Origin of the sequence: uncultured Granulicatella sp. (genome assembly GCF_963521425.1) — a bacterium.
Taxonomy (GTDB): Bacteria; Bacillota; Bacilli; order Lactobacillales; family Aerococcaceae; genus Granulicatella.
The window spans coordinates 1-57671 of the sequence record NZ_CAUQUN010000007.1 but is presented as its reverse complement, the minus strand read 5'-3'; the positions used below and the strand labels follow the sequence as shown (position 1 = coordinate 57671).

At 34.6% G+C, this 57671-nt stretch carries 41 protein-coding genes, 1 pseudogene and 3 other annotated features; of the genes and pseudogenes, 36 read left to right on the top strand and 6 right to left on the bottom strand.

The window, feature by feature from the left end:
* The first annotated feature begins 44 nt into the window (after positions 1-44).
* From RWO76_RS03175 to RWO76_RS03165, 3 genes are all read left to right on the top strand, one after another.
* A complete protein-coding gene (locus RWO76_RS03175) occupies positions 45-1214 on the top strand; it encodes an amidohydrolase (protein ID WP_314354245.1) in 1170 nt (389 codons plus the stop codon).
* Between the two features lie 14 nt (positions 1215-1228).
* A complete protein-coding gene (gene dltC, locus RWO76_RS03170; protein WP_314354244.1) occupies positions 1229-1459 on the top strand; it encodes a D-alanine--poly(phosphoribitol) ligase subunit DltC in 231 nt (76 codons plus the stop codon).
* Between the two features lie 257 nt (positions 1460-1716).
* Positions 1717-4461 carry an SIALI-17 repeat-containing surface protein gene (locus RWO76_RS03165; RefSeq protein ID WP_314354242.1) on the top strand — a complete coding sequence of 915 codons (2745 nt, stop codon included), beginning with the start codon at positions 1717-1719 and terminating at the stop codon, positions 4459-4461.
* Between the two features lie 62 nt (positions 4462-4523).
* Here the strand turns inward: RWO76_RS03165 and RWO76_RS03160 are convergent, their stop codons facing one another.
* From RWO76_RS03160 to RWO76_RS03145, 4 genes are all read right to left on the bottom strand, one after another.
* A complete protein-coding gene (locus tag RWO76_RS03160) occupies positions 4524-5090 on the bottom strand; it encodes a TlpA disulfide reductase family protein (protein WP_314354240.1) in 567 nt (188 codons plus the stop codon).
* Between the two features lie 96 nt (positions 5091-5186).
* Positions 5187-5612, bottom strand: a complete 426-nt coding sequence (locus RWO76_RS03155; RefSeq protein WP_314354237.1) for a pyridoxamine 5'-phosphate oxidase family protein — start codon at positions 5610-5612, stop codon at positions 5187-5189.
* Position 5613: 1 nt separating this feature from the next.
* Positions 5614-6096, bottom strand: coding sequence for a glutathione peroxidase (locus RWO76_RS03150; RefSeq protein ID WP_314354235.1), 483 nt, complete (start codon positions 6094-6096; stop codon positions 5614-5616).
* A gap of 9 nt (positions 6097-6105) precedes the next feature.
* The gene (locus RWO76_RS03145) at positions 6106-6873 is read right to left on the bottom strand and encodes a Cof-type HAD-IIB family hydrolase (protein WP_314354234.1); all 768 of its coding nucleotides are present in this window, start codon (positions 6871-6873) and stop codon (positions 6106-6108) included.
* A gap of 166 nt (positions 6874-7039) precedes the next feature.
* On the opposite strand from RWO76_RS03145, the gene secG reads away from it, so the two are divergent.
* The 4 genes from secG to smpB all read left to right on the top strand — a co-directional run bounded on the left by secG (position 7040) and on the right by smpB (position 10890).
* Entirely contained in the window at positions 7040-7273 is a 234-nt protein-coding gene (gene secG, locus RWO76_RS03140) for a preprotein translocase subunit SecG (RefSeq protein WP_006703884.1), read from the top strand.
* An 81-nt stretch (positions 7274-7354) separates the two neighbouring features.
* Positions 7355-8083 (top strand): alpha/beta fold hydrolase, encoded by a 729-nt coding sequence (locus tag RWO76_RS03135; protein ID WP_314354257.1) that lies wholly within the window; start codon positions 7355-7357, stop codon positions 8081-8083.
* A 3-nt stretch (positions 8084-8086) separates the two neighbouring features.
* Positions 8087-10414 carry a ribonuclease R gene (gene rnr / locus RWO76_RS03130; protein WP_314354231.1) on the top strand — a complete coding sequence of 776 codons (2328 nt, stop codon included), beginning with the start codon at positions 8087-8089 and terminating at the stop codon, positions 10412-10414.
* Positions 10415-10425: 11 nt separating this feature from the next.
* Positions 10426-10890 (top strand): SsrA-binding protein SmpB, encoded by a 465-nt coding sequence (gene smpB, locus RWO76_RS03125; RefSeq protein WP_314354229.1) that lies wholly within the window; start codon positions 10426-10428, stop codon positions 10888-10890.
* Positions 10891-11279: 389 nt separating this feature from the next.
* On the opposite strand, the gene RWO76_RS03120 is transcribed toward smpB, so the two are convergent.
* On the bottom strand, positions 11280-11540 hold the full coding sequence (locus tag RWO76_RS03120; protein WP_314354227.1) for a type II toxin-antitoxin system Phd/YefM family antitoxin: 261 nt from the start codon (positions 11538-11540) through the stop codon (positions 11280-11282).
* 235 nt (positions 11541-11775) lie between these two features.
* Positions 11776-12002: a binding site (T-box leader), on the top strand.
* 128 nt (positions 12003-12130) lie between these two features.
* On the opposite strand from RWO76_RS03120, the gene RWO76_RS03115 reads away from it, so the two are divergent.
* The 24 genes and pseudogenes from RWO76_RS03115 to RWO76_RS03000 all read left to right on the top strand — a co-directional run bounded on the left by RWO76_RS03115 (position 12131) and on the right by RWO76_RS03000 (position 46527).
* Positions 12131-12988 (top strand): MetQ/NlpA family ABC transporter substrate-binding protein, encoded by an 858-nt coding sequence (locus tag RWO76_RS03115; RefSeq protein WP_314354225.1) that lies wholly within the window; start codon positions 12131-12133, stop codon positions 12986-12988.
* Positions 12989-13054: 66 nt separating this feature from the next.
* Positions 13055-14080: a methionine ABC transporter ATP-binding protein gene (locus RWO76_RS03110; RefSeq protein ID WP_314354224.1), complete on the top strand. Its 1026-nt coding sequence runs from the start codon at positions 13055-13057 to the stop codon at positions 14078-14080.
* Positions 14073-14786: a methionine ABC transporter permease gene (locus tag RWO76_RS03105; protein ID WP_020991446.1), complete on the top strand. Its 714-nt coding sequence runs from the start codon at positions 14073-14075 to the stop codon at positions 14784-14786. Before RWO76_RS03110 ends, RWO76_RS03105 begins: the two co-directional genes overlap by 8 nt.
* 861 nt (positions 14787-15647) lie before the next feature.
* Entirely contained in the window at positions 15648-18794 is a 3147-nt protein-coding gene (locus RWO76_RS03100) for a LysM peptidoglycan-binding domain-containing protein (RefSeq protein ID WP_314354223.1), read from the top strand.
* Between the two features lie 598 nt (positions 18795-19392).
* A pseudogene (locus tag RWO76_RS03095) lies at positions 19393-20784 on the top strand (sucrose-specific PTS transporter subunit IIBC); the annotation flags it as partial.
* An 83-nt stretch (positions 20785-20867) separates the two neighbouring features.
* Complete coding sequence (locus RWO76_RS03090; RefSeq protein ID WP_314354222.1) at positions 20868-22274, top strand: glycoside hydrolase family 32 protein; 1407 nt, start codon at positions 20868-20870, stop codon at positions 22272-22274.
* A gap of 124 nt (positions 22275-22398) precedes the next feature.
* Positions 22399-22603, top strand: a binding site (T-box leader).
* A 52-nt stretch (positions 22604-22655) separates the two neighbouring features.
* The gene (proS, locus tag RWO76_RS03085; protein WP_314354221.1) at positions 22656-24104 is read left to right on the top strand and encodes a proline--tRNA ligase; all 1449 of its coding nucleotides are present in this window, start codon (positions 22656-22658) and stop codon (positions 24102-24104) included.
* A 215-nt stretch (positions 24105-24319) separates the two neighbouring features.
* Entirely contained in the window at positions 24320-25051 is a 732-nt protein-coding gene (gene tsaB / locus RWO76_RS03080) for a tRNA (adenosine(37)-N6)-threonylcarbamoyltransferase complex dimerization subunit type 1 TsaB (RefSeq protein WP_314354218.1), read from the top strand.
* Positions 25035-26123, top strand: coding sequence for a ribosomal protein S18-alanine N-acetyltransferase (rimI, locus tag RWO76_RS03075; protein WP_314354217.1), 1089 nt, complete (start codon positions 25035-25037; stop codon positions 26121-26123). Before tsaB ends, rimI begins: the two co-directional genes overlap by 17 nt.
* Positions 26120-27139, top strand: coding sequence for a tRNA (adenosine(37)-N6)-threonylcarbamoyltransferase complex transferase subunit TsaD (tsaD, locus tag RWO76_RS03070; protein WP_314354216.1), 1020 nt, complete (start codon positions 26120-26122; stop codon positions 27137-27139). The genes rimI and tsaD overlap by 4 nt, the downstream gene beginning before the upstream one ends.
* 157 nt (positions 27140-27296) lie before the next feature.
* A complete protein-coding gene (locus RWO76_RS03065) occupies positions 27297-27542 on the top strand; it encodes a type B 50S ribosomal protein L31 (protein WP_006703870.1) in 246 nt (81 codons plus the stop codon).
* Positions 27543-27810: 268 nt separating this feature from the next.
* Complete coding sequence (locus RWO76_RS03060) at positions 27811-30303, top strand: DUF5979 domain-containing protein (RefSeq protein WP_314354215.1); 2493 nt, start codon at positions 27811-27813, stop codon at positions 30301-30303.
* A complete protein-coding gene (lepB, locus tag RWO76_RS03055; RefSeq protein WP_314354213.1) occupies positions 30304-30861 on the top strand; it encodes a signal peptidase I in 558 nt (185 codons plus the stop codon). It abuts the gene before it with no gap.
* Positions 30862-30879: 18 nt separating this feature from the next.
* Positions 30880-32094, top strand: a complete 1215-nt coding sequence (locus tag RWO76_RS03050; RefSeq protein ID WP_314354212.1) for a DUF5979 domain-containing protein — start codon at positions 30880-30882, stop codon at positions 32092-32094.
* Positions 32095-32101: 7 nt separating this feature from the next.
* Positions 32102-33079 carry a class B sortase gene (gene srtB / locus RWO76_RS03045; RefSeq protein ID WP_314354211.1) on the top strand — a complete coding sequence of 326 codons (978 nt, stop codon included), beginning with the start codon at positions 32102-32104 and terminating at the stop codon, positions 33077-33079.
* A gap of 61 nt (positions 33080-33140) precedes the next feature.
* Entirely contained in the window at positions 33141-33980 is an 840-nt protein-coding gene (gene srtB, locus RWO76_RS03040) for a class B sortase (RefSeq protein WP_314354210.1), read from the top strand.
* 1342 nt (positions 33981-35322) lie between these two features.
* Positions 35323-41094, top strand: coding sequence for a Rib/alpha-like domain-containing protein (locus RWO76_RS03035; RefSeq protein WP_314354209.1), 5772 nt, complete (start codon positions 35323-35325; stop codon positions 41092-41094).
* Between the two features lie 227 nt (positions 41095-41321).
* On the top strand, positions 41322-41555 hold the full coding sequence (locus RWO76_RS03030; protein WP_314354208.1) for a DUF1146 domain-containing protein: 234 nt from the start codon (positions 41322-41324) through the stop codon (positions 41553-41555).
* A gap of 17 nt (positions 41556-41572) precedes the next feature.
* The gene (murA, locus tag RWO76_RS03025; protein WP_314354206.1) at positions 41573-42886 is read left to right on the top strand and encodes a UDP-N-acetylglucosamine 1-carboxyvinyltransferase; all 1314 of its coding nucleotides are present in this window, start codon (positions 41573-41575) and stop codon (positions 42884-42886) included.
* Positions 42887-43009: 123 nt separating this feature from the next.
* Positions 43010-43085 (top strand) — a sequence feature (ribosomal protein L21 leader region).
* A gap of 15 nt (positions 43086-43100) precedes the next feature.
* A complete protein-coding gene (gene rplU / locus RWO76_RS03020) occupies positions 43101-43409 on the top strand; it encodes a 50S ribosomal protein L21 (protein WP_020991443.1) in 309 nt (102 codons plus the stop codon).
* An 8-nt stretch (positions 43410-43417) separates the two neighbouring features.
* Positions 43418-43750 (top strand): ribosomal-processing cysteine protease Prp, encoded by a 333-nt coding sequence (locus RWO76_RS03015; RefSeq protein ID WP_314354204.1) that lies wholly within the window; start codon positions 43418-43420, stop codon positions 43748-43750.
* 22 nt (positions 43751-43772) lie between these two features.
* Positions 43773-44063, top strand: a complete 291-nt coding sequence (gene rpmA, locus RWO76_RS03010) for a 50S ribosomal protein L27 (protein WP_006703860.1) — start codon at positions 43773-43775, stop codon at positions 44061-44063.
* A 64-nt stretch (positions 44064-44127) separates the two neighbouring features.
* Positions 44128-45135, top strand: coding sequence for a class I SAM-dependent methyltransferase (locus RWO76_RS03005; RefSeq protein WP_314354202.1), 1008 nt, complete (start codon positions 44128-44130; stop codon positions 45133-45135).
* A 201-nt stretch (positions 45136-45336) separates the two neighbouring features.
* Positions 45337-46527, top strand: coding sequence for an acetate kinase (locus RWO76_RS03000; RefSeq protein WP_314354201.1), 1191 nt, complete (start codon positions 45337-45339; stop codon positions 46525-46527).
* A gap of 228 nt (positions 46528-46755) precedes the next feature.
* On the opposite strand, the gene RWO76_RS02995 is transcribed toward RWO76_RS03000, so the two are convergent.
* Positions 46756-47442 (bottom strand): hypothetical protein, encoded by a 687-nt coding sequence (locus tag RWO76_RS02995; protein ID WP_314354199.1) that lies wholly within the window; start codon positions 47440-47442, stop codon positions 46756-46758.
* Between the two features lie 234 nt (positions 47443-47676).
* Between RWO76_RS02995 and RWO76_RS02990 the strand changes: the two genes are divergently transcribed.
* The 5 genes from RWO76_RS02990 to RWO76_RS02970 form a co-directional block, all read left to right on the top strand.
* Positions 47677-48234, top strand: coding sequence for a hypothetical protein (locus tag RWO76_RS02990; RefSeq protein ID WP_314354197.1), 558 nt, complete (start codon positions 47677-47679; stop codon positions 48232-48234).
* Entirely contained in the window at positions 48215-48946 is a 732-nt protein-coding gene (locus RWO76_RS02985) for an N-acetylmuramoyl-L-alanine amidase (protein ID WP_314354196.1), read from the top strand. The genes RWO76_RS02990 and RWO76_RS02985 overlap by 20 nt, the downstream gene beginning before the upstream one ends.
* 83 nt (positions 48947-49029) lie before the next feature.
* Positions 49030-49239, top strand: coding sequence for a hypothetical protein (locus RWO76_RS02980; RefSeq protein ID WP_314354194.1), 210 nt, complete (start codon positions 49030-49032; stop codon positions 49237-49239).
* A gap of 21 nt (positions 49240-49260) precedes the next feature.
* Complete coding sequence (locus tag RWO76_RS02975; RefSeq protein ID WP_314354193.1) at positions 49261-49494, top strand: DUF2922 domain-containing protein; 234 nt, start codon at positions 49261-49263, stop codon at positions 49492-49494.
* A 276-nt stretch (positions 49495-49770) separates the two neighbouring features.
* The coding region (locus RWO76_RS02970) for a mucin-binding protein (protein ID WP_314354192.1) at positions 49771-57671 on the top strand (7901 nt) is incomplete at its 3' end.

Here is a 57671-nt window from a genome sequence, read left to right as displayed (position 1 = left end):
ATGCTAGTCATGCCTCTTTATTACAATAGAAAGAAGGAAATTTAATGAGTCAATTAAAAGATAAAGTACAAGCTTTAACAGAAGAGTTAGTAACATTAAGAAGACACTTTCATGAAAACCCAGAATCAAGCTTGAAAGAGTATAAAACAGCAGAAAAAATTCAAGAAGAATTAACGAAATTAAATATTCCATTTGAAAAAATTGCAGATACTGGAACATTAGCCATTATTAAAGGAGAAAAAGGGGAAGGAAAAACGATTCTTCTTCGTGCAGATATTGATGCCTTAGAATTACCAGACTGCACGAATAAGTCCTATTCTTCAAAAAAAGAAGGATTAAATCATGCATGTGGTCATGATGCTCACACTGCAATGGGACTAGGAACTGCTAAAGTACTAAATCAATTAAAAGATACCTTTGCTGGAACAGTGTATATTGCTTTCCAACCAGCTGAAGAAATCGGAGCAGGTGCTAAACAATTTGTAGCTTCAGGAAAAATAGATACGATTGATGAAAGTTTTGCCATTCATGTAAATTCAGGATTACCAGTAGGAACATTTGCGGTACAAGGTGGCCCTGTAAATGCTTCTTGCGATATTTTCAAAATTAAAGTAACAGGTAAAAGTGCTCACGTTGGGCGTCCTCACCTAGGACATGATGCATTAGTGACAGCAAGTGAAATAGTAGTAGCGCTACAAACAATTGTCAGTCGTGAAGTTGATCCAGGAGATAGAGCGGTAGTAGGAGTTGGAAAACTACAAGCAGGAACACGTTATAATATCGTAGCAAATGATGCTTTATTAGAAGGTACGATTCGAGCATTTAGTTATGAAACAAGAGCACACTTGAAAGAAGCAGTGACACGTATTGCCCAAGGAATTGCAGAAACTCACCGTTGTAAGGCAGAGTTAGAGTGGTATGATGCAGCTGCCCCAGTTATTAATACACCTGAATTAGCAGAGAAATTCCAACAAGTAGCGAAATCGATGAATACTATTGATCATATTATTACAAAATATGAATTAGCAATGGGAGCAGATGATTTTGCAGATTACTTAGTAAATAAACCAGGAGTTTATGGATTATTAGGAAGTCAATCAGGAGAAGAAACAGCGTATGGACATCATCATGAGAAGTTTGATATTGATGAGGCAGTCTTACCAATTGGAGTAGAATTAGAAGTAAGTTATATTTTAAATAGATTAGCAAATTAGAAAGGAGAAGAAAAATGGAAGAAAGAATTTTAAAAATATTAGAAGAAATCTGCGAAGATGAAATTGTGTACGAAGATAAAGATATTAATTTAAAAGAAGAAGGACTTATGGATTCGTTAGCTTTTGTAGAATTACTTGTTCGACTAGAAGAGTTTGGAATTGAAGTAGCACCGACTGAAGTAACTTATGAGGAGATAGATACTCCAAATAAAATTATTGATTATGTGAACAATAAAACGAAATGATTTCAAAATTATAATTTAGAAGATATAATTTTAGAATATTAAATTTATATTTAAAAATCAACGAGCAAGAGGGAAATTATCCCAACAAAATGGTAGAATTTATCTTAAAAACATAGGAATTATATAGAATGTTATGAAAGTGTAATGAAAGTGTTGTGAAAGTTTTTTCATTAATGAATTGTATTGAAAAGGCTTCATATTAGTGATAAAATGTAAAGGTGATTAACTATTTTTAATTATTTTGGAGGTATTATTTTATGAAACATAGATTTCTAATTACGGGATTAGCTACAGCTACTATTTTATCTGCTGTTGCATTAAATCAAGTATCGCCTAGCGTGTATGCTGCGGAAGCTACAACTCAGCCAGCAGGAAGTACAGCAGAAAAACCTGCTACTACAACTGCTGAAAAGACAGAAGTTGAAAAAGCAAAAGAAGCTGAAAAGGCTGCAAATGCTAAAGTCGACGAAGCTCAAGCAAAAGTAGATACAAAGACTGCAGCAGCTAAAGAAGCTGATACAAAACTTGAAGCAGAGAAAAAAGAAGCAGCTGATGCTGATGCTGCAAAAACAAAAGCAACAGAAGCTAAGAAAACTGCTGATGATGAATTAGCTGCAGCAAAAACAAAAGCAGCAGAAGCAGATGCTAAAGCAAAAGAAGAAGCTAAGAAAGAAGAAGATGCTAAAAAAGAAGAAGCAGATTCTAAAGATGCTTTATCAAAAGCTTTAGATCAATTAGAAAAAGATATCGATGCTGATGCTAAGATTACAAATAAAGAAGAAGCTAAAAAAGCATTAGGTAAAGAAGATATTTTAGCAGCTGTAGAATCTGGTGATTTAAAAGCTGGAGATATTCTTAAAGAATTAGCAGATGATAATGAAAAAGCTGAAGCTAATAAAGATATTGAGAAAAAATTAAGAGATAAAGACCAAGCAGGTCCTTTAGCTGATGTTGGAGCTTCTAAAGCTGAATCTAAATCAAAAGATGAATTACCAGCAGATATTAAAGCTGGAATTGACAAAGCTGAAAAAGCAGATGCTGCTCGTCCAGCATCAGAAAAACTTCAAGATAAAGCTGATGATTTAGCTGAAAACCTTGATACGCTTGAAAAAGAAGCTGAAGCATTAAAAGCTGAAGAAGATAAAAAAGCTGAAACTCTAAAAAAACAAGAAGATACATTAAAAGAAGCTAATGAAGCTCTTAAATCTGCTAAAGATAATAACTTATCAGATGAAATCGTTTCTTCATTAGATAAAGCTGTAAAAGCTATTGAAAAAGAACGCGATGCGGCACAAAATGCATTTGATGAAGCAGCTTCAAATACTAAAGTTGTTGCCGATGAATTAAACAAACTTACTGATGAGTACAACAAAACTCTAGAAGAAGTGAAAGCTGCAAAAGAAAAAGAAGCTAAAGAACCTGCCAAACCAGCAGAAGAAACTCCAGCTCAACCAGCTGAAAAAACAGAAGCTGAAAAAGCAGCCGAAGCTAAAGCAGAAGCAGATGCCAAGGTTACTGAATTAGAGAAAAAAGTTGCTGAAGAAGCTAAAAAGGTTGAAGAAGCTACTAATAAAGCTACAAAAGAAGCTGAAGATGTAAAAGCTGCAGAAAAAGCAAAAGAAGAAGCTGATAAAGCTAAAACTGATGCTGAAGCAGAATTAGCTAAAGCAAAAGAAGAAGCTGCAACAGCTAAAGCAAAAGTTGAAGAAGAAGTTAAAAAAGAAGAAGATGCTAAAAAAGAAGAAGCAGATAACAAAGAAGCTTTAAAAGCTGCTTTAGAACAACTTGAAAAAGAAGCAGAAGATAGAATTAATAAAGATGACCGTATTAAGTCAGAAGATAAAGCTAAAGCTATCGAAGAAGCTAAAGCTGCAATTGGTAAAGATGCCTTATTAAAAGCTATTGAAGATGGTGTCATTACAGCTACGCAAGCTGCTAAAGAATTAGAAGATGATTACAATAAAGCTGAAGCTAACAAAAATCAAGACCCTCAAGCAGATGAAATCGGTGCTGCAAAACAAGAAGGCAAAGCTCTATCTGAACTTCCTTCTGCAGATAAAGAAAAATTAGATGCTGCTTACAATAAAGAAGCTTCTAAACCAATCGTTAAAAAACTTACAGACATTGCCGATGATTTAGCTGAAAAAATTGAAAAATTAACGAGCATTGCTGATAAAGACAAAGCAGATGCTACTGAAAAAGCTAAAGTAGCAGAAGAAAAAACAGCAGAATTAAACAAACAAAATGAAACTTTAGAAAAAGCTAAAGCAGCACTTGAAACTGCTAAGAAAAATAATGCAAACCAAACTGTATTAGATGGATTACAAGCTGCAGTTACTAAATTAGAAGCTTCTGTTGCTTCTGCAAAAGCCGATGCTGATGAAGCTAAAGCTAAATTTGATGAAGTTAACGAAGTAGTAAAAGCCTATAAAGAGGAAATTGATCAATTAACAGATGATTATAATGCAGTTTTAGGTTATATTGAAAACTTAAAAGAAGTTCCTAAAGGTGAAGAACATTCTGACTTTAGCGGTGGCGCAAATGCTGATGAGGCTACTACTGCTGAAGAAAAACCTGAGTTCAACGGTAGTGTAAATGCTGCTGAAGCTGCTACTGCTGAAGAAAAACCTGAATTCAAAGGTGGAGTAAACGCAGTTGAAGCTGCAGTTAATGACGTTCCTGAATTTAAAGGTGGAGTAAATGCTGTTGAAGATTTAGTTGAGCCAGAAAAACCAAAATTTGATTTAGCAAAATTATTAAATCCTCGCACACAAGCGCCAAGACAAGAAGCTCCAAAACCAGAGGCTCCAAAACCAGAAGCGCCAAGACAAGAAGCTCCAAAACCAGAAGCTCCAAAACCACAAGCTCCAAAACAAGAAGCTTCAAGACCAGAATTACCAAATACAGGTACAGCAGAGTTTTCAGTATTCACTCCAGCTGTATTATCAATCTTAGCAGGACTAGGATTAGTATCACCAAAAGGTAAAAAAGAAGACAAATAAAAATTGAATTCTTTAAATAGGAAAAAGGATGATGAGCAGTGCCCATCATCCTTTTTGTGTTTCTATAAACCTTTTATCACTTCGTCAATCGTTGCTTTATCCTTTACTTCATCAATAACATTTTTGATTTTTCCTTCTTGATCGACAAAAATCATTGTTGGAATTGAATGGATTTCTAAAGCTTTTTGGAAGCTTTTTTCTTTATCTGAGTAATAGTTGAATTCTAGTCCTTTTTCTTTTAAGAAGGCTTGTGCTTTTTCAGGTGTTTCTCCTTTAACGAGTAAGTTGACTAAAACAAATTCAATAGAGTCTTGATAGTCTTTTCTTAATTCATTTAAAATAGGAAGTTCTTGTTGACAATCTGGACACCAGCTTGCCCAAGCAACATAGACTGTTTTCTTTCCTTTGAAATCAGCAGGAGTTTTTTGTTGTGTGTCTGCAGTTTCAAAAGTGAAGTTTGGCAAAGCTTCTCCAATTAAATCAGTGGTAGATTTTTCTTTTGCAGCAGTTGTTGTAGCTGAGGTCGTAGTGGTGTTATTTGTAGTGGATGTTGATTGACATCCGGCAGTTAGTAAAAATAGACTTCCAAATAAAATGGAATGAGTTAGGAATTTTTTATAGTTTTTCATAAAATATCTCTCCTTTAAAACGATACGTTCATTGTATCACATTATAAATTAGAAAAAAAGAAACCCTCGTAGGAGGATTCCTTGTACTGTTAGGGATTATCCTTGAATGCTGAAAGTATATTTATGACCTTGAGTTAAGCTATGATAGAAGCCTTTTCCTTCATATAGTTGGAATACTTGTACGCCAGCACGTTGTTGATCGTCAGGATACACATTTTTAACAAATGGATTGCCTGCTAAGATTTCCTCTAATCCTTCTTTGCCTAGTTCACGAACTTTTCCTTCGATGCGAATCACTTGAATTAAGTAATCATCGTGTGAAAATGCTGCAATTGCCACATTTGGATTTTCTTGTAATTGTTTGTAGAAATGAGTTTCTGGACTTGTCATAAAGAAGACCCCATGTTCATTAGCAACACCGATGTGAATTGGACGAGAATGAGGTTTTCCATCTTTGTCAACTGTAGCAAAAATGGCTACTTCTAATTCCTCTAAAATACTTAAAATTTCTTCTGTATTCATATTAACACTCCTTATTTAGTAATTGTTTTATTTGATTCTCAATCGATAATGGAGAAGTGGTTGGGGCAAATCTAGCAACGACTTTTCCGGATGCATCTACAAGGAATTTCGTAAAATTCCATTTAATTGAACTTCCTAATAATCCTTTTGTTTCTTCTTTTAATAGCTTGAATAATGGATGTGTTTCTGGCCCATTAACGAGTACTTTTCCAAACATTGGGAAAGTGACTTGATAATTGACTTGACAACTCGAAGCAGCTTCTTCAGCACTTAATGGTTCTTGGTTACCAAATTGATTACATGGGAAACCTAGAACACTAAATCCTTGTTCGTGGTATGTTTCATATAAGTTTTGTAATTGGGCAAATTGTGGAGCTAATCCACATCCACTAGCGGTATTGACAATGAGTAATATTTGCCCTTTATAGGCTTCTAATGTACTTGTTCCATTTAATGTAGGAACTTCTATTTCATAAAGTGACATGACTTCCTCCTATATTAAATGATAATGTTTTAACCCTTGAATAACGCCACCTTTATCGTTTTCTGTACTAACATAGTCCGCGTTTTCTTTTATCAATGGAATGGCATTTCCCATGGCAATTGAGAAATCAACTTCCTGGAACATTTCTAAATCATTAGCACCATCTCCAAAAGCGTAAGTAGTGATAGAATCGTTATTTAAGGTACGTATTAGTGCTTGAATGCCTGTTGCCTTAGAATTTCCAACAGTAATGACATCTAATGCATAAGGAAAATTTCGAATAAATCTTAATTCTGGGAATGCTAGCTGATAAGCTTCGTCATCCTTGTCTCTTGAAAGCAAGAGCATCATATTCACTACTTGTTCTTTATAAAATGCTGGAACAATATCTGGGGTTGGTGTATGAATATATTCATAGGCTTCTTGTGCAAATGGGACGGTTTCAATGATTTTAAAGGCATCAACATTATAACACGTGATTCCATGTCCATTTTCTTTTGCAAATTTTAAGAGTTTTTCAATCGTCTCTTTTGGAATGTCGTAATGAATCAATAATTCACCTTTAAAAATCACAACTTGTCCATTCATAAAAACTCCAGAATGAATATTCGTAGAGCGAATGACTTCCGAAACTTCGATAGGAGATCTTCCTGTTGCTAGAAGTGGTTCATACCCATTTTCTTTTAATTGTTGAATCGCTTCTATGACTTCAAGGTCGACTTGGCCTTTTTTGTTTAAGAGTGTTCCATCCAAGTCAAAAAATACTAAACCTTTCATAAAAACCTCCTTTTTATATTACGTTCATTATATCACGAAAGTGGAAAGAATAGGGGATGAATGCTTAAAAAATTGTGTTCATATAAAGAATTTAAGGGCAATTGGTAGTAATTACACTATATTTATGGTAGAATTGGAAAGAATATTAATAGAGGAGGAAGATCCTTTGTATCAAACAATCTTAACATTGATGATTATTATTAGTGTGTTACTAATTATTATTGTAGCTATGCAACCATCGAAAACAAATGCAGCAAATTCATTATCTGGCGGTGCTGAGCAATTATTTGGGAAAACAAAAGCACGTGGATTTGAAGCATTCTTAATTCGAGTAACTGTTGGATTAGGAGCGATCTTTATGATTTTAGCAGTAGCCTTAGCGTACATTTCATCAAAATAAAAATGATTAAGCACAATGTTGAAGGAGTATCTCTAAGACATTGTGTTTTTCTATTATGGTAAATATTCATTTAAGGTAGGAGTGAACAACTTGGAAGCAATTTGGTTAGAAGAAACAACAAATAAAAGAGCAGTTATATTATTTCATGCATATACTGGGAAACCAACAGATTTAAGAATGTTAGCTTCATTTTTGCATCGTCACGACTATGCAGTCTATGTTCCGGCTTTTAGTGGGCATGAACATTCAAATGCATGTGAAATTTTAAAAGAAACACCAGAAAAATGGTATGAAGATGCAAAACAAGCGGTACAATTTGTTCGAAGTCAAGGGTATCCAACGATTGCTGCACTAGGATTATCTATGGGAGGTATTATGGCAGCAGCACTAGCAACCGATCAATTAGTAGAAATTGCGGGGACATTTTGTTCTCCCGTTTCACAAAGAAATGCGCAATTACCTGATTTGTTGAAAAGTTTTATGGCTTTTGCTACTAATTCCGGGATGTGTGAAGATGAAATGTTCACATTAGGAAAAAAAGCAAAGCAACAATTATTAGATTTACATGAGTTTTCAGCTAAAGTTGCTGAAAAGTTAGAACAAGTGACAGGTCCTTTTTATATTGCGCAAGGGGAATTAGATCGATTAGTTGATCCAGAAGTATCTATTGAGATGAAAGAAGCATTAGTGAACGCAGCTGTTAATTTTCATTGGTTTGAAAAATCAGGGCATGTCATTACAGTTGGAAAAGAAAAAGCAGAATTTCAAGAATCAGTATTAGAATTTTTAAATCAACAAGAATGGAGGTAAGAAATGAGAGAATCATTGAGAACAGTTTTGGTGTCCTTTTTTGAGGAATATGCACCAGAAAGTTTTTATGTAAAAGAAATTAGTGAACATTTTGGGATGAATCAATCTCAAGATTTTAAAATATTAGTGAAAGAATTAGCCGCTTTAGAAGAAGAAGGCATTTTAGAATTAAATCGTAACGGAAAGTTTGGTTTGAATCCTTTGAATCAAACAGTAAAAGGAACATATCGTGCTAATGACAAAGGATTTGGGTTTGTCACAGTAGTCGAAGGTGAACCAGATATTTTCATTCCTCGTGGAGATACAATGAGTGCGATGGATGGGGATGAAGTAGAACTAGTCATTACGGAATCAGCCGATAGTTATCGTCAACGATCTGCAACAGGGAAGATTGTCCAAATTATTCAACGGAATACGACTCAAGTGGTAGGAATTTATACTCGCTTTAGTTCAGAAACTGCAGAAGATACAGGGTATTGTGGTGAAGTAGTCGTTAAAGACAAAAAATTAGCAGGTACTCGTTGCTTAATCCGCCCAAATGGATTGCATCCAGTAGATGGAACAGTCGTTATTGTAGAATTAACAAAATATACGAATGAAAAAAATCGTTCTTCATTAGAAGGAATTGTTGTCAAAGAAATCGGGTATAAAGATGCTGTCGGAATGGATATTTTAATGATTTTACAACAATTACATATTCCAACAGAATTTCCACAAGAAGTGATAGAACAGGCTAATCTTGTTGCTGAAGTCATCACAGATGAAGATCGACAAGGACGTAAAGATTTACGTGAACAATTAACTGTTACAATTGATGGAGCAGATGCCAAAGATTTGGATGATGCTGTTGCATTAATCAAACGTGAAGATGGGACCTTTGAACTAACCGTTTCGATTGCAGATGTATCGTATTATGTGACTGAAAATTCAGCAATCGATAGAGAAGCATTTGAACGTGGAACAAGTGTGTATTTAACAGACCGTGTCGTTCCAATGTTACCACAACGATTATCAAATGGAATTTGTTCATTACATCCACATGAAGAGCGGCTAACGATGTCTTGTCGCATGGAAATTGACCGAAGTGGAACGATTTATCAATATGAAATTTTTCCAAGTGTGATTCGTTCGGATATGCGATTAACGTATAGTTTAGTGAATGAATTGTATGAGAAAAAAGAAGTTGAAATTCCAGATGAAATTCAGAAAATGTTGCTGGATATGAGAGAATTACATCATATATTAGAAAGACGAAGAAAAGAACGTGGAGCAATTGACTTTGAAACACATGAAGCAAAAATTATTGTGGATGAACAAGGCGCACCGATTGATATTCAAATTCGTGAACGTGGAGTTGCAGAAAGATTAATTGAATCGTTTATGTTAGCAGCCAATGAAACAGTTGCGATGCATTATCAACGAAAAAATGTTCCGTTTATTTACCGTGTCCATGAACAACCACAACAAGAAAAAATGCAACGTTTCTTAGAATTTGTCACAGCATTTGGCATTAATATTAAAGGAACGAGCGACACAATTAGTCCGAAAAAACTGCAAAAAGCCTTAGATGAAGTTAAAGGGGAAACGTATGAAGCAGTTGTATCGACTATGATGCTACGTTCTATGAAGCAAGCCAAATATGATATTACACCTTCTGGGCATTATGGATTAGCAGCAGAAGATTATACACACTTTACTTCACCGATTCGTCGTTATCCAGACTTAATTGTTCACCGTATGATTCGTCAATACGAAGGAAGTGGAAGTTTCTTATCGAAGCAACAAGAAGAATTAAATGCTTCTAAATTAGAAAGAATTGCGGATCAATCGAGTAAAATGGAACGTTTAGCAGTTCAAGCAGAACGTGAAGTAGATGCGATGAAGAAAGCTGAATTTATGGCTGATAAGATTGGAGAAGCGTTTGAAGGAATTGTTAGTTCCGTTACTAAGTTCGGAATGTTTGTTGAATTGCCAAATACTGTAGAAGGTTTAGTGCATATTACGCATATGAATCAAGATTACTTTAACTTTATTGAAAGTCATATGGTCTTAATTGGCGAAAGAACAGGAGTAACTTATCGAATCGGAGATCGTGTTAAAGTAAAATTAATTAAAGTCGATGTAGAAGCTCATGAAATTGATTTTATTTTAGCGGCGGATAATGCAGATTTGATTACTCAAAACAAACGTTCAACTAAAGGGAAAGAAGTGCCTAAGAACGCTGCGAAAAAAGAAAGCAGAAGTAAAAAATCGAAGAAGTCTTCTAAAAATAAAGGGAGACAACATTTTAAAGCGCAAGCAAAGCAAAAGCGTAGAAAAAAACATTCGTAAGGAGAATTCGGATGCCAAAAGGAACAGATAATAAAGTTTTAGCGCAAAATCGTAAGGTGAATCATGATTATACGATTTTAGATACGATTGAAGTAGGTTTAGTATTAACGGGAACGGAGATTAAATCGGTTCGTCAAGCTAGAATGAATTTGAAAGATGGTTATTGTAGTTTTAAAAATGGGGAAGCCTTTTTAGTAGGGGTTCACATTAGTCCGTTTGAGCAGGGGAATATTTTCAATCATGATCCGCTTCGTACGAGAAAGTTGTTATTGCATAAGAAGCAAATTCAAATGCTAGAGCAAGAGGTAAGACAGGCGGGAAATACGGTTGTACCATTGAAGGTTTATATTAAAAATGGGGTTGCCAAGCTTTTGATTGGGATTGCTAAAGGTAAGAAAAACTATGATAAGCGCGAAGCGTTAAAACAAAAAGATATCAAACGAGATGTACAGAGAGAGTTGAAAAACTATCGTTAGACTACGAAAGACTTCCTGAATATAGTAGCATAGGACGCCAGCAGACCTGCGGTCTCATGGCTAAAAATCAAGCCTAGGGTCTTGATTTTTCCTTGTGAAAGTAGCCGAGTTTCGGCTGCTTTCACGCATGCTACTATGAGGAAGTCTTTCTCCGTTTTACGTAAGTGGATGAGTGTACGTTTATTCTATAATAGGTATATTTTCTTTTTTTAAAAGAACGATAGGGAGCAAATGATAAAGGTGATTTTAATCTAGTTATTATGGCTCTTTCAATATCATTTACTAACCGTTTAGCTGCATTTGGATTTTTCAGAGTATAGGAAATATAATCTACTATTTGATTTAAATCTTCTTCAAATGTGGATAGATAAGTTAAATGAAAAGATTCCTTATTCATGAATTCTTCCTCTTACTCTGTTGAACACTTCGTCATGTGAATAGCGTGTATCATTTTCTTCCGCAATTTTATCGGCATAATCTAATTCTCTTTCGATTGAATCTGTAAGTAATGAGTAGTGTTCTATACTCATTAGCACCATTGCACCATGACCATTTTTTGTTAAAAATACTGGGGAGTTTGATTGATTTACGGTTTCTTCAATTTCTGGAAATTTATTTCGTAAATCTGAAACTGGACGGATATTTATCATTAAAAAACCTTCTTTTCTATCTTTATTTTATCCTAATTTTATCACAACAACTTTAAAAAACAATACATATATGAATTTCTAATAATTCTTTCTTTAATATTTGATACAATTGCTTATTACTTCTTACCATGCAGAAAAACTATGGAATGTAATAGTTAAAAACTATAATAAATATTTATTTAAAGTTATTGACAATAACTTGCGTATATATTATATTATCTACAACAGATAAATAACTGATGCAATGAACAGATAAGTAAATAAAAGCGAACGTAAAAAGAGAGTCCGGTTGGTGAAAAAGGATGCAGGAACTTTATTGAAAATGGTCTGGGAGCAACAGAAGTGATAAAGCTTCTGCGAATGGTGCCCGATACCGTACTAGAGTATAATCATGTACTTATAGAGTAACAAGCTGTGAAGTTTGTTAAAAATAGAGTGGTAACGCGATCCTTCGCCTCTAGTCAAAAACTAAGGTGGAGTTTTTTTATGGCTTAAATACTTGTAACATCAATTATCTGATTCGACGATTGACGGAATGCGCGCCCGTTAATCATCATTTATCAATTTAAAAAGAAAAGGGGAATTTATTTATGAACATTTCAAAATTAATTAAAACAGCAGCATTAGGATTAGTAGCTACAACATTAGTAGCATGTGGAAACGGAGCATCTCAATCAAAAGATTCAGCAACAACAGCAGCTCCAAAAGTAGAAGATAAAAAGATTACAGTAGTAGCTTCACCAGCACCACACGGTGAAATTTTAGAAGCAGCTAAATCAATTCTTAAAAAAGATGGATATGATTTACAAATCAATATCGTAAACGACTACGTAACACCTAACCAAATCGTATTCGGAGGAGATGCAGATGCGAACTACTTCCAACATACACCATACTTAGAAAAATTCAATAAAGAACATAATGAAGACTTAGTAAGCGTTGGGAATGTACACATCGAACCAATGGCTATCTACTCTAAAAAATATAAATCTTTAGCAGATTTACCAGAAAACGCAACAGTATATGCTTCAACAAACCCAGCTGAAGTTGGACGTTTCTTAGCATTCTTCACTAAGGCAGGTTTAATTAAATTAAAAGATGGTGTTAAACCAGTTGACGCTCAATTAAGCGATATCGTTGAAAACAAAAAGAACATTCAAATCAAAAATGAAATCGCTCCTGAATTATTAGTATCAACATATGAAGCTAACGAAGGGGATGCAGTAATCATCAACTCAAACTTCGCTATCGATGCAAAATTATCTCCTAAAAAAGATTCAATTGCTTTAGAAGATGAAAGCTCACCATATGCAAACTTAGTAGCAGTTAAACCAAAAGATAAAGATTCAGACAAAGTTAAAGCTTTAATCAAAGCATTACAAAGTGATGAAATCCGTAAATTTATTTCTGATAAATATGCAGATGGATCTGTAATTCCTGCAAAATAATGATAAAATACAAGGTGTGGCATACGCTATTTGCCACACCTTTTTTAGAGTATAAGGAGAAGAATGATGATTAAAATACAAGAAGTTTCTAAAATTTATCATGGCAAACAAGGAATCGTTGAGGCGGTAAAAGATGTTTCATTAAATATTAACAAAGGCGAAATTTTTGGAATTATCGGTTTTTCAGGAGCTGGTAAAAGTACATTAATTCGTTTGTTAAATGGTCTTGAATCCGTTACAACAGGTCATATTTTTGTTAATGATAAAGATATTACTACATTAAAGAAAAAAGAATTATTACAAGAACGTCGTAAAATTGCGATGATTTTCCAACATTTCAATTTATTATGGTCACGTACAGTGGAAGAAAATATTGCTTTTTCATTAGAAATTGCTGGAGTTGCAAAAGATGTTCGTCAAAAGAAAGTAGCTGAATTAATTGAAATTGTAGGCTTAACTGGAAGAGAAAAATCTTATCCATCTCAATTATCTGGTGGACAAAAACAAAGAGTAGGGATTGCTCGTGCATTAGCCAATGATCCAGAAGTATTATTATGTGATGAAGCAACAAGTGCATTAGACCCAAAAACAACAAAAGATATTTTGAATTTATTAGTAGAAATTAATAAACGTTTAGGATTAACAATTGTATTAATTACACATGAAATGCATGTTGTTCGTCAAATTTGCCATCGTGTTGCTGTAATGGAACAAGGTAGAGTGGTTGAAACTGGCGAAGTATTAGAAGTGTTCAAAAATCCTCAACAAACCATTACAAAACAATTTGTGGGGGAAGAACGTTCTGAACAAGATTTACAAGATGTTTTTGAACATTTATCAACGTCACTTCGACCTGGAGTGGCTGTTCGTATTCAATATTTAGGGGATACTACTGCTGAAGGGATTTTATCAGAAGTCATTCGTAAACTAGATGTTTCAATTTCGATTTTACAAGCGCACGTGAATGTAACGCAAAAAGGTGTGCTTGGTAGTATGATTATTTTAATTGAAGAAGAATCTGCTAAAGCTGAAGAAGTGATTGCATACTTAAGAAAAGCGGAAATTATTGTGGAGGTACTAGAAAATGTTTAATGTGTTTTTAGCTCAAACGAGTTTTTCAGAATTATTCCATGAAATGCTTAGTTTTAAAAATGTAGATTGGAATGAGGTCATTAAAGCGACTAACGAAACAGTTTATATGAGTTTTCTATCTACTTTCTACGTATTTATTATTGGTTTAGCGCTCGGTTTGTTTTTATATTTAACAAGTCCTGGTAGAAGTTTAGAAAATAAGTGGGTGAATTTATTCCTTTCAGGGATTATTAATATTTTCCGTTCGGTTCCATTTATTATTTTATTAGCTTTATTAATGCCATTTACGAAAGCGTTGATGGGGACTATTTTAGGACCTAAGGGTGCGATTCCAACGTTAGTAATTAGTGCTGCACCCTTCTATGCTCGTTTAGTGTCTATTTCGCTAAATGAGATTCCTTCTGGGGTGGTAGAAGCTGCTGAATCAATGGGTGCTACAACTCGTCAGATTATTACGAAGGTGTTAATTCCTGAATCTCTTCCTGCGTTAGTGTCTGGTATTACGGTAACAACGATTGCGTTAGTAGGTTCGACTGCTGTTGCGGGTGTTATTGGTGCTGGGGGATTAGGGAACTTGGCTTATATGATTGGTTTTACTCGTAATAAGCAGGATATTATTTTTGTGGCTACGGTTGCGATTTTAATTCTTGTATTCTTGATTCAATTTGTCGGAGACTATGCGGTGAAGAGGATCGACAAACGTTAAAATACTTGAAATAGACTTCCCAATTATAGTAGCAGGGGACGCCAGCAAACCTTCGGTTTCATGGCTAAAATTTGAGCCTAAGGTCTCAAATTTTCCTGTCCTATAAGCCAAACTGGCTTATAGGACTAATGCTACTATGGGAAGTCTTTTCTTATGGACGTGTATATATTAGAGTACGTTTTAAAAATAGACTTCCCAAATGTAGTAGCAGGGGACGGCAGCAAACAGCTTTGCTGTTTCATGCCTAAAAATTGAGTCTAAGGTCTCAATTTTCCCTGTCCTATAAGCCAAGTTGGCTTATAGGACTAATGCTACTACGGGAAGTCTTTTCTTGTAGACGTTTATTAATTGGGGTACATTATAAATTAGACTTTGCGTGATAGTAGCAGAGTACGCCAGGAGCCAGCTGTGCTGTCTCTTGGCTAATAATTGAGCCTGTAGTCTCAATTTTTCCTGTCCAATAAGCCAATTTGGCTTATAGGACTAATGCTACTATGCAAAGTCTTTTCTCTTGGATTTATCTCCATACAGTCCGTATTTTTAAATACTGTTGGATATTTGTTTATTTAATGCTTTTTTCAATTATTATTGATAAGTATTTCGTTAATATTACTATCAATTGAAAGTAGTTTTTTTACTTTCTTTGTGATTGTGCTGATATTTTCCATATATCCTTGTCCTGTTAATTGCTAAAGTAGATTTAGTTGTGATAATTAGGATTTTGCAAGTAGATGAATTTAAATGTTAAATTTTTAATGAAGGATTGAAGAAGGAAGTTTTATCATTTGATTATATAGATTGTTTATGCAATAATATGCCCGACAGAAATGCCAAATGAATAGAATTTAAGGAGATGAACCTATGAAAGGTATATTATCATTGAGAGGATTTCGAAAATTACGAACAGGTGCTATAGTAGCAACAGGAGTGTTCTTATTTGCAACTAGTAATGTTCAATTAGTTCAAGCCAGTGAAGAAGATGGTGTGTGGGAAGCACGTACAGTTGAACAAGTGAAAGCGGATATTGCTTCCTTAGCAAAAGATTCAAACTATATTATTAAATGGGGAGATACGCTAAGTGTAATTAGTGAAGCTACTGGTATATCAATGGATGCTTTAGCACAAATGAATCAAATTACTAATGTTAATTTGATATATGCTCATAATGAACTAGGTTTTACACAACCAATTTCTACAACAACTGGAAATCAAACTGTTTTAAAACAAACGGTTACTGTAGTCAATCGTCAAAATAAACAAGAAGAAGTAAAAGCCTTTGAAGTAACGACAAAAGAAGATACACAGTCTGGAAAAACTGAAACAGTAGTAACTGAAGTGAAGCCAACTACTAAAGAAGGAAAGACAGCACCAAAGACAGAGCAAGCACCAGTAGTAACTACTAAGGAGGAAACTTCAAAAGTAAATCAAACTTTAGTGTCAAGTCAGCCAGCAGAAAAGACAGCAACAATCGGCAAGGAAAAAATACCAAAGGTAGACCAAACTTCAACAACAGGTAAGATTGAAGAGAAAAAAACAGACCAAGCACCAGCTGTAGTAAAACCGGCAGCAACTAAAGCAAAAGAAACCACTCCTTCAAATCCAGTAGAAGAAAAGAAACAACCAGAAGGAACAACACCGAAAGAAACTACAGAAGCAAAAGTAGATAAAAAAGAAACAACTTCACCTACAGATAATAAAGAAAACTCAACTTCTGAAGAAACTCCAACCTCTCCAACACCAGCAGTGAAATCAGAAGAAAAGGTAGAAAGCTCAGCACCAACTACAACTGGAAAAGAAAGTACAACAGTAGAGAAGCAAACTGACACAAAACCAGAAGAAGCATCAGCAGCTGTAGAAAAACCAACAGAAACACCAGCAGCAACTGAAGCAAAAGAAACCACTCCTTCAAATCCAGTAGAAGAAAAGAAACAAACAGAAGGAACAACATCGAAAGAAAATACAGAAGTAAAAGTAGATAAAAAAGAAACAACTTCACCTACAGATAATAAAGAAAACTCAACTTCTGAAGAAACTCCAACCTCTCCAACACCAGCAGTGAAATCAGAAGAAAAGGTAGAAAGCTCAGCACCAACTACAACTGGAAAAGAAAGTACAACAGTAGAGAAGCAAACTGACACAAACAAAGAGCAAGAACCAGCTGCAGAAAAACCAGCAGGAACGTCAGTAGCAACTGAAGCAAAAGAAACTACTCCTTCAAATCAAACAGAAGAAAAAGCAGACAAACATATAGAACAACCAGCAACAAATACTCCTTCAAAAGATTCTGTAGAGAATAATGAAATAGCTCCTTCAGCAAATAATGATTCAAATGAAGTGGCAAGTCACGAGGAAGGGAAAAAAGATGCAACAGTAGTTCCAAAAGAAGTTACTAAAGAAAATAAAGATGCATTAGATTCACACAAACAAAATAAATTACATGAAATCAATGAAAGTTCTTTAACTTCTGAACAGAAAGAACAAGCAGTAACAAAGGTGAAAGAGTTAACTATAAAAGCAGAAAAAGCTATTGAAGAAGCAACTACATCAGAAGATCAAGCCAAAGTGGTAGATCAATATGAAAAAGATTTAATAGCAATTGAAACTCCAAATGTTGAAACACCAAAACCAGATTTTACAAAACCAGTTGAAAGTCATAATCCATCGGGTTCTACTACAATTGGTGAAGGTGGAGCAATCAGTACATTAGCATCAAGCACACCAGCTGCAAGTGAACAAGCAACAAGTACAGCAAGTACACCAACGACAAGCTCACCAGCAGTAAGTACATCAACGGCTACTAATCCATCAGTATCTGAAACTTCTACTTCAAATACAAGCTCAGAAAATACAGGATTTAGAAATGCACCAGCATATCAACCACGTGTTGTTCGTCGTGCAAGAAGTGTAGATGCACCAAAAGACCAAGTAGCAATTTACTATAACTTCGTAGAAATGAAGGATATTGCAGGTTTCTTAGGAAATCCAGGAGAATCAATCATAACTGTACCAGCCGGATCAACTTCTGAACAGATTAGAACAATCGTGAAAGCTAAAATAGATGCTAAGAAAGCAGAATTAGCAAAACGTGGATATACATTCACAGAAGATTACTTTGTTGATAAACCACAAGAAGATACGGTTCGTTATGATTATGTAGTAAACTTTACAAAAGCTGCTTCTGCAACTGAAACAGCAACTAGCGTACCAACAGCAAGTGCCCCAGCAGTAAGTGAGTCTGCAGCACCAAGTGTACCGGTAACAAATGAGCCAGTAGCAAGTACACCAACGGCTACTAATCCATCAGTATCTGAAACTTCTACTTCAAATACAAGCTCAGAAAATACAGGATTTAGAAATGCACCAGCATATCAACCACGTGTTGTTCGTCGTGCAAGAAGTGTAGATGCACCAAAAGACCAAGTAGCAATTTACTATAACTTCGTAGAAATGAAGGATATTGCAGGTTTCTTAGGAAATCCAGGAGAATCAATCATAACTGTACCAGCCGGATCAACTTCTGAACAGATTAGAACAATCGTGAAAGCTAAAATAGATGCTAAGAAAGCAGAATTAGCAAAACGTGGATATACATTTACAGAAGATTACTTTGTTGATAAACCACAAGAAGACACAATTCGTTACGATTATGTAGTAAACTTTACGAAAGCTGCTTCTTTAAGACTAGCACCAGTTAGTCAACCGCGAGCAGCACGTAATCGTAGATCAGTAGTTGAAACTCCTGTAAAGACACGTACAATTACCTTATACTATCAATTAGCAGGGTTAGAAATTGCAGGATCACTGGGTACTCCTGGAAAAAATTATGTTATTACAGTACCAGAAACGGCATCTGCAACTGAAATTCAACAAGCCATCGATAATGCAACAAGAAGTGAAAAAGCAGAATTAGCACGTTTCTTCAAATATGTAGGAGAAACAAATTTACAAACAGATATACTAGATCGTGGTTTTGGTAATTTCGATTACGTGATTACATTTACAAGATAATAATCTTATTTACAAATCTTCGCCTGAAATTCATGGAAATATTGGTTTATATATAAGATTATAAATTTATAAAGAGCTCTATTTTAAAGATAGAGAATAAAAATTTCATAGAAATAAAGGCTGTTCGACAAAACCTGTTGGTGAGAAATCACCGACAGGTTTTTTTATGCAAAAAAGAGAAATCCAAATTATGATTAAGTCGTCTAAAACTAAATAACGAAAGAGGGTTTCTCTTATGGATTCTTGTATACGAAATTTACTAGATTTAACAGATAAAAATTTCATTCCAGATGAAAATTGGTTAAAATTCGTGACAAAAAACAATGAAATAGTATATAAAATTAAAATACAGCAGACTTTTCAAGTGGCAAAGGTAATCGAAACTGACGTAACAATTTCGATTACTGGCGTCCATTGCTACAACCTCAACAGTCCTTTGTATTTTAATTTTGCTTAGAAATGAAAATAACCTTTTCATGAAATTTACATCATTTACATTGTTAGAAGTAGTTGACAAGTATCTTGTTTTCCTTTATCTTATGTATGCAAACCGGTTCCATAGATGGTTCCCAATTGAAAAAAGAAAGGATAGTTCAACATGAATTATGATGTAATTGCAAAAGAAGTCCTTGAAAATATCGGAGGACGTGAAAATGTTCAATCTGTCGCACACTGTGCTACACGCTTAAGAATTATGGTTCAAGACGAATCAAAAATCAACAAAGAAGCGATTGACCAATTAGAAGGAGTAAAAGGCGCATTCTTTAACTCAGGTCAATATCAAATTATCTTCGGAACAGGAACAGTGAATAAAGTCTATGAAGCTGTTGCCCGCTTAGGAGTAGCAGAAACTTCAACAGCACAAATGAAAGAAGAAGCGAAAAAACAAGGAAACCTATTCCAAAGAATGAGTAGAACATTCGGAGACGTATTCGTTCCAATTATCCCAGTCTTAGTAGCAACAGGACTATTCATGGGATTACGTGGATTATTAACAAATCCAATTTTCCTAGGATTATTCGGAATGACACCTGATGTTATCGACAAAAACTTCTTATTATACACACAAGTATTAACAGATACAGCCTTTGCTTTCTTACCAGCCTTAGTAGCATGGTCAACTTTTAAAGTATTCGGTGGTTCACCAGTACTTGGAATTGTATTAGGATTAATGTTAGTCAATAGTGCTTTGCCAAACGCTTATGTAGTAGCTGCCGGTGGGGCAGAACCAATCGTTTTCTTTGGTTTCATTAAAGTAGTTGGTTACCAAGGAACCGTATTACCAGCATTCTTCGTTGGGATGATTGGTGCTAAATTAGAAAAATGGTTACGTACAAAAGTTCCAGATGCATTAGATTTATTAGTAACACCATTCTTAACATTCTTAGTAATGAGCGTTCTTGGATTATTCATCATTGGACCATTCTTCCACTCAGTTGAAACATTAGTATTAAATGCAACTGAATTTGTTTTACAATTACCATTTGGTCTAGCAGGAATTATTATTGGTGGATTACAACAAGTTATCGTAGTAACTGGAGTTCACCACATCTTTAATTTCTTAGAAACACAATTATTACAATCTTCAAAAATTGCTACAGGTGTAGAATTAAATCCATTTAACCCAATTATTTCAGCAGCAATGGCTGCACAAGTAGGAGCAACATTAGCAGTTGCCTTCAAAACAACAGATACAAAATTAAAAGCTCTAGCATTACCATCAGCTTTCTCTGCTGCATTAGGAATTACAGAGCCAGCAATTTTCGGGGTAAACTTACGTTTTGGTAAACCATTTGTAATGGGATTAATCGGAGGAGCTACAGGAGGATTCTTAGCAGCTTTATTCCAATTAAAAGCAACAGGTATGTCAGTAACAGTATTACCAGGGATGTTATTATTCTTAAATAGCCAATTCCCATTATATGTACTAGCAATTGCAGTAGCCTTTGCAGTAAGTTTTGGATTAACTTATACAATCGGTTATAGCGACGATATGTTGAAAAAATAAAATGTAAAAAAGAAAGTCGAAGCATCACACGATAGCTTCGACTTTTATGTAGATGAGGAGTATCAATGAGTTTAATAAGAAAGAGTAATACTGGAAAATATGGCTTAGTGTATCATATTGTTCCTCCTTATGGATTAATGAATGATCCTAATGGATTAATTTATTTTAAAGGACAATATCATGTATTTTTCCAATGGAATCCAACAGATACAAAGCATGCCAATAAACATTGGGGACATCTTGTTTCTGACGATATGATTCAATGGAAAAGAGTAGAACTAGCATTAGCTCCAGACCAATGGTTTGATAAAAGTGGAGTGTATTCTGGTAGTGCATACGTTCACCAGAATCAATTATGGTTATTTTATACAGGAAATGTAAAAGATGAAGAAGGGAATTCTTCTAGTTATCAATGTTTAGCAGTATCAGAAGATGGTATTCATTTTGAAAAGAAAGGGCCATTATTTGAACATCCGAAAGGTTATACAAGACATGTTCGTGACCCAAAAGTTTGGTATGATGCACGTGTGGATCATTACTGGATGGTTGTGGGGGCTCAAACGGAAGATTTAAAAGGCGATACATTAGTGTACCGTTCAGAAGATTTACTTCACTGGGTGCTGAATGGTTCGATTAGTGTTGAAGAAAAAGACTTCGGTTATATGTGGGAATGTCCAGATGTCATTCCGTTTGTAGAAAAGGATGCGTTTATTTATTCGCCACAAGGAATTGAAGCTACTGGAGAACGATTCAATAATTTATACCAAACAGTGGTACAATTCGGTGATTTTACAATCGATGGAAAATTCATTGCAGAAGAGGAGACTGTAACAGAAGTCGATGCTGGATTTGATTATTATGCTCCACAAAGTTTCCAAGCAGAAGATGGTCGTATTCTTCAATATGGTTGGATGGGAATTCCGGAAGGTAAAGAAAGTCTGGTTCCAACCATTCAAGATGGCTGGATTCATGCCTTAACTATTCCACGTGAAGTGTCGATTCAAAATGGAAAATATCTTCAAAAACCTGCACGTGAATTATGGAATTTAACAACTCATGTACAAAAAATTCAATGGAATACGACTCGTTTTGAATCAGTCTTTTCTTCACCTGCACAAGTGTGGACAGTGAATTGGAAAGAAACCATTCAGGATAAAATCATGATTCAATTGAGTAATGAAATTTTCATTCAATATGATGCAGAAACTCAAGTGTTATCCGTAAGTCGTACCGATTGGGAAACAGGGAAAAGAGAAACAAGAGAAAGAACGTTACAATCTCCATTGCAACAGTTAAACGCATGGATGGACTACTCAAGTTTAGAATTATTTGTGAATGAAGGAGAAGAAGTATTCACGCTTCGATTCTTTACAGAAGAAGATGAGTTAGACTTCTTGATTCAACAAACTGTTGAGCAAGAAATGGAGATAGAAATTTATAGTGTGAAGGAAAGTGGATTTATCTTAGAGTAAGGCACTACAAAAGAGTTTTTTTAAATGCGTAGGACAGCAGCAGACTACGGAGGCAGTCTCATGCTATTTGCTATGGGGAATATTTTTTGTGTGACCATAACACTTGCTTTCTAGCTATTTTTTCGGTAGTATAATGCATGGAATAGTAAGTTCTTTAATGGGTACAGAAAGTTCTTCATGGCTGAGAGAGAACCCCCGCTTTTAGAATTGAACCTACCAATAGATTGATTATGAAAATAATCCGGTTCACGTACCGTTATCACGTTCCAAGAGACATTTAATAATGAAAATGTAATTAAAGGTGGTACCGCGAGTCATTCGTCCTTTTTATAGGGAGAATGGCTCTTTTTGTTCCACGATAATTAGAAAAGGAGTGCTAATATGGCAGAAAAAACAAACTTGCAAAGAGAAGATTTCTCAAAATGGTATATTCAAACCATTCAAAAAGCTGATTTAATGGATTATTCACCAGTGCGTGGATGTATGATTTTCAAACCAGATGGATTTGAAATTTGGGAACATATCCAAGAAGAATTTAACCGTCGTTTTAAAGAAGAAGGAATTCGTAATGCTTACTTCCCAATGTTAATTCCTGAAAGCTTCTTCACTAAAGAAGCAGATCATATTGAAGGATTTGCACCAGAATTACCATGGGTAACAGAAGCAGCAGGTGAAAAATTAGAAGAACGTTTAGCATTACGTCCAACAAGTGAAACAATGATTGGAACTGCGTTCTCAAACTGGATTAATTCATACCGTGATTTACCATATGAAGTAAACCAATGGGCAAATGTATTCCGCTGGGAAAAGAAAACTTTACCATTCTTACGTACATCTGAATTTTTATGGCAAGAAGGACATACAGCTCATGCAGATGAAGCAGATGCACGTCGTCGTACAATGAGAATGTTAGACATTTATAAAGAAGTAGTAGAAGGTGTATTAGCCGTTCCTGTATATGAAGGACAAAAAACTCCATCAGAACGTTTTGCAGGTGCGGTAGATACTTACTCAATCGAAGCAATGATGAAAGATGGAAAAGCTGTACAGGCTGGAACTTCTCATTATATGGGAACAAAATTTGCGGAAGCATTTGATATTAAATATTTAACAAAAGAAAATGAACACGTACATGCACATACAACTTCATGGGGAGTTTCTACTCGTTTAATCGGTTCATTAATTATGACACATGGAGACGAACAAGGATTAGTATTACCTCCAAAAGTAGCTCCAACACAAGTAGTCTTAATTCCAGTTGGACCATGGAAGAAAAATCCTGCTATCTTAGAAAAATTAGAAGAATTACAACAACAATTAAAAGCAGCAGGCTTACGTGTGAAAATTGATGACACAGACAATTCACCAGGATTCAAATTCAATGAATGGGAGTTACGTGGAGTTCCAATGCGTATCGAATGCGGGCCACGTGATTTAGAAAATAATCAAGTAATGACAAAAATGCGAGACTTAGATGAAAAAGTTGCGGTAGGTTTTGATGTGTTATTAGAAACAATTCAAGTTGAATTAGAGAAAATGCAAGTTCGTTTATTAGAAACAGCTCGTGCAATGCGTGCTTCTAATGAATATACAAATATTGACACATTAGAAGAATTAAAAGCTCATATTGAAGCAAAACGTGAAGCTGGCGAAGTACCTGGTTGGGTATTAGTTGGTTGGGATGGAACAGAAGAAACAGAAGCAAAAATCAAAGAAGAAACTGGATTTACGACTCGTAATATTCCATTCAACCCACCAGTGAAAAAAGAGACATGTATCGTTTCAGGCAAACCAGCAACACAAACTGTATGGATTGCTAGAGCGTACTAATAATAAGGTGAGAAGAAAGATGAACTGAATCAAACCGTTGGAAGAAGCCGAGGGCAACGAAAGTCGAACCGGATTGCTTCTGAAACGCAGGTCGATTCAATCTTTCTAATCCGTATTCAAACAATGTGAATTAAATTAAGTGTTGGAGAGAGCAAGTGCAAAGAAGTACTACTACTTGCCTTCTTCAAATATAAAAACGAGAAAGGAAGTGCTCTATGCCCGTATTGGCTATTGATACCTCAAATAAAACTTTATCGGTTGCCATTGTCAAAGATGAGGGAACGATTGTTGAACAAACAGTTCCAGACACTTTACAACATAGTGTCAAACTAATGCCGGCAATTCAAGAAGTACTTCAAGAAAGTCAAGTCAGTATGCAAGAACTATCAGGTGTTATTGTTGCCAAAGGACCAGGTTCGTATACTGGACTTAGAATTGGAGTAACAGTTGCGAAAACTCTTGCGAAGACATTGCAGATTCCATTAAAAGCTGTCTCAAGTTTACAAGCGATTGCAGCAAATATTGTTGAAGAGATTCCTGAGGGAGCCTATATTGTTCCATTTTTTGATGCTCGTAGAGATAATATTTTTACCGGTCTTTATCAAGTGAAGCAACAGTTTCCTCAATTGATATCCCCAGAACGTCATATTTCTTGGGTTGATTGGCTAGAAGAGTTAGCGACTTATGAAGCTCCTCTTTATTTTGTAGGACAATTGACAGATGCACAAAAGGAGTTGGTTGTAAAGAGATTAGGAGATAAGGTGGTATTTGCTAAAGAATGTGATGCTATTTCTCATGCTGGTTTCTTTGGTAAATTAGCACAAGATGCACCAGAAGAAGATGCAGATGTTTTTGTGCCAACGTATTTAAAATTAGCGGAAGCAGAAGAAAATTGGAAAGCGAGCCACCAAGAAGAACAGGAGATAAACTATGTGGAGCGCGTGTAAAGATTGGACACAATCTTTATGGCAACAATTAGAAAGATTAGCAGATCAAGCAATTCCTGTAGGAGCCTTTATCGTAACCAAAATTCCTCAGCAATCAAAACGAATTCCTTTATCCAATGGATTAATTGCGACCATTCGTCTTGCTACTATTGAAGACATTGATGCAATTGCCTATGTAGAAGAAGAAGCGTATATGGGAAATCCCCCTTGGATGAGAGACGCTTTTGCAGAAGATTTAACGTATAATACAAAAGCTATTTATATCGTTCTTGAAATAGATAACGAGATTCGAGCGTTTATAGGGGCAAGAGTGACAACGGAGGATCTTCATATTACGAATATTGCTGTTCATTCGGATGTACGGTTTTTAGGATGTGCGACTTTATTAATGAAGCAATTAGAAAAGTATGCACGATTTTTAGAAAAAGAATCCATTTCACTAGAAGTCAGAGTTTCCAATAAAAAGGCCATTCGTTTATATGAGAAATTTGGATTTATTCAAACAGGATATAAAGAAAAATATTATAAAAATGAAGTAGAGGATGCGGTACTGATGACTTATCCATTACCCCCTAAAACACCAGAATCTTTCTCCTCATCAGAGTTTTCGTTTAAACGATTAACGGTTGAAGATGAGGTGGCAGAACAGTTATACCAATTAGTGCAACAACATTATGAACATCCTGGACATTGGAGTGCAAAAGCTTTCCAAGAAGATATTGCTTCTGAACATGGAGCTTATTATGGCGTGTATCATGTGGATACTTTAATTGGATTTGTTGGGATGCAAGTCGTATTAGATGAAGCAACGATTACGAATATTGTGATTCACACAGGATTCCAAGGGAAAGGACTTGCCCAACGTTTATGGCAAATGGCGTGTTATGATTTAGGGTTGCAAGAAGTCGCAACAGTATTTTTAGAAGTACGAGAATTTAACCATCGTGCGCAGCAATTATATGAAATTTTAGGATTTGAGTGTTATCACAGAAGACGTGATTACTATACAGATCCATTAGAAGATGCCTTGCTTTATCGATTAGAACTCAAGAAAGGAGCATGTGAACAATGACAAAGGAAGTCGTTATATTAGCCATTGAAAGTAGTTGTGATGAAACAAGTGCAGCAGTTGTTGTGAATGGCCGTACATTATTATCAAATATTGTCGCTTCTCAAATCAAAAGTCATATGCGTTTTGGAGGAGTTGTACCGGAAATTGCAAGTCGTCACCATGTCGAACAAATTACGCAAGTGATTGAAGAAGCATTAGTTCAAGCGGGCAAAACAATGGAAGAAATCGATGCAGTAGCGGTGACTATTGGTCCAGGATTAGTAGGAGCATTATTAATCGGGATTTCAGCTGCAAAAGCAGTAGCACTAGCAGCAAACAAACCATTAATTGCTGTCAATCATATGGCAGGACATATTTATGCAAACCAATTAATTGAACCATTACAATTTCCATTAATGGCATTAGTCGTTAGCGGTGGACATACAGAATTAGTCTATATGCCACAGGATGGACAGTTTGAAATTGTTGGAGAAACACGAGATGATGCAGCTGGAGAAGCATATGATAAGATTGGAAGAATTTTAAACTTACCTTATCCAGGTGGAAAGAAAATGGATGAATTAGCGCATATTGGAGAAGATGTTTATGATTTTCCAAGAGCGATGATTCATGAAGACCATTATGACTTTAGTTTCAGTGGATTAAAATCAGCCGTTATCAATCGTATTCATAATGCAAAACAAAAAGGCGAAGAAATTGTGCCAGAAAATGTTGCAGCAAGTTTCCAAGCAAGTGTTGTAGAAGTATTAGTTGAAAAAAGTAAACGTGCACTACAAGAATATCCTGTGAAACAATTTGTATTAGCAGGAGGAGTTGCAGCAAATCGTGGACTTCGAACAGGATTACAAGAGATGATGCAAAGTCATTATCCAACTGTAACATTCTCAATTCCACCAATGAATTTATGTGGTGATAATGCTGCAATGATTGGGGCAGCTGCGTATTCAAAATGGTTAGAACAAGATTTTGCAGCAATGGATGCCAATGCAATGCCCGGTTTAGAACTAGGAGATTAGGGAAATTATTTTAGAATTTTAAGCTAAGAAAAATCTGTTTCAGCTAATAAAAATAGTTGCATTCTAGGTCTAAGCATGCTATTATACTTGTGTTGCTTTATGCATAAAAATAAATAACTCTGGATTAGGCAATAATTCAGGGCAGGAGGAATAGAAAATGAAACAAGGAATTCACCCAGAATATCGTCCAGTTGTTTTCATGGATACAACTACTGGATTCAAATTCTTATCAGGTTCAACAAAATCATCAAACGAAACTGTACAATGGGAAGATGGTAACGAATACCCATTATTACGTGTTGAGATTACTTCAGATTCTCACCCATTCTATACAGGTCGTCAAAAATTCACACAAGCAGACGGACGTGTGGATCGTTTCAACAAAAAATACGGTCTCAAATAAGAAGACAATTCTCAAACCTTTCTCGATTTCGAGAAAGGTTTTTTTGTGTTTTAAGCGAGCGGAAAGAAAAATAAAAGAGCAGATTGAATGATGTGAAGGAATAACTTATCTAATAAAATAAATAGTAAAAAAGTATTAAAATATTCATTTTATATAAATAATGAATAAAAGAATAAATTCACAAAAAAACATTGACATTGATTAGGTTAAACGCTATCATTAGATATGATAGACAGCTTTTTTCATAACAAATTAAAGGAGTGTCATTGTGAAAAAAAGAAAGTTATTAAGAATTATTTTATTATTCATGTTAGTACTTTCTCAAATATTATTTCCTGTAAAAAAAATATGGGCAGAAGAAATAGAACCAACAGTCACATATCATAAAACAATTACACCGATGAAGGATACTAATGGAAGTGTTATACCAGACCAGTATGAATTGATGTTGGATATTACTTCTAATAGTGGGCAAAATATAACGTATCAACCATTGGATATTGTTTTTGTAGCTGACTTATCAGGAAGTATGGGGAAAGCAGTACTTGGAAATCAAAGGTTAAGTCGACTTCAAGCCTTAAAAAATGCATTGGTGGGAAATGAAAATACTTCAGGCTTAATTGATTCTGTACTTTCAAATCCACAAAATAGAATCTCTTTAGTGGGATTTGCTGGAAGAGTGGATAATGATTATGCTAGATGGAATAATGGGAGAGTCGAGCCTAGAGATCCGGGGGATTTTTTAAGAGGAATTAATTCCTTTGATGATTCATTTATTTACTCTGATTGGAGTAATAATGCCAATCAACTAAAGAGAGTCGTCTCAAATTTACAATTAGCTCCTAGAGAAGTCAAAGGAAATGAAGGACGAGGAACAATAGGAACAAATACGAATGTTGAAGCTGGTTTGAGAGATGCTATAACTCAGTTACGTAAAGCAAGGTCCAATGCAAAAAGAGTTGTTATTGTGCTGTCAGATGGAGAAGCGAATATGTATTATAATAACTATGGACATAGTGTTGTTAAATATCCAAATGCTGGAAATTGGTTTAATAATAGATTATATGGTAATTTGTTAAATCGCCTTAGAACGATTGTTCCGGGAATTCATGGTTTTTATTCTGTAGCATTTGCTTATGAAGGTACTTTTGATACATTAAATTGGATCAGAGATCAGGTTAGAGGATTAAATAGTAATATTCCGAGTGAAGAATTATTTGCAAATACTGAACAAGAATTAATTGATGGGTTGAATGATATTACAAGAAAAATAAGACCATTAGGTATTCGAAAAGTCACCATAACAGATACTTTATCAAAATTTGTTACTTTATTGCCGAATAATGCTTCTAATCTTCGAGTGGTTAAAATCGTAAATGGTGTTGAGACAATATTAACATCAGAGGAGGCAAGAGTGACGACAGAGCAAAATCCGCAAGGGCTAATGTCTGTTACAGCGCAATTTGCTGAGGATTACCGAATGGAAGATGGAGTGAGATATGCATTAAAATTCACCGTTAAATCTTCTCAAGAAGCATTAGACGCAATTACAGGAGATAAAAAAGTAACAGATTCAGATGCTCTAAATGGAGATAAATCTAAATTATATTCAAATCAGTCAGCAACTGTTACTTATTCTTATGGGATTGGCGAAGAAAAAACAAAAACTCTTCAATATTCTGAAGTACCAAGTTTTAGTCCTTCTACACCATTAAATGTTCCGGTAACAGTAGAGTGGAAAGATGCAAGTGGTGGTAATAATGTAACTGCAACAAAGCCAAATTCGATTACATTAGGATTAACACAGAAAAATAAAACAGGTGGACAAGATAAGGCTAATTATCGACAAATTACAATCTCTCAATCGAATCGTGGAGAAATTCAAAACGTTGCTAAAGGGTATGAATATCAAATCGCTCCGCAAGAACTTGCAGCATTTGATGCAAAAGTTGAGAATATTGGAACGATAGATGCGCCATCATTTAAGGTAACATATCAGCAAAAACCAACCTTAACGATTCAGAAAAAATTGACAGGGGAAGAAGTTCGGCAACAAAAATATACTGTAAAAATTGAGTTACGTGATAGTAATAATCGGGCAGTATCGGGAACGTATGGTGGATTAACGTTTAAAAATGGTGTCGCAAATATTGAGCTTCGACCAAATACACCGGTTCAGCTATCTTATCTTCCAAGAGAAACTCAATATAGTGTTACTGAAGATGAAAAATATGCAGGGCATTATAAAATTGATTACTCTTTTAAACAAGGGGTTTTAACAGAAGATAAAACAGTGACAATAACAAATCAAAAATATCCAAGCTTATCCATTACAAATGAAGTGAGCGGTGAATTAGCAAATTATCAACAAGATTTTGAAATAGAAATTCAAATTTCTGGATTGAAAAATAAACAAATAAAAGCACGAAAAGGAAATAAAGAAAGTGTGGTTACATTTGTTAATGACCGTGCCAAGGTAAGTTTAAAACGTGGAGAAACAATTCAATTGGAAGATTTGCCAATTGGTGCCAGTTATGAAGTAACAGAATCTGCTCGTTCTCAAAGAGGATATACAGTAACGTATGAAAATCAAAGGGGACAATTACAAAGTGATAAGCAAGTTCGAGTCATTAATAAACGAGTTTCTGTTCCAGCAACGGGATTAGATATTTTGAGTTCATCTAATATGATTCTAATAATCGTTGGAAGTATTGGAGTTCTTAGTTTATTATTGATGATTACGAGTAGGAGAAGAGCCTAAATGTTAAGCAGAAGAGAAAGTTTACAACTAAAAACAGAAGAAAAGCCAAAGAAAGGCAAAGGTCCACCAGGAATTAAAGAAGACATCATTTATCTTCTAGGAAAAATAGTATTTGTCATAGCAACATTAGCAATTTTATATTTCTTTTTGTTTGGAATTATTCGCTACAATGATGATGGAATGAAACCAGCTTTAAAAGACGGAGATCTAGTAGTTTATTATCGATTAGATAAGAAATATTCAGTGGGAGATTTGTTAACGTATGAATATAAAGGGAAATTTCGTGTTGCACGTGTCATTGCCACAGCAGGAAGTACGATTGATATTAACGAAGACGGATTAATAGTCAATGGTTCACCCCAACAAGAACAGGATATTTATAAAGAAACTTTGCTTTATAAAGAAGGAATAGAATTTCCACTTAAAGTACCTGAAGGAAATCTATTTGTGCTAGGAGATAATCGAACGTCAGCAGTAGATAGTCGTGTATTTGGGGCAATCCCAATTAAAGATACACAAGGGAAAGTCGTAACAATTATTAGAAGAAGAGGTTTTTAAAAAGAGGAGAATTAAGAAATGAAAAAAACAATTATTAAGAAAATTATATCAGGTGTAGTAGCAGCAGGAACAATCTTATCTTTAGTACAAGTGCCAAATGTATTAGCTGAAAATGAAGTAGCTAGTTCACAAAATGAAAAAAATGTAGTTGTTAAAGTTAATAAAGAACTAGATATTGCAGAAGGAATTACTACTCCAACAGCAACATTTACATTTAAATTTGTACCAAAAGCAGGACAAAATAGTGCGAATGTTCCATACGAAACAGTGACAGCAACAAATGGAACAATTCCAAATCGAACTGTTACTTACGGAGCAAGCGATACCCTTCCACAAGGGAAAACAGCAATTACAAAAGCAACAGATGATATTTTTGCAGGAGTTACTTATGCAAATGCTGGGGAATATGTGTATACAGTATCAGAAGAACAAACTGGTTGGACAGCTTTATCTAATAATATTGATACATTAACATTCGATACAAAAACATATGAAATGCATGTTTTCGTTAAGAATAAATCTCAAGGAACAGGAACATATATTTCAAATGTTTATTTCGTAGATACAACTGCTGGAAGTACAACAGCAGCTACTGCTAAAAAAGCAGGAAATACTGAACCAGGAACAGAAGCTGGATCAAAAGTATATAAATATGATTTATTCAAAAATAAATATACTAAAAAAGCAGGTAAAACGGGAGATTCACCAAATGTTATTAATCCAGCTGCAAATGCATTAACAATTACGAAAAAAGTTGCTGGCGGATTAGCAAGTAAAACGAAAAATTTTACTTTCAAATTAACATTTAAAGCAGCTTCAACAGATGAAACAGGAACTTATACAGGTACAAAAGGATCAGAACAAGTTACTTTCACAAAAGATGTAGAAAAAGAATTCACACTACATGATGGGGAAAGTTTAGTATTTCCAGATTTACCAGCAGGTACAAAATATACCTTAAAAGAAGAAGCAAGTTCAGGTTATACACCATCTTCAGTCTATAAAGAAAATGGAACACAAAAGAACGGTACAGCCGGTACTCAATCTCAAGCCTACACTGTTGCAGATGTGTTAGTTGGGGAAAAAGAAAATAATAATGTTGTAACAAATACATTGCCAGAAGTTACACCAACAGGATTATTAATTGATAATCTTCCATTTATTATCATGATTGGATTAGGGTTATTCGGATTTATTTTAGTAGCAAAAAGACGTCGTAGAGAAGCGGAATAATTAAGAGATGAAGACGAATCCTGAAAAACCAAAGAAAACCATTTCAAGACATTTTGTTCTGTTTCTAGATAATTTATTGAACCATATTCTCTTGCTTGTGACAGCTTTAGTTTTTCTATTTGGGTTTTATGCCTTATGGGATTCGAACCAAGTCTATTCATTAGCATCCTCTAGTGAGTATGAAGCGTATCGACCTGTATCTTCGTCTCAAAAAGATGAATTAGCTAGCTTTTCAGAATTTGAAAAGCTTCAACAATTAAATTCAGAAGTAATTGGTTGGATTAATGTTTATGGAACTAATATTGACTATCCATTAGTACAAGCAAATGATAACGAAAAATATTTAACACGAGATTCAAAAGGAGAATTTGCTTCTACGGGGGCTATCTTCCTAGATGCTAGAAATAATCCGAAGTTTGAAGATTTTAATACCATTATTTATGGACATCATGTAGAAAATGGAGTCATGTTTGGAGATGTAGCAAAGTTTTCAGATAAGGAATATTTTGAACAACATCATTATGGAAGTATCTTTTATAATGGACAAGAAAAAGGAATTGAAATATTTGAAATGTTGGAAGTCGATGCTTACGATTTCAATATTTATGATCCTGGTATCGTAGGAGAAGAGCGTCAACAAGAGTATATTCAACATTTGCTTTCTGTAGCACTTAATAAAAGGGATATATCTATAGGAAAGAATGATCATATTATATTATTAAGTACGTGTTTTCTTGATGTCACAAATGGTCGTCATATCGTAGTTGCAAAAATTACGGATAATATTCCTGAAAATACATTCAATACAAAAAAATCAAAACCATTCCCATATAGTGTGTTTGATGATTCATCCTTAGGAAAATATTTATCATCTATTCCATTATGGATTTGGTATACAATTATATTAGTGCTTATTATCGTTGTATTATTCTTACTCGTGCTCTTAGTATTAATGGTACAACAACGTAAAGAAAGAAGTCGTTAAAAACAAAAGGGTGGATAGTTTGACGATAACTATCTATCCTTTTTGGTTTAGAGGTTAATTTGTGAAGAAGATTATAAAGATAATTATCATCAGTTTCGTTTCATTTTTTATGAATGCTTCACTTGTGTTAGCGGATGAATTAGAAAACTACAATCCGATTGACCATCATGAGGAAAAAGGATTTTATCAGTTACAACAAAACCACCCTGATGTAAAAGGATGGATTAGTATTGATGGGACACATATTGATTATCCGATATTGCAAAGTGAAGACAATATAAAGTATTTGGATCATAATGCATTTGGAGATTATGTAGTGACAGGATCTATCTTTTTAGACTATCGTTTTAAAGCTGATTTTACAAATTTTAATACTATCATTTATGGGCATCATGTTCCGACAGGAGATATGTTTGGAGATATAAAAAAATTTACAGATAAAGACTTTTTCGAAAATCATCGCTATGGAACAATTTTCTATAACGGTGAAGAAAAAGAGTTGGAAATCTTCGGTATTCTAGAAGTAAATGCGTATGATATGACTATTTATCGCCCTTTATCAGATAATGTAGAAGAGAATCAGGCGTATTATCAATATTTATTGACTAAAGCAACCAATAAAAGAGATGTATCTGTAACTTCAGAAGATAAAATCTGTTTATTAAGTACCTGTTTTGTGGATGTAACAAATGGAAGACATATTTTATTAGCTAAAATAAATCCTGTTTTTAAGAAAACACAGAAAAACGATAATCATATTCCAATGATACACCATCAGCAAAGTTTCGTTTTTAAATGGATTTTTTATGTAGTACTACTATTGTTAGCAGTCATTATTATTTTATTAGTAATACTGATTTTCTTATTAAGAGATAGAAAAAAAGATAATCATTTAAATTAATATTATTTTCTTGAAAAGAATAAATAGAAAGCTTCCACAAAACCAAAGATAAGTGGTAGTCTAATGGTCAATTTGATATTTAACTTGAACGTAAGGGTTAAGTGGGTGATAGACACCAAAGTAAACTGACTAGAGAACGTCTCAAATTATTGGGGCTAATAGTCAAATAGGGTTGATGAAACAATTTTAGTGAAGGAATTAAGCAGCGCCGTTTGTTTAATTCCTTTTTTGGTTCGTGGAGTATATAGTTTAAACATTAAGGTTGTTCGACAAAAGAAAATTAAAATTGTATTAATAAATGTAATTCTAACAAACGTATAGTATTCGTAGTTTTAAAATATAAAACTTTATATAATTAATTTTCAGTTAATGAAAACCCTTTATTATCTAATTTTTTCACTCAAGGGGAAAATCTATTGATTTTAGTTTGAAATTTGATAATATATACCCTATACCATACAGGTAAGATTGATATGCACTTTATGAAAAGTAATGTTTCACACAAATTTCATAACTTAAGTAATATATTTTTAATGATATATATAGTCCGAAATGAAATTTTATTCAAAGTTCATAAACCAATCTACCAAATAGAAAAAAGAGTAGCTGCATGGGAAATATATCTTACCCATTACCCGTAATTAATACCTCAAAAATATTTAACTCATGCAGCTGCAACATTTTTCTAAGATGACTACTTCAAAAAGGAGGAAGAATCTAGTAAGTAAAAGTTGAATAAAAATCATACATAGCAAATCTTATTGGTGAAAGATTACCAAGGGATTTTATTTTTTTGTTTTTTTTTAGGTATTTGTGAGCAGCCTATAAAACAAATAGATACTAATTCTGAATATTGTAATAAAAAACTATGTAACAAATATCCTAAAAAGAGCTTTATAGTTAAATAAAGAAACAGTATAAAATTCTACTAAAATTTTTAAAAAGGTAGGGAATACTTGTTTTATAATTAAAATTCAGGATAAAATTTTTAAAAATTATAGAAAAATATATGTTAAGCAAAATAAATTAAGAATAAATCCGTATACGTTTTAATGATAAAAAGAAAGACTATAATGTAATATAGTTGTAAAAAATATTCGTTTCACAATGAAATAAAATGGAATATCCGTGAAAAAATCCGATTTGAACTATGGAAATTTTATTACGAAAATTACTGATGTAATAATGTTTTTAAGACTTTTTTGAAATAAATGTAATTTATGGAAATTGTATTAAAATTCTTTGACAATTCACATATTGTGATATAGAATATTTTTAAATAGAAGACTATAAAGAATTCTATAAAAAAAACAGATTTCTTTTAAATAAAAGGAGGAAAACTATGAAGGATAAACGTAATCTTCGTGCGATTCAAGCACAACGCTTTTTACGATATAGTATTCGTAAGTTCAGTGTAGGGGTAGCAAGTGTTGCCATTGCATCTGGATTAGCAGTATTAAGTGGGGTAAATGTACAAGCTGCTGAAGAAGCAACTACAAAAGCTCCAACTACAGAAGCAGTAGAAACTGCTAATAAAGATAACAAGCAAGTAGTTGAGAAAGTTGACAAATCAAGCTTAAATTCAGCTATTGCTCGTTTAGAAGCAGCTTTAGAAAAAGCAGCATCAACTGAAAAAACAGTTTCAGCAATTGAGTCTGCAAAAGCAGAATTAGCAAATGCAAAAGCTGTAGCTGCAAATGAAGCTGCAACAAAAGAAGAAGTAGCAAAAGCTACATCAGCAGTAAACGGAAAAGCTTTCGTTGTTGAAAGTATGCCAAAAGCAACTGCAGAAAAGAAAGAAGAAAAAGAAAACAAAAACCAAGATCCACGTAATGGTCAAGCGATTCCTGGTCAAGGTGAAAGTGGATTTAGAACAGTAGATACAACTGCAGCTAACTCGGCCGAAGAAGCAGCTAAATACAAAGGTGTAAGAGATAGCGCTTTAACTGAGTTGCAAGCAAATATTGATAAAATTCAAGCTGAAATAGCAAAACAAGAAGCGCTACCTGCGAATAAAAAAGATCAATTTAAAATTGATGTTTTAAAAGGTATTAAACAAAAAGCAGAAAATGTTATTACAACTGCAAATGCAGCGGATGCAACATCAGCTCAAGCAATGAGCCAACAAGCAGAAGCTGTTAAATCTGAACGTGACTTATTAGCATTTTACTTAGCAGGAAAAACTGAATTAGGTGCTCCTGTTAGTGAAAACCATGCTGCTTATGGTAACAACCCTAAAAACGGTGTATTCGAAAGCTTAAAAGAAGGTTTCGGAGACAAAGTAACATTCACTGATGCAGATAAAAAATCAGAAACAATTGCTAAACAATATGAAAGTGGACGTGACATTACTAATAAAGTAAATAATGTTCCAAATGCAAAAGATCCAATCGGTAGTGCAACATATAACTGGCAAGAAAAAGCTATTACAAAAGCTGATGCAGAAGCTGGTATGTTAAATGGTTGGAAAATTGAAAAAGGTGAAAAAGTTAATGCGGTTAAACCACTTGATGTAACAAATGTTACAGATAAAGATGGACAACCAAGTACACGTGAAGTTCCAAAATCAAAAATCTATTCAAACGATGGAGAATTGAAAAAATACCAAACATCAGGTGAAAAAAGTTATGTCAATGGTAGTGGTGCTGTTCCTTCAGTAACGCCAACAATTGATGTAATGAGAAAAAATGCGTTTGGTGAAGTTAAAAACCGTGATTACTATCTTGAATTAGGAAGCAAAGGAACAACTCTTTCTAAAGAATTTGATGTGAACGGAAATTCTCGTCTAAACGTTAACTTAATTCACAGTGCAGCGTATGGTGGTAGTACATCTACTTCTTCTGGTGAAAGAGTTAAATTAACAATTGTAGATGCGTTCACTGGTAAAGAAATTAAACCAGTTGAAGGTAAAAATGGACCATTAGCAACAGAACAAGCCGCTTTAGCAGCTAATGGATGGAACCACTTAGACCGTATTTATGATATTCCTGCAGAAACTACAAAAATTAAAGTGTTGATTGAAGCAGGAAGTCAAGGAACAAATTCTTTAATTAATGATAACAACATTAATATTAAGGATGGTTACTTAATCGGTGGTATTGGTATTGCAACTGCACCAGCTGCTGAAGTAATAACAAACGTTCGTTCAGATGGTAAAACTGGTGAATATGGTTATACAAAAGATACAATCTATGAAAAAGGTCAAAAAGGTAACTTTGACATTACAATTAAAAATACTGGTGGAATGAATATTGACTACTATGCTGCATCAAATGTTGAAGTAACAGTAGAAGTTCCTAAAGGTGTAGTATTAGAAGATAAAATCTACAATGCAAATGGTGGATCAAACTGGTTAGGAAATGTTTGGGCAAATACTATCAAATGGGTTCCAAATGATCCAAGTGATAACTCAAAAGGTGGAAAATTAACTTATAACGTACCAGCAGGAAACCGTATGGCTGCTGCAGAGACAAACTCTCGTACAACAAGTATTCCATTTACAGCTGCAGATAACTTCGTAGGACCAGCTGACTTTAAAGTAACAGTTAAGAGTGGTTTTGGAGACACAGATGCAGAAGGAAACAGATTATATTCTTATACTGCAAATGGATTAAAACCACCTTATGAAAATGAATTTAACCGTAATGGTTTAGCAGATTCAGATAATCCTGATCACAAATATGGTAAAGTAATCTTTATTAATAGTTTACAAACTAACTCAGTAATTACTGTACCAATTAACACAACTGATGAACAATTAAAAGCAATTGCTTATGCGAAAGCTCAAGAAGCGATTAAAACTCCAGAGTTTACTAAATTATTAAACGATGTTACTGGTACAGCTGCATTAGGTGACACTAATGGTTCAACTTTTGTTAATAAAGATAATATCGCAATTACGAAAGTTGCTGAAGATGGTCGTGGGGTTGTTAAAGTACCTGTAACTTATACAGTAGATGGTAAAACATTTGAAACAACAGTTGATATTGAAGTAAACGTTGTTGAATCTAAGACAAAACCAGTAGTAGTATTTGAAGGTGATGAAATTACACCAGCAAACGTTAAAGAAAAAGTTGAACCAGTTACAATTGATGGCAAAAAAGGTACAGCTAATGAACCAAAATCAAGTGATATCTTTAAAACGAACGGAAAAGCTGGAGAGTCAGGATTAAAGATTCCAACAACAGTTACTCACAATGTAGATGGAACTGAAGTTACAGAAGATGTAACAGTACCAGTTACTGTTCTTCCTAGAACAGAAGGTGAAGTTGACGTACCTAAAGGAACTACTCCGGATAAAGTTAAAGAAACTCTGAAAGCTAAAGCAGAAGAGTTAATTAAAACTCCTGACTTCCCTTCAAAAGTACCAGAAGGATATAAAGTTACTGTAGGAGAAGTTCCTGAACTTCCTGCTGATATTGCTAATAAAAAAGGTGAACCAGTAGTTGTAAAAGTTCCAGTAACATTTACATCTCCGGAAGGCGACACTTATACTTCAGAAATTCCAGTAACCGTAAACGTTAAAGCTTCAGAAGTGAAACCTGTATACGTAGTGGAAGGAAATCAACCAAAACCAGCAGATGTTAATGAAGCAATTACACCTGCTGAAGGTGGAAGTCTAACTCCTGTAACGGAAGCTGATATCAATAAAGACGTTCCTGCAGATAAAGTTAAAGTAGGAGCAACTGATTTATCAGTTAAAGCAACTGTTAAACATCCAACTGGTGATGAAACTGTAGAAGTTCCAGTTAAAGTTGTTAAAGGATATCCTCAATTAGTAGCAGTAAGTGAAGATAAAAAACAACCTTCTCCAGAAGATAATATTGATACTTCAGATTATCCAGAAGATGCAACATATGAATATAAAGAAGAAGTTGATACAACTACACCTGGAGATAAGAAAGTAACAGTAGTTGTTAAACAAGGGGATAAAGTACTAGTAGAAGTACCAGCAACAGTACGTGTAGTGGACAGCACTCCACAATTTGTTGTTGCAGATCCAACTAAACCACAACCAGATGTTAAACAAAGTATTACTCCAGAAGAATATCCAGATGGAACTACATTTGAATATAAAGAACCAGTAGACACAACAACATCAGGTGAAAAAGATGTAGTCGTTGTAGCTAAATTAAATGGTAAAACAATTGTAGAAGTACCAGCTAAAGTAATGGTAGTAGATCCTAAGACACAATATGTATTTGAAGATCCAACTAAACCACAACCATCAGCTGAAGCAAGTATCGACCCAGAACAATATCCAGATGGAACTACATTTGAGTATAAAGAATCAGTTGATACAACAACACCTGGAGATAAGAAAGTAACAGTAGTTGCTAAAGATGGAGAAGATAAACTAGTAGAAGTACCTGCAGTCGTTAAAGTATTACCATTAGTGAAACCAGAAGGATTAACAGTTCTTAAAGGAAGCAAAAACTTAGAAGATGCAGTCAAAGCAAAAGCTGAAGAAGTAATCGCAGCATTACCAAAAGATAAAGTTCCTGAAGGTGTAACAGTAAAAGTTAAAGAAGTGAAAGCAGGAACTATACCAACAACAGCTGAAGTAACTGAAACAGGAAAACCAAAACCAGCAACAGTAGTTGTTGAATATACAGATGACAAAGGAAATGTTATTGGAACGAAAGAAGTAGAAGTACCAGTAACAGTAGTAGGTTCAACACCAAAACCAGTCGTAGTATTTGAAGGTGAAAAACCAACTAATGCTAAAGATTCAGTAACACCAGGACAAGGTGGAACAGTTGGAGAACCAACAAAATTACCAGAAACAGCTGGAAAAGCTGGATCTACAGATGTAACAGTTGATGTACCAGTAACTTACGACAACGGAAAAGTAACTGAAACAGTTAAAGTACCAGTAACAGTATTACCAAAACCAACAGCAGGTTCAGTAATTGTACCAAAAGATCTTTCAGAAAAAGAATTGAAAGATAAAGTTGGTAAAGATGCAGAAAATGCAATTAACAACGAAGAATTCAAGAAGAAACTTCCTGAAGGAGCAACTGTTAAAGTTGATTTAACAAATGTTACATTACCAAAAACTTCAACACCAGGAAAAGCTGGAGAAGTAGAAATTCCAGTTATTTACACAGTAGATGGTAAAGAATATAAAACTACTGTTAAAATTCCTGTAACAGTGGTAGAAGGTAAAGAACAACTTGTACCAAAAGGCGATACTCCAAATCCAAAAGATAACATTACACCATCTGATTACCCAGAAGGAGCTACATTCGAATACGATACACCAGTAGATACTTCTAAACCAGGTAAAAAAGAAGCTGTTGTCATCGTTAAGGATAAAGATGGTAAAGAAATTGTACGAGTTCCTGTAGTAGTTAATGTGGTAGAACCAAAAACAACACCAATTATCGTTCCGGAAAGAACTAAATTAACTAAAAAAGATGTAGAAAAACACATCGAAATCCCAGGAGTAACTGGATGGGAAATCGTAGGGGAACCAGAACTTCCTGAAACATTCCCTGCAGGTGTAAGACCATCAGCAACAGTTACAGTTAAATTACCAAATGGTAAAACAATGAAAGTACAAGTACCAGTTATTGCTACTCCGACTGTAACACCAATCGTTGTACCTCAAGGAACACCGATTACTAAAGAGGATGTTAAGAAACACATTGATATTCCTAAAGAATCAGGATGGGAAATTATTGAAGTTGGTGAGATCCCAACAACTGAAACACCTGGAGATAAAACAGCTGTTAAAGTGAAGGTGAAATTACCAACAGGTGAAGTAATTGAACTAGAAGTACCTGTAAAAGTGACACCAAAAGAGGCGCCAGCTGTTAAAGTGGTTACTCATTTTGTAGATGAAAATGGTAAAGATATTACTTCTCCTGAAGAAGGATTGAAAGATCCTAGAGCGCTTGAAGGCTATGTCTTTGATAAAACAACGACAGATAAGAATGGTGTAGTATTCCACCACTATAAGAAAGTGACTGCATCAGCTCCAGTAGCAAAACAAGAATTACCAAATACAGGTATGAGTGAATCTAATGTCTTTACACCAGCAGTGTTAGCAATCTTAGGTGGATTAGGGTTAGCAGCACCAGTAGTAGCTAAGAAAAAAGACGAAGAATAATCATTTAAAGTAATAACTTCATAATGATGAGAGAAGACTGAAACGTAAAAGTTTCAGTCTTTTTTTGCTCCTTAAGATTTTGAAAAGATAAGAAATTTTAAAATGAAAAAAGAAAATAGTTTTCAAAAAATAATGAAAGTAACAGGTGAAAATCTTTTATTTTCAAGCGAAATATGATAGAATAATGAAGCAATATCCCTATCGAAATAAGAGGTAAGGAGACCTACATGACAACATTTACACAAGTTTTTAGATTAATTATGACATTAGCGCTAATAGTTATAGCATACTGGTCATTACAGTGTATAAATTTAGAAAAAATCATATTAAAAAATCGAATTGAACAAGCAAGATTATTTATCATGTTAGTCGCACTTTTTTTAGGAGTAGGAGCTTCAAACGCAATTTTTTCGATATCCGATTTAATTAATTCTATCGTTCAATTCATTATGAGTAAGTAACCTTGGAGGTTTGTAGAATGGAAAAGATGATTGTACAAGGTGGTACACGTCTAAATGGAACAGTAAAAGTAGAGGGAGCAAAAAATGCTGTGCTTCCAATTTTAGCAGCAAGTATTTTAGCAGAGTATGGAGTAACACATTTAACAAATGTTCCTAATTTATCAGATGTTCATACAATGTTAAATGTATTAAATAGTTTAAATGTTACAAGTACATTTGATGAAAATGAAAAATCTATTACTTTGAATGCTACAAAAGATATTCAAACAACTGCGGCGTTTGAATATGTAAGTAAAATGCGTGCATCCATTGTTGTAATGGGACCATTATTAGCAAGATTTGGACATGCACGTGTTGCGATGCCTGGTGGATGTGCGATTGGAACTCGTCCAATTGATTTACATTTAAAAGGTTTTGAAGCAATGGGTGCAAAAATCACTCAAGAAGATGGCTATGTAGAAGCACATGCGGATCAATTAGTTGGTGCTAGAATTTATATGGATTTCCCATCAGTCGGAGCAACACAAAACTTAATGATGGCAGCTACTCTTGCTAAAGGAACAACTTTATTAGAAAATGTAGCAAGAGAGCCTGAAATTGTGGATTTAGCGAATATTTTAAATAAAATGGGTGCAAAAATTATCGGTGCGGGTACTGAAAACATTCGTATCGAAGGCGTAGACCACTTAGAAGGAACGATTCACTCAATTATTCCCGATAGAATTGAAGCAGGAACATTTATGGTTGCTGCAGCAGTTACAGCTGGCGATGTTTTTGTTGAAGATGCGATTGCAGAACATAATCAACCATTAATTTCTAAATTATCTGAAATGGGTGTTCAATTTATTGAAAAAGAAAATGGAATTCGTGTGATTGGACCGAAAACATTAAAGCCAACAGATGTGAAGACATTACCACATCCAGGATTCCCAACAGATATGCAAGCTCAAATGACGGTTGTTCAATTACTAGCTTCAGGTGTAAGCACAATGACAGAAACAGTATTTGAAAATCGTTTCAATCATTTGGAAGAATTACGTCGAATGAATGCACAATTCATGATTGAAGGTAGAACTGCAGTGATGAATCAAGAGTCACAATTACAAGGGGCTCAAGTAAAAGCAACTGATTTACGTGCAGCGGCAGCTTTAATTATTGCGGGTATGGTAGCAAAAGGTTATACACGTGTGACTGAATTAAAATATTTAGATCGTGGTTATTATCAATTCCACCATAAACTACGTGCATTAGGAGCAAATATCGAACGTGTTCATGAAGATGATGCAACACCGTTCACAAAAGTAGAATTAGAAAAGATGTTAAATCGTTAAGAAAAAATTAGTCGGATGGTTCATGATAGAATTGTTCGGCTAATTTTCATTTTAATTGCCCGAGCTTTTGCTTGACTTAAATAGAAATCTCTGGTAAACTGTTCATGTTGTAATTGTGAAGCACCACAGCTACAACCGCTCGGATTAGAGTACAAAAGACCGGAATCGGCACTTTAAACTGGCGAGTCTTAGTCTAAAATATAGGAGGTGCAATATGTACGCAATCGTAAAAACTGGTGGTAAACAAGTTAAAGTTGAAGTTGGTCAAGCAATCTACGTTGAAAAATTAAACGCAGAAGCTGGCGACAAAGTAACTTTTGAAGAAGTAGTATTTGTAGGTGGAGAAAACGTTAAAGTTGGTGCTCCATTCGTAGCAGGTGCAACTGTTGAAGGAACTGTTGAAAAACAAGGCCGTCAAAAGAAAGTTGTAACTTTCAAATACAAACGTCGTAAAGACTCACACCGTAAACAAGGTCACCGTCAACCTTATACAAAAGTTGTGATTAACGCAATCAACGCTTAATTTTGACGATGATACGAGTAACGTTTCATAAAAAGGACCACGAGTTAGTTTCTTTTGAAATGACAGGACATGCTGATTTTAGTGAGCATGGAATAGATATTGTATGTGCAGGCGTTTCTGCATTAGCGATTACGACTGTCAATAGTATCGAGAAGCTAGCAGGCTATCAACCGATTATTGACGTTGATGAAGTCGAGGGTGGTTATTTATATTTAGAAGTTGTACGAGATGTAACGGATGTTCAAGCTCAAACAACACAAATTTTATTAAATAGTCTATTACTAGGGTTAGAAGGAATTCAAGAGGAATATCCTAATTATCTAACCGTTCAAGTTGATTAACCTATCAAGGAGGTGCACTCTCATGTTAAAAGTGAATTTACAATTATTCGCCCACAAAAAAGGGGGCGGTTCTACATCAAACGGACGTGACTCTCAATCAAAACGTTTAGGTGCTAAACGTGCTGATGGACAATTTGTTACAGGTGGTTCAATTTTATTCCGCCAACGTGGAACTAAAATCCATCCAGGTCACAATGTAGGAATCGGTGGAGATGACACATTATTCGCTAAAGTTGATGGCGTAGTACGTTTCGAACGTAAAGGCCGTGACAAAAAACAAGTATCTGTTTACCCAGTAGCAGCTGCTGAATAATATGGAATTTGCGGAGGCAGGACTTTGTCCTGTCTCTTATTTTTTATCTGAAAGGAGGAGTTTGATGGAACAGGAAAATAAAGAAATTCGTAGTTTTGAAAAATTATGGGAGGCTGTTCAAGTACTCCAAAAAGAAATTGATTATTCTTATGTAGAGGCATTAGGAGAAACATTGCAAAATATTGCTTCAGGAAATCAAGCTCAGCAAGTAGAAGGACAACCGGATGCAGCAACGATTGAAGCATTAAATAAAGCTTATCAAGAACTAGCGCTAGAAAGCTTTACAAAAGAACAAATTCGTCGCATGATTCAATATACTTTCTTGAAAGCAGCAAAGGAAGATGGTTTACAAACGAATCACCAAATGACACCTGATTCAATTGGTTTATTAGTAGCTTTTATGGTGGAGCGATTAACAGAAAATAAAGAAACACTAGCACTTGCCGATTTTGCTTGTGGAAGTGGGAATTTACTAAGCACTGTTCAACTCTTTCTACAAGAAAGTGGCAAAACAATTCAAACAACAGCAATCGATAATGATGAAGTATTAGTGCATTTAGCGCTGCAAGCTTTTGCTTTGGAAAGTTTAGATGTACGAGTGATGTTACAAGATGGATTAAGTGATTTATTAGTCGATCCAATCGATATTGCGTTATCCGACTTACCAGTGGGCTATTATCCAGTCGATGAACGTGCTAAAGAGTTCAAGACTCATGCAAAAGAGGGACATTCTTTTGCACATCATTTATTGATTGAGCAACATTTGAATTATTTAAAACCAGGTGGTTTTGGATTGATGATTGTGCCAACGAATTTATTTGAAACAGAAGAAAGTGTGCTACTATTAGAACATTTACAAAAAGATTCCTTTGTTCAAGCTATGCTAGCTTTCCCTAAAACATTATTCAAAAATCAACAATATAGTAAGTCTTTACTTATTTTCCAGAAAAAAGGAAAAGGTGCAAAACAAGCACGTCAAGTATTGTTAGGCGACATACCTGATATGAAAAATATCGATAAGTTTAGAAAATTTACACAAACATTTGAAAAATGGGCGAAAGAACTTTCGTAGAAAGTGTAAGATTGAAATGGTTAAGAGAGACTTATTTTCTAGAAAAAGAAAGCAGAACCAAGGATTTATTATTTCAATCTGTACTTAGTTATGCTAAAATGAATGAGGTGCGAGAAATACTGGAACATGAAACTTTTTTAAAGAAAGATTGTACAGTGTTTTTCACAAAAGAAGAACATTATCACACAAAGGAGACAGACCATGTCAAAATCAATCGCGATTAATGCCGGAAGTTCAAGTTTGAAATTCCAATTATTTAACATGCCTCAAGAAGAAGTTGTGGCAAAAGGATTAGTAGAACGTATTGGATTAGATAATTCAATCTTCTCAATCAGCTACGGAGATGATCAAAAATATGAAGTGGTAGAAGATATTCCAAATCACGAAGTAGCCGTAGAAAAATTATTAGAGCAATTAGTAGCATTAAACATTATTGCTTCATTCGATGAAATTACTGGTGTTGGACACCGTGTAGTTGCTGGGGGAGAAATCTTCAAAGATTCTGCTTTAGTAGATGATACAGTAATCCAACAAGTAGAAGATTTAGCAGAATTTGCTCCATTACACAATAAAGCAGAAGCTATCGGAATGCGTGCATTCAAACATATCTTACCAGACATTACAAGTGTTGCTGTATTCGATACTTCATTCCACACAACAATGCCTAAAAAAGCATACTTATACAGTATTCCATTAGAATACTACAAACAATTCAAAGCACGTAAATACGGAGCACACGGAACTAGCCACCGTTATGTTTCACACCGTGCAGCTGAATTATTAGGTAAACCAATTGAAGAATTAAAAATCATTACATGTCACTTAGGAAACGGTGCTTCAATTACAGCTGTTGATGGTGGTAAATCAGTAGATACATCTATGGGATTCACTCCATTAGCAGGGGTTACAATGGGTACTCGTTCTGGAGACATCGATGCTTCATTAGTAGCATTCTTAATGAACAAATTAAACATTACAGATATCAATGAAATGGTTGACATTTTAAATAAAAAATCTGGTTTATTAGGATTATCAGGTTTATCAAGCGATATGCGTGATATTGACAATGCTTCAGCAACGAATGAAGATGCTAAAGTAGCAATGGAAATCTTTGTGGATCGTGTTCAAAAATACATTGGTCAATACATTGCTGTAATGAATGGTGTAGATGCGATTGTATTTACAGCAGGTATCGGTGAAAATTCAATTAAAATCCGTGACTTAATTATTAGCGGAATTACATGGTTCGGATGTGATATTGACAAAGAACGTAACAACACTCGTTCAGAAGCAATCATTTCATCAGACAATGCGAAAGTAACAGTATTAAACATTCCAACAAATGAAGAAGTAGAAATCGCAAGAGACATCGAACGCTTACGTAAAAGTTAAGATGTGAGAAAAAGCGCTTTGAATCGGACCGTTGGAGGGGAAGGCTGAGAGGAGAGAAACTCCGACAGACTTCACCGAAACGCACGCCGATTCAGCTTTTTCGAACTCAATTACGATAAGATGTGAGAGCAAAGCTCGAACTCAGTTCCAATAAGATGTGAGAAAAAGTAAAAAAGATGCTTAACAATATGTTAAGCATCTTTTTTTGCTTGAAAATATTAAATATTCTTAACACGTTTCAAAATGTTTGATAACTTCTTCCCAAGTTTTCTGATCTAACTCATCTGGAGATATTTTATCGATATATTCTAGAATAATTGGAATGAAAAAATGGCAAAATTTTGTAATAGATAGTTGTTCTTTTGTGGAAGATGGATGAATTGGATAATTTTTACAAAGCTGAAGTTTCAAATTTTTGGTAGAAACAATAAGAGAGTCAAAGGTTTGTGTAGTCATCATAGAAGTCGAATATTTATAAGGCAAAACTATTTCCAGAGGTTGATCGAAGTACAAATGAAGAGTGTTACCAATTTTTTGTTTATCAATGCAATGATGATAACCACACCAGTGGTGATGAACAGAGAAAGTATAAATAGGAAAATAAAGAAAATCATCGAAACAATATGGAATTTTTTTACGAATAGGAGAAATTTTTTTCGTTATTTCCTTTGCAAGTGTATAAGAAATAGGGGTATTTTCTTGTAATAAGTTGAATAGTTGAGAGGTCGTTTGACGAGTGATATACCACTGCCCAGAACGGGTGACAACGATGCTATTACAGTCAGTTCGAGAATCATCGCTGACATCATAAAGTAAAACGATATCTCTTGTCATTTCAGGAACTTGGTGTTGAATACAAGTTTCGAAAATTTTAGCATCAAAACTACGGTTGAAATCAATGACAACATTAGACATTATAATTACCTCCCAATACCTTTTTTCTTTTATTTTATATCAAAATCGGCAAAAAATAAATTAAAAAGTGAAATAAATCACAAAAAATAAGAAAAATCTTCTATTTATAAGGAAAAATAATGAAATTTGATACTTTAATATCGAAAAGACTATTTACGAATTTTGTTAAATAGAGGAATTTATCGTACAGTTTAATCAACAAGATCTTGTATAAAAGATAAAGGAGAGAGGAGTATGGATTATTGGGATATGCCAGCAAAGTGGAGTGAAGAATATATTCAAATGTTTGAACCAGTCTTACATTCTGTATTAAGAGGATACCATGTTTCAACTACAAATTCAGAATATCAAGACTTACTACAATTAGGAAGAATTTTAATATTAGAAACATTTCAAAAAATAGGGGGGAATCCTTTAGGAGAGCAACGTTATATTTATGCATCTTATATTAAACGAGGTTTTACTTGGATCTGTTTGCGAGAATTTTCAAAAGAAAATCAACAAAAAATGAGAGAGTGTAGTGAGGAAAATTTGGAATTTATGCTAGGAAGTAACAGTGATATGCAAGAGGGATTGGAAACGAGTGAAGATTTGAAAATATTGTATGAGCAACTTACACCAAGGCAAAAGAAAACACTGAAGTTATTTTTAACTCAATCAGATTCTATAAAGGAATTGTCTCAGTTAGAAGGACGCTGTAAGAGTAAATATTATCGAGATAGACAAGCAATTCAAAAGAAATATCGAGAATATATTATAGGGGGAGAGACGAATGGTAGAAAAAATCAATGAAACTTTAATGGAAAATAGTGGAAAATTAGTAGGGATTGAATTTGTAGTGATTCATAATGATGCAGGTTATATGACGCCGACTGAATATATTGAATGGTTGAGATATCGTGAAAAATCTTTAGGAATTGCTCATTATTATTGTAATCGTGATAGAATTGTTCGAGTCGTAGATACGTATAATATTGCCTATCATACTGGAGATTGGTGGAGTAATATTCGTTCGATTGGTTATGAAGTTTGTGAAAGTATGAAAGTCTCAGATGAAGAGTTTCTAGAAAATGAAGATATTACTCTGATGCAAGCAACAGAAGATTTAATTTATTATGGACTACCCATTACGACCGATACGGTAAGACTTCATCATGAATTTACTCCAACCTCTTGCCCGCATAGAAGCTTATCTTTACATGGAGGTACAACTGAAAGCGTTAAAGAATATTTTGTTATACGAATGAATGAGTTTGCAGAGTTAGGAAGTACTGTAGAAGAAATGTTAGCCGCTATTGAAAGGGAAAGAGCGGACGGATTAGATTCAGACAAGGAAAATTTCGAGTCAAACGATAATCAAATGATTGAAAAAACAAATGATGAAATAGCTGAAGAAGTGATTATAGGGCTATGGGGAAATGGTGAAGAAAGAAAACAACTCTTAAAAGAAGCAGGATATGACTATGATGCTATACAAGAAATTGTAAATGAAAAATTAAGTTGATGGGGTAAAAAACATTGAGAATTTTGTTTATATAGTGTAGGAAGTCATGACACTACAAAAAAATAAGTAGGAGGAAAAAGAAAATGGCAAAAGTATTTCAAAAATCAACGTTAGAAGTGTTTCATATGGATGAGAAGAGCGGTAAGGAAAAACGAGTTAAAAGTTTGCAAAATCTAGTGGAAACAGCTGATGAACAATCAGTGAAGGAAATTGGTGAAGCATTGAAAACTTTAATGAATGATACAGTAAGTTACGTAACAGTTGTAACTCATTATCGTCATACAATCGCATAATAGAAAAAGGAGTGAAAAAAGATGACTACAACAAAAGAATTAAAATTAGTCTTTAAAAATGCAGATGGAAAACATAAAAATCTAGTTATTTCAAAACCTGTTGAAAATTTAGATGAAACAACAGTTAAAGAAGCCATGCAAAAAATCGTGAATACGCATGCTTTTGAAAAATTAGGTAAGAAAGAATATGAAGGAATTGTATCTGCAGCGTATGTTGATCGCACCGTAACTCAAGTGTTTAAAGATGAGAAATAGTTAGATGAAGATAGTAAAAAAGTCGAAGATGAAAAAATCTTCGGCTTTTTTGTATGTATATTTTTGTTACATAAAATATTGTAGTCAGAAAAATTCTCAATTTATTATATATATTTCCTGTATCAAATAAAAGAAAAAAGTTATATTCCTTATACATAAACTACTTGGTAATTATAAAAATTTCTGTTAAAATGTGAAGATGCAGATAGTGTATTTGCAGTGTGTTCGGACAGTGTAAAAAATATAATTTTGATTTATTCAGAAAGGGAAAAAGTTATGAGAAATAAACGTAAAAAATCGTTTAATTGGTATGGATTAAGACAACGTTTCTCAATTCGTAAATATCATTTCGGTGCAGCAAGTGTTTTAATTGGTACAGCATTAGTATTTGCTGGTGGGCAAACTGCTCAAGCCAATGAACAAGTTTCAACAGAAACTTCTTCTGCATTAGTAAAGGATAAAACAGAAGGAAATGGAACTGTTGGTAAAACAGAATCCAATCAAAATACGATTGTAGAAAAACCTGTTTCAAAAGCAGCAGCAACAACTGCCGCTACAACTCCAACTGTGGAATCAACTTCAGTTAAACCTGAAGCAACGACAACAGAAAAATCTACTCCAGTAGTAGAAAAAACGGAATTAGTTGATTCAAAAACTACTGGAGAAGTGGTAGAAAAACCAGCTGAAACTCCAAAGGAAAAAGCAGAAGAAAAAGTTGAAGAGAAAGCTAAGGAAGAAACTAAAAAGGATTCTAAAGAAGACTCTGAGAAAAAAGAAGCTGCTAAAGAAGTAGAAAAAGCAAAAGAAGACTTAGAAAAAGCAGTCAATGAAGCAAAAGCTTTAAATGCTTCTGCAGTATCTTTCGCGGAAAAATCTGTTAAAGATGAAAAAGCAAAAAAGGCTTTAATTCAATCGGTTGAAAATGCTAAAAAAGCGATTGAAAAAGCAAATGAATTAGAAAAATCAAAAACAGTTACAGCTGAAGAATTAAACAAACAACGTTCAGCAGTCAATAATGCTTTAGAAGCTGTTTATACAGCAATGAAAGCAGCAGGACATGATGAAAAAGTTTCTGCAGTGTTAGCAGATGCAGCAACAAATAATAACAAATTAGTCGTTAAACCTGCGCAAGTTACGCCAGTAGCAAACTACAAACATGTTACGGAAGAAGAAATAGCGGAAATTATTCGTCAATTCCGTATTTCTAACCCTGATTTAACAGATGCTGACAAAATCCAAGTAAATGTTAATGGTAATTTAGTTGGTGAAACAACAGTTACTTTGGCAAATGGTCAGAAATATACATTCCCAACATCAGAAGTAATTAAAGGGTATACAGCTAATCGTAACACAGAACAATTGAAGAAATCTATTAACTGGTTTAACTTTGGTTCATCTAAAATTACATATACGGATGGAACTAAAGTAGGTGAAGTTAAATACTTATCTGCACCAGTTACTAAAGTGATTAGAGATCGCTATGGTGTAGAACAAACAGGGGTATTTACGTACTATCGTGAAGTAACATATGCTGATGGTCGTAAAGGGACAACTTTAGACGATGAATGGTTGAAAAATGGTCCGGCTCGTTATTCAAAACATTTTTATAGTAATGGTAATGCACAGAGTAAGGATGGACGTGTAGATAGCTCTAAGGGAGAATTTTTCGAGTCACTTCAAGAAGGAATGAGATTTACTGTTAAAACTTCAGTAGAAGGATACGAATTAACAGCAACCGTAACATCATTAGCACCTAAAAATGTTGCAACAAATCCATTTAAAGACTCAAATGGTAAACCTTATAATGTAATGAATCAAGATCAAACAGCTACAGGTAGAAGAGCTGGAGATCCAGTTGATGTTGTTTTAGCTTATCAAGATAAAACATACTCACACATGAAGCATGTGGGTCTATCAACAGATAATGAAGATGGAACTCCTCAAATGACAGCTTTTACAGCAGCGTATGACAGTGCAAATGTAGGGGTTAATTTCTCACTTTCAGCTACTTATAATAGTCGTCCTGTTGCAGTTAATGCAATCGCAGTAGATTCTGAGGAAGCTGGGGAAATTGAAGTGCTTCAATTTGAAACTGATGGAACAAATTGGGAACAATTTTTAGCATTAAATAAAAATCCTAAAGGTGGAAATGGTGTTGTACCAATTAATTCGGAATTATTAGGAAGAAATGGTAATTCATTTGAAAAACCTGGATATAAGAGAAATGAATGGTTAAGTACAGATAAAAACGGAAATGTTTCTATGTATGGAACAAAATTATTTGGGCCTGCATGGACTACTATTAATAGTGGAAATGATTTACCAGTAGGAATAAGTCAAAATGTTTCTAATATATCTATTTATATGAATACTCAAGGTTCTCAAGCGGGTACAGTTGGATTTGTAATTTATGATGGTGGAGATGCTCCAGCTACATATGGTTCAGCTCAGCACTTCATTGGAAACCTTGTAAGAACAAACTCTGATGGAAGTAGTACAGTAGCTACTCAACCATATTTAGGTTCACAAAAAGGTGACCCTGATTTCCGTTCTGTTGAAAAAGAACCATCTGGAGCATGGACGTTAGATGATTTAGTTAATACTGATAAATATGAAAAAGTTGAGCTTCAAAGTGGAAGAACAACTGTGACGAATGAAAAAGGTGAAACAGGTATTTACGAAATTCAAAGAAATGGAAATACCGTTATCCGCAAAGCAGATGGCTCAACAGTAGCTTTAAGACAAGATGATATCTTATCAGTCACTGATCCTAAGTCAAAATTACCAATTAAAGGAATCTTTAATAAAGCTGAAGGTGTCATTGGTGTAGGTGTATTAGCCGATGAAGGAGAAGGTCAATTATTAGATCCAGCTGTAGCAACGAATTATGCATTACGTCAAGGGGCTGCAAATGAATATGAATTAAAAGGAGTTCGTGCAAATCCAGGGACAAATAACGAGAAGGCATATATTCGAGGATGGGTTGACTTCAACAACAACGGTAAATTCGATTTATATGAAGCTTCTGAATTAGTAGAAGTAACAAAAGAAGGAACTTACACATTAAAATGGAAAAATACTCCTCAATTATTAGATACATCTGTTGATAATTTAGGTGTACGTTTACGTATTGCTTTAGATAAGGCAGATGTTGATTTACCAACTGGTGTTGCATCTTCAGGGGAAGTAGAAGACTTCCAGACACACGTAGTTCACCCACCTCGTGGAACAAGAAATGAAACAAAAGACTTCCAAGGTAGAGAACAAAAATTAGATATTCGAACTACTGAATTGTTTACTGCAACAGGTAAAACAGAATCTTCAAAATATACAGCATGGAACCAAATGGAACCAACAGTTGCTCCTAAGTTTGTATTAACTGAATCAGTTGTTGCAAGTGAAGAGCCAACAGCTAATACAAACGTGAACGTAGTAGATCCAGAAGGAACAACTGTTTATAAAGGTACAGAAGTAGTAGTAAAAGATAAACGAGGAAATACTTTAGGTACAGCAGTTAAAGTCGTAAACCCTACAACAGGTAAAACTGAATACTACTTATCTAAATATACAGAATATGATACTGCTGGAAATAAAGTTGGGGAATATACTTTAAATAAAGCTGGAGAAAACGGGCAAAATATTAAAGATGCTTCGGGAAATTATCGAACAACGGTTGACTTTAAACCTGAAGCAGGATATGTAGGAACTGCCCGTGGAGCAGTTATTCGTGGTTGGGACCAAAACCGTAATTCAACTGGTTGGGACTTAACGGATGCAACTCTTAAAGAAATTTTAGCATCCGATCGATTAGCTGATAAGGATAAATTAACAGCAAATGTGAATAATGGATATAATGGTAATCGTACAATGGATGCTGTATATATTCCAACAGTAATTGATGTGAAACCTGTTGGTGAAGATACAACTACTGAAAATATTCAAGGTGCTGTTCAAAAATCTAATCCAACAATTCCAGTTTATGGTACTGTAGAAACAGTAACAAATGACAAAGTTGAAGATGTTAGATATACATCTGATTATGTAATACTAGATAAAACTAAAAAACCAACATTTACAACTAAAAAAGAAATTCCTGGAAAATTTTATAGAGAAAATACTAAGGTGACAGAGCCAACAACAATAACCTTAGATGATGGAACGCAAGCTACTTTTGCTCCTAGAACGCTTCCAGCAGGAACTCCAGTATTTGAAAATGATAAAACATATACAATTACTGGTACAGGAAATGTAACACTTAAAAATGTAAACTACGGTGGTGGTATTGTTCCAGCAGGCGCTAAAGTAATGAGTAAGGAACCAACAACGGTTGAACCAACTACAGTTATTAGAGATGGTGCTCAGGTTGTTGTTCCAACTGGCCAAAAACTAAAAATTGGAGATGTTTTAGTAACGCCTTTAACTATTAGAGGAGAGGCTCAACGTTCATTCTGGGAAATTACTTATAAGAAAGGTGATAAAGTACCGGGTAACCGAGTAAAAAGAACCACTGATATTACACTTGCCAACGACACAACAATAGATCAATTAATCGGTGATTCTGAAACGGAGTTTACTGCAGCAAATGGTAAGACTTATTCTAAGAATTCAGTAGATACTATACCAGCAGGAACACGTGAAAAAACAACATACACTAACTTAGAAGATGAAACTCTTCCGAACGCAGTTCATATTGATCCAGTGACTGGAGTGGTAACAAGTGTTCCACGTCGTTACACTAAAGTGACGGATACAGAAATTGTGATTGAAAATGAAGGAACGTATACGCTAAATCAAGATACTGGTGAAATCACATTCACTCCACATCCAAGTTTTGTAGGAACAGGTACTGGTGTAACAAAACAACAACCTGATATCGACTATAACGATAAAGTGACGGGGGATTCGGTTACAAGTAGATATGGTACAGACTATGGTAAAGCCAAATATACTCCAATTGTTAAACCACAATCGAAAGCATCAATTACTCGTACAATTCATTATGTATACGAGAATGCTAATGATAACCCAACAAGTCAAGATTCTTATAAAGACAACGATCCAATTGTGGCAATCGATAATACACCAGTTACTCGTACACAAACGATTGATTATACTCGTGATTATCAAATCTTTAGTGAGGATGGCGTTACAGATAAAGAAATTATTACAACAAACCAAGTAACGGATGCAGCAGGAACAACTTATAAAGTTGGACAAACAATTCCAAAAGGAACTAAGTTTAACCAAGGTACAATTATCATTGGTAAATGGACAGCTTCAAGTGCGGATAATTCTAAATTTAAAGAAATTATCTCACCAACTGTTAAAGGATATACTGCAGAAGTAGTAACAGCAGACTTCACTCCTCGTGCAGATGGTAAGATGGGGCATATTCATAACAATAAACAACCTGTAGGAATCTATACTCCAGTAGCTGATAATACGAAAGACGTTGGAGCATATGAACCATTAGTATCAGAAGTAACTTCTGATGATACAGATAACTTCGATATGTATGTTGTTTACAAAGCTGATACTCAAAAAGCTAAAGTAACATACATTGACTTAGATGCTACAGGTGATGATCGTATTCTTGAAGTGCAAAATGCTAATGCAGCTCCTGCAACAGGTGCAGATGCTAAAACAACTTATGGTGTTACAACACTTCAAGGTAAATCTCATACGAAGATTCCTTACTTAACAGCTGAAACAATTAAGAAATATGAAGACCTTGGTTATGAATTAGTCACAGATGACTATACAAATAATACTCAAGGTACAGCTATTGAGGGCGGACGTAAGTTCGATGACGATAAAGAAGTAGACCAAGCATTCAATGTTTACCTACGTCACAAGAAAGTTACTCGTAAAATTAAAGATACCCAAGAAGTAACTCGTACAATCGAGTACAAATATGCAAGTACAGATGATGTACCAGCAGATAAACGTGGAACTACAGCGGCACCAACAGTGACTGAAACACTTCACTTTGAACGTGACCGTACAATCAACTATACATTAGCTGCAAAAGAATATCCAACAGAATACGCTGCTTACAAAGCGGTGTTAGATAAGAGTGGATATGATTCTCCAGAAGAATACAAAGCTCGTGTAGTTTACTACGACCACATTACAAACAAAGCAATCGCAGCAGATGCAACAGATGTTCAAAAATCAATTGTTACATTTGGACCATGGACTCCAGTAGGTGGAACATCTAACGATGCGATTACATTATCGGATGCAGAAAAAGCTAAAGACGATAAATTCAACCTTGTGAATTCTCCAGAAGTAGCTGGATATGTTCCAGATAACGCTACTGTAGAAGCAACTGCAGCAATCGATGCAGAAGCAGATGATTACAAGATTACAGTTCTTTACACTCCAGTGGCTCAAAAAGCTGTAGTTAAATTTGTAGAAGTAGACCCTACTAATACTGATAAAGTTATTACTCCAGGTCTTGCAGATCCAATCGCAGTAACAGGTAAATCTGAAGCAGCTTATCCAGCTACAACAGCAACGTCAGTAACTGATAAGATTGCTGAGCTAGTTAAGAAAGGTTACGAACTTGTTAATAACGGATTTGTTTCAACTGATAAATTCGATAAAGATGCTGCAGTTGATCAAGAATATGTTGTGAAATTCAAAGCTAAAGTAGTTGATATTCCATCATTTGATCCAACAAAACCATCAAGTGACGACAATCCAAAACCAACACCAGGTGTAACGCCAATCGATCCAAGTAATCCAGACGGACCAAAATGGACTGAAGCATTAATCAATGCTGTAAAAGTACAAGAAGAAGTAACACGTACTATTAAGTATGTATACGAAGATGGTACTCCAGTAGCAGAATCTGATTTAGCAAGTGTAGCTGACAAGAAAGTTAAAACACTTAAATTCACTCGTCCTGGTAAGATTAATGTAGCGACAGGAGAAATCACATACGGAGATTGGTCAGCTGATCAAACATTCGAAGCAGTAACTTCTCCAACACTTGAGAAATACACTGCGGCAGTTGCAGGTGTAACACCAGCAGTTGCAGATGTGCCAGCGGAAACTGTAGCGGCTACAGATAAGGACTTTGAAGAGACAGTAATCTACTCTACAAAACCAACAACTGTAGATCCTAACAAACCAACAGATCCAACAAATCCAAATGTTACTCCACAGCCTGATGATGTAGTAACGAACGATCCAAAAGGACGTACTTACAGAGAATTAGGATTAATCGAAGAAGTAACACACACAGTTCACTACAAACTTGAAGATGGTTCAGATGCAGGTATTGTAGATAATGTACAAACATTAACATTTACACGTACTGCAGAGGTAGATCCAGTAACAGGAGCAATCTCTAACTACGGTACATGGAAAGCTAAAGGTGGAGACACAACAATCGATGCTGTAACAACACCAAATAAAGATGGATATGTAGCTTCAGCGAAAACATCTACAGAACGTACAAATGTAGCAGCTACGGATAAAGATAGTGAAGAAACAATTATCTACCGTAAACTTGGTTCATATGTACCAGTAGTACCAGAAGGAATTACACCGCCAGCAGATGCTGACCTAAATCCAAAACCATATCCAAATGCAACTCCAGCTGATCCTACAAAACCAGGAACACCTACTGAAAAACCAGTAGTACCATATATCCCTGGAACAACACCGGTAGGACCAAATGGAAAACCATTAACACCGAAAGATCCAAACGATCCAACAAAAGGATATGAAGTACCAGACTTACCAACAGATCCAACAGAAAACACTACAATTACGTATGTCAAAGATGGATCACAAGTAGCTGTTACACACTTCATCGAAGTAAACAGTGAAACTGATAAGACTGAAAAAGGTGCAGTAGCAGAATCAGTAGTAGATACTGGTGATACAGGAAAATCATTCAATAAAGCTGCAGACGTAACATCAACAATTGAAGCACTTAAAGCTAAAGGATACACAGTTGTTGAAAATAATTATCCAACAGATGGTAAATTCGATGCGGATGCTAAGACTAACCAAGTATATAAAGTTTTAGTAACTGCTAAGCCAATTACTGTAAATCCAAACGATCCGACTCCAACTAAAGATCAACCAATCGATCCAAATAATCCAACAGGACCAAAATGGACTCCAGAGTTAATCAAAGAGTTAGAAGACGGACGTAAAGA

Excerpts from the sequence above, each read along its gene's own strand:
- srtB (WP_314354211.1), top strand. The coding sequence starts at position 32,102 with ATGAAGACGAATCCTGAAAAACCAAAGAAAACCATTTCAAGACATTTT.
- rpmA (WP_006703860.1), top strand. The coding sequence starts at position 43,773 with ATGTTAAAAGTGAATTTACAATTATTCGCCCACAAAAAAGGGGGCGGT.
- RWO76_RS02985 (WP_314354196.1), top strand. The coding sequence starts at position 48,215 with ATGGTAGAAAAAATCAATGAAACTTTAATGGAAAATAGTGGAAAATTA.
- RWO76_RS03120 (WP_314354227.1), bottom strand. The coding sequence starts at position 11,540 with ATGATAAATATCCGTCCAGTTTCAGATTTACGAAATAAATTTCCAGAA.
- smpB (WP_314354229.1), top strand. The coding sequence starts at position 10,426 with ATGCCAAAAGGAACAGATAATAAAGTTTTAGCGCAAAATCGTAAGGTG.
- RWO76_RS02995 (WP_314354199.1), bottom strand. The coding sequence starts at position 47,442 with ATGTCTAATGTTGTCATTGATTTCAACCGTAGTTTTGATGCTAAAATT.
- RWO76_RS03105 (WP_020991446.1), top strand. The coding sequence starts at position 14,073 with ATGTTTAATGTGTTTTTAGCTCAAACGAGTTTTTCAGAATTATTCCAT.
- RWO76_RS03155 (WP_314354237.1), bottom strand. The coding sequence starts at position 5,612 with ATGAATACAGAAGAAATTTTAAGTATTTTAGAGGAATTAGAAGTAGCC.
- RWO76_RS02990 (WP_314354197.1), top strand. The coding sequence starts at position 47,677 with ATGGATTATTGGGATATGCCAGCAAAGTGGAGTGAAGAATATATTCAA.
- RWO76_RS03145 (WP_314354234.1), bottom strand. The coding sequence starts at position 6,873 with ATGAAAGGTTTAGTATTTTTTGACTTGGATGGAACACTCTTAAACAAA.
- RWO76_RS03150 (WP_314354235.1), bottom strand. The coding sequence starts at position 6,096 with ATGTCACTTTATGAAATAGAAGTTCCTACATTAAATGGAACAAGTACA.
- RWO76_RS03160 (WP_314354240.1), bottom strand. The coding sequence starts at position 5,090 with ATGAAAAACTATAAAAAATTCCTAACTCATTCCATTTTATTTGGAAGT.
- rimI (WP_314354217.1), top strand. The coding sequence starts at position 25,035 with ATGTGGAGCGCGTGTAAAGATTGGACACAATCTTTATGGCAACAATTA.
- RWO76_RS03000 (WP_314354201.1), top strand. The coding sequence starts at position 45,337 with ATGTCAAAATCAATCGCGATTAATGCCGGAAGTTCAAGTTTGAAATTC.
- RWO76_RS03100 (WP_314354223.1), top strand. The coding sequence starts at position 15,648 with ATGAAAGGTATATTATCATTGAGAGGATTTCGAAAATTACGAACAGGT.
- tsaD (WP_314354216.1), top strand. The coding sequence starts at position 26,120 with ATGACAAAGGAAGTCGTTATATTAGCCATTGAAAGTAGTTGTGATGAA.
- RWO76_RS03165 (WP_314354242.1), top strand. The coding sequence starts at position 1,717 with ATGAAACATAGATTTCTAATTACGGGATTAGCTACAGCTACTATTTTA.
- dltC (WP_314354244.1), top strand. The coding sequence starts at position 1,229 with ATGGAAGAAAGAATTTTAAAAATATTAGAAGAAATCTGCGAAGATGAA.
- tsaB (WP_314354218.1), top strand. The coding sequence starts at position 24,320 with ATGCCCGTATTGGCTATTGATACCTCAAATAAAACTTTATCGGTTGCC.
- proS (WP_314354221.1), top strand. The coding sequence starts at position 22,656 with ATGGCAGAAAAAACAAACTTGCAAAGAGAAGATTTCTCAAAATGGTAT.
- RWO76_RS03005 (WP_314354202.1), top strand. The coding sequence starts at position 44,128 with ATGGAACAGGAAAATAAAGAAATTCGTAGTTTTGAAAAATTATGGGAG.
- RWO76_RS03175 (WP_314354245.1), top strand. The coding sequence starts at position 45 with ATGAGTCAATTAAAAGATAAAGTACAAGCTTTAACAGAAGAGTTAGTA.
- RWO76_RS03115 (WP_314354225.1), top strand. The coding sequence starts at position 12,131 with ATGAACATTTCAAAATTAATTAAAACAGCAGCATTAGGATTAGTAGCT.
- murA (WP_314354206.1), top strand. The coding sequence starts at position 41,573 with ATGGAAAAGATGATTGTACAAGGTGGTACACGTCTAAATGGAACAGTA.
- RWO76_RS03050 (WP_314354212.1), top strand. The coding sequence starts at position 30,880 with ATGAAAAAAACAATTATTAAGAAAATTATATCAGGTGTAGTAGCAGCA.
- rplU (WP_020991443.1), top strand. The coding sequence starts at position 43,101 with ATGTACGCAATCGTAAAAACTGGTGGTAAACAAGTTAAAGTTGAAGTT.
- RWO76_RS03090 (WP_314354222.1), top strand. The coding sequence starts at position 20,868 with ATGAGTTTAATAAGAAAGAGTAATACTGGAAAATATGGCTTAGTGTAT.
- RWO76_RS03035 (WP_314354209.1), top strand. The coding sequence starts at position 35,323 with ATGAAGGATAAACGTAATCTTCGTGCGATTCAAGCACAACGCTTTTTA.
- RWO76_RS03015 (WP_314354204.1), top strand. The coding sequence starts at position 43,418 with ATGATACGAGTAACGTTTCATAAAAAGGACCACGAGTTAGTTTCTTTT.
- RWO76_RS02975 (WP_314354193.1), top strand. The coding sequence starts at position 49,261 with ATGACTACAACAAAAGAATTAAAATTAGTCTTTAAAAATGCAGATGGA.
- RWO76_RS03110 (WP_314354224.1), top strand. The coding sequence starts at position 13,055 with ATGATTAAAATACAAGAAGTTTCTAAAATTTATCATGGCAAACAAGGA.
- rnr (WP_314354231.1), top strand. The coding sequence starts at position 8,087 with ATGAGAGAATCATTGAGAACAGTTTTGGTGTCCTTTTTTGAGGAATAT.
- RWO76_RS02980 (WP_314354194.1), top strand. The coding sequence starts at position 49,030 with ATGGCAAAAGTATTTCAAAAATCAACGTTAGAAGTGTTTCATATGGAT.
- RWO76_RS03030 (WP_314354208.1), top strand. The coding sequence starts at position 41,322 with ATGACAACATTTACACAAGTTTTTAGATTAATTATGACATTAGCGCTA.
- lepB (WP_314354213.1), top strand. The coding sequence starts at position 30,304 with ATGTTAAGCAGAAGAGAAAGTTTACAACTAAAAACAGAAGAAAAGCCA.
- RWO76_RS03065 (WP_006703870.1), top strand. The coding sequence starts at position 27,297 with ATGAAACAAGGAATTCACCCAGAATATCGTCCAGTTGTTTTCATGGAT.